Source organism: Devosia sp. A449 (assembly GCF_054489375.1).
In genome coordinates this window covers 1-45,000 of record NZ_JBTMWU010000001.1, presented here as the reverse complement: position 1 = coordinate 45,000, position 45,000 = coordinate 1, and the positions used below count along the sequence as shown (strand labels likewise).

Below are 45,000 nucleotides of genomic sequence, written 5' to 3'. Positions count from 1 at the left end.
TCGGGTAAGTTCCGACCTGCACGAATGGCGTAACGACTTCCCCACTGTCTCCAGTATAGACTCAGTGAAATTGAATTCCCCGTGAAGATGCGGGGTTCCTGCGGTCAGACGGAAAGACCCCATGCACCTTTACTATAGCTTTACGCTGGCATTTGTGTCGGCATGTGCAGGATAGGTGGTAGGCTTTGAAGCAGGGACGCTAGTTTCTGTGGAGCCGCAAGATGAGATACCACCCTTATCGTCATAGATGTCTAACCGCGGCATAACAGTGTCCGGGACAGCGTATGGTGGGTAGTTTGACTGGGGCGGTCGCCTCCCAAAGAGTAACGGAGGCGCGCGATGGTAGGCTCAGAACGGTCGGAAATCGTTCCTTGAGTGCAATGGCATAAGCCTGCCTGACTGCGAGACTGACAAGTCGAGCAGAGACGAAAGTCGGTCATAGTGATCCGGTGGTCCCGCGTGGAAGGGCCATCGCTCAACGAATAAAAGGTACGCTGGGGATAACAGGCTGATAATGCCCAAGAGTCCATATCGACGGCATTGTTTGGCACCTCGATGTCGGCTCATCACATCCTGGGGCTGGAGCAGGTCCCAAGGGTATGGCTGTTCGCCATTTAAAGTGGTACGTGAGCTGGGTTTAGAACGTCGTGAGACAGTTCGGTCCCTATCTGCCGTGGGTGTAGGAATATTGAGAAGAGCTGACCCTAGTACGAGAGGACCGGGTTGGACGAACCTCTGGTGGACCTGTTGTGGCGCCAGCCGCATTGCAGGGTAGCTAAGTTCGGACGGGATAACTGCTGAAAGCATCTAAGCAGGAAGCCTCCTTCAAAACTAGTATTCCCTTGAGAGCCGTGGAAGACCACCACGTCGATAGGCCGGGTGTGGAAGCGCAGCAATGTGTGAAGCTTACCGGTACTAATAGCTCGATTGGCTTGATCGTTCTCATTAATCTATGTCCGCATAGATTGTGAAATGTTCGATCGGTACAAATAATACACCAGACCAAGGCTCCTTGCATGGGAGAGCACTTGGTCCATATACAGAACAACAAAACCAGAATTCACATCATACGTTTTTCGCTGACCTTGTGGTTTTTGCGAGGAGCCCAAGACCCGATCCCATCCCGAACTCGACCGTCAAATTCCTCTGCGCCAATGGTACTAAGTCTCAAGGCTTGGGAGAGTAGGTCGCTGCAAGGTCTGCCAAAAACGTATGGTTCTCAATTACAATGTCGAAAAGAAATAACAAAAACCCCAGTCAGAAATGACTGGGGTTTTTGCGTTTGGAACGCGGAAGGGGGAGGGGCAATGCCCCAGTGGGTTCGGCCCAGCTGCCGGCGGCCCTCAACCAGCATCAAGGCTTCGACACCCCCAACCCTTCAGGGGGGAGGGGGCACATCGTGGCGCCATCTCGCGGCGCCATCTCAGGATGGGCCCCGGCGCAGGCCGGGGTGACACCCAGCGTGGGGAAGGCTCCGTGCCCTTTAGCGATCGGCCACGGCTTTCAGAAATGCCAGCATCGCGCTGTTGAAATCGTCCGGGCGTTGCAGGGGGGCGAAATGGGTGACGTCGGGTAGCGTCACCAGGTCGGCGCCGGGGATGGTGGCGGCGAGGTAGGCGGCGTGTTCGGGGCGGATGAATTCGTCGCCAGCGCTGTGCAGAATGGTGACGGGGACGGCGATCCGGCACAGCTGTGCTGCGGTGTAATTGGGTTGGCTGCGTTGCATGGCGCCGACGGCCTCGACGAAATCCTCGAAGGCGTCTGGCGTCGAGGAGAGCGCCGCATAGTCCTGGCGGTGCCGGGAGAAGCAGTTATCGACCACCGGAGTGGGGACAAAGGGCAAGGCGCCGCTGGCGTCCATGTTGCAGCCGAAAAACAGCACGCCGTCGACGCGCTCGGGATGGGCCGCGGCCAGCACCAAGGCGATGCAAGCGCCATCGCTCCAGCCGACCAAAGCGGCGTGGGGGATGGACAGGCTATCCATGATGGCGATCACGTCGCCGGCCATCAATTCATAGCTGTAGGGGCGGGCGTCGCGAGTGCTGCGGCCGTGGCCGCGGCTGTCGATGACGATGACGCGATAGCCGGCAGCGACGAGGGCCGGGGCCTGATGCGCCCAATTGCCGGAATGGCCCAAGCCGCCATGCAGCAGGATGACCGCCGGGCCGTGGCCGATGCCGGCGTACCAGATCTGCGCGCCATCATGGGCCAGATGTCCGCTCTGGTCGGGCGTGGGGAGCGGCGGGGTGCCGTCGCGTTCGAAGAGGGTCAGGCTGTCGTCGGTGAATGGGGTGGGGATGTCGTGCTGACTCATTATGTGCTCCAGTGTCGATGGAAACCAAATCGCTGTCGCCTCAGCGTCTCCACAATCAACGGGCAGTTACGCCTGCCAGCCGCTTGGGCCCAGTCCCTGTGACGTTACCGGATTTTTTGATGCGCGCGCTTTTTCTCTTGTTCCTGCTGCTGTTTTCGCCTGCCGCCCTGGCTCAGACCGTGCCGGCGGCCGATCCGGGGATCGAGGAGCTGGTGCGAATTCTCGAGAATGATGCCAGCCGCGCGGCGTTGCTGGAACGGTTGAAGCAGAGTGGCGTCGAGGGCGGGCTGGCGGCTGAGGCGCCGCCGGACCTCAATATTGTGCGGCAGCTGGCCGAATATACCAAGGCGGCGGCCGAGGGCACCTCGGCGACATTGCGCTCGCTGGGCGCGGTGTTCATCGATTTGCAGCAGGGGCTGAGCGGGACGCTGGATGCCGATCTCGAGGCGTTCCGCAATGTGGCCATTGGGGTGCTGCTGGTGGCGGCCGGGTTGTTTGGCGGCTTTCTGGCGCTGCGGCTGGTGATGATCTGGGCGCAGCGCATCATTGCCGCACGGGTCGAGGGCCATGGCTGGGTGTCGCGGCTATTGGGGCTGCTGGCGGCCACGCTGGTGGATTTTAGCGCGGTGTTGCTAGCCTGGGCGATTGGCTATGCCGTGGCCGTGGCGCTGGTCGGCGGCGGGGCCGGGCGGATGGGGATCAATCAATCGCTGCTGCTCAATGCGTTCCTGCTGGTGGAGCTGAGCAAGGTGGGGGCGCGGGCGCTGCTGTCGCCGCGGTTCAAGAGCCTGCGGCTGTTCCCGATCAGTGATGACAATGCGGCCTATTGGTCGTTCTGGCTGGCGCGGATTCTGTCGCTGGTCGGCTATACCTTCCTGTTCGTTACGCCGCTGCTGGCGGCCAATCTTTCGCTGGGGGCGGCGTCGGCGGTGCAGGTGCTGGTGATGGCGACGGCGGTGACCATCGGCATTGTCGTGGTGCTGCAGAATAAGGACGATGTGCGGAACTGGTTGACCGGCATTGCGGCCAGGCGCGGCAATGACGGCACCGGGCAGCTGCTGATCCTGCTCGGGCAATATTGGCACATGGTGGCGATCGTCTATCTGGTGACGCTGCTGGTAGTGTGGTTCACCAATCCGGAACAGGCGCTGCCATTTATGTTGGGCGCCACCATGCAGTCGATCATCGCCATTCTGGTGGGCGTGGTGATTGTCGGCTTCATTGCGCGCTTTGTCAGCGCCGGGCTGCGACTGCCCGAGGATATTCAGAAGCGGCTGCCGCTGCTGGAAGCGCGGTTGCATGCCTTCGTGCCCGGGGTGATGCGGGCGGTGAGCTGGATCGTGATTGCCGGGGTGCTGCTGGCGATCGCGCAGGCCTGGGCGCTGTTCGATTTCGTCGGCTGGATCGGCAGCGATGCCGGCCAACATGTCGCCGGTTCGGTGATCTCGGCGGCATTGGTGGTGCTGGTCTGTATCGTGCTGCATGTGGTGGTGGCGTCCTGGGTGGAATACCGGCTCAATACCAGCATCGGCAAAACCCCCACGGCGCGCGAGAAAACCCTGCTCGGCCTGTTCAAGAACGCCTTCACCATCGCTTTGGTGGTGTTTGGCGCCATGCTGACGCTGGCCCAGATCGGGGTCAATATCGCGCCGCTGCTGGCCGGTGCCGGTGTCATCGGCCTGGCCATCGGTTTTGGTGCGCAAAAGCTGGTGCAGGACATCATCACCGGCATCTTCATCCAGTTCGAGAATGTGATGAATGAGGGGGATGTGGTGACCGTGGTGGACAAGACCGGCACGGTGGAAAAGCTGACCATCCGTTCGGTGACCATTCGCGACCTTGCCGGCACGGTGCATCTGATCCCGTTTTCCTCGGTCGATCAGGTGAGCAATATGGCGCGCGGCTTCTCGTTCCATGTCGCCGAAATCCGCGCCTCCTATGATAGCGATATCGGCCAGATCAAGCTGGCAATGCAGGAGGCGTTCGATCGGCTGATGGCTACCGAATATGTCGACGACATCCTCGATGATTTTGACATGCATGGGGTGACCGGGTTCACGGAATCGGCGGTGACGGTGCGGGCGCGGATCAAGACGCGGCCGGGCAAGCACTGGGCGGCCGGACGGGCCTATAGCGAGTTGGTCAAGCAGGTGTTCGATGAGCGGGGCCTCAAAGTGCCCTATCCGCAAATCACCTATGTGGCCCAGCCGGGCCGGAGCGGGGAGGCATTGTTGCCGCCGCCAGTGGCGCAAGCGGGGGGCTGAGGCGGGCTAACAGCGCTAAGCTGTGGGGTTGAACCCATTGTGATCGCGCCCCCGCTTTGCCTTAAGGCGATCTTAATTTGGTGGGTTAAAATTGTGCTACGCGCCAGTTGCGGCACAGCCGGCGCAATCGTGTCCATTTGTTTCGCGTATCACGAGGCCCCCTATGTTTGTTTCGACCGGCAAGACCGCCGCTTTGTTCCGTGGCCTGGCCACGCTGGCTATGGCCGCGTCGCTCAGCCTGGTTGCGGCCGCGCCGGCTGTGGCCAATAGCGCCAGTTTCGTGCGCAGCCTGTGGCCGCAGGCCGAGGCGCGCGGCGTCAGCCGGGCGGCGTTCGAGGCGGCGTTTGCCGGTTATAATTATCTGCCCAAGGTCATGGAGCTGACCAAGAAGCAGCCCGAATTTTCCCAGACAGTGCAGCAATATATCGACCGGCGGGTGACCAATGCGCAGGCGCAGAAGGGCCGGGCGATGCGCGCCGAATGGGCGCAGACGCTGGCCGGCAGCCAGCAGCGCTGGGGCGTGCAGCCCGAATTCGTGCTGGCGATCTGGGGCATGGAAACCAATTTCGGCGGCTTCATGGGCGGCGAGAACACCATCCATGCGCTGGCGACGCTGACCGAGGGCGGCTATCGCGCCGACTTCTTCCGCGAGGAATTGCTGACGGCGTTGCGCATCCTGTCGGATGGACATGTAAATGCCCGTAACATGACCGGCTCCTGGGCCGGGGCGATGGGCCATACCCAGTTCATGCCATCGAGCTTCATGCGCTATGCCGTCGATTACAATGGCGATGGCCGGAAGGATATCTGGAACTCGGTGCAGGACGCGCTGGGTTCCACGGCCAATTATCTGCACAGCTTCAAATGGCGTCCGGGCGAGACCTGGGGCTATGAGGTCAAGCTCCCCAGCGGCTTCGATTTTGCCCGCGCCCGGCAGCTGGAGCGAGCACCGCTCAGCCAGTGGCAGGCGATGGGCATCCAGCGCGTCTCCGGCAAGGCGTTTCCGCGCCCCAATGATACCGGGCGGCTCTATATGCCGGCCGGCGCCAGCGGGCCGGTGTTCCTGCTGCTGCCCAATTTCGATGTGATCAAGCGCTACAATAATTCGGACAGCTATGCGCTGGCCGTGGGCCATCTGGCCGACCGGATCATCGGTGGCGGCGATTTTGCGACGTCCTGGCCGAGCGGCGACCATGCGCTGACCAAGGCGCAGCGCGCCGAGGTGCAGACCCTGTTGGGCCGGGCCGGGTTTGATGCGGGCTCGCCCGATGGGGTGGTTGGTCCCAAGACCCGCGCGGCGGTCGTGGCCTATCAGGCGCGGCGGGGCCTGGCGGCCGATGGTCACATTTCCGGGAGGCTGCTCGATGCGCTCAAACGTTAACCACTGGTTAACACTTTGAGCGCAATTTTATCGCGCTTAAGTAGAGGGCAGGCAGTCTCCAATGGTTGAGGCGCCTGCCCTCGCCCATTCCGGCCATCCCGCACCATGCCACAATATCCCCGGCTTTGCTGGTTAGGCACATCCTCCTCCTTGTGAAGACATGCTCATGTTCAGTCTGAATTCGCCGCTGCGGCGGGCTCTTGTCGTGCTTTTGCTGCTGGTGCTGGTCGGGTCAGTGCCGGCCTGGGCGCTGTCGGTGATGGACCCGTTCAATATCGGCTCTGCCATGGATGGCGGCACGGTCAAGGCGGGCGATGGCATCGCCTATGCCGATGGTTCGCGACACAAGCTCGACGTCTATGCGCCCGAGGCGCGCGGCGCGCCGGCGCCGGTGGTGTTCTTCATCTATGGCGGCGGCTGGAACCGGGGCGAGCGCAGCGACTATCAGTTTGTCGGGCGGGCACTGGCAGCGCGCGGCTTTGTCACGGTGATTGCCGATTACCGGCTGGTCCCCGAGGTCAAATATCCCGAATTCCTCGAAGACAGCGCCAATGCGCTGCGCTGGGTGCAGGACAATATCGCCAATTATGGCGGCGACACCAATCGGCTGTTTCTGGCTGGCCACTCGGCCGGGGCCTATAACGCCACCATGCTGGCGCTCGACCCGTCCTTCCTGCGCGAATATGGCGTGACCATGCCGATCCTGGGCGTCGCGGCGTTGTCAGGGCCGTTTGATTTCTACCCGTTTGAATATGGCGAAGTGCAGAACGCCTTTGGCGCCGCGCCCAACCCGCAAGGCACCCAGCCGATCAATCTGGTGACCAACGCCACCCCGCCAATGTATCTGGCGACCGGCACCACCGACCCTATCGTGCGGATGCAGAACACCGAGCGCTTTGCCCAGAAACTCAAGGATAGCGGCGTCTGGGTAACCACCCGTTATTATGAAGGCTTCGGCCATATGGAGCCGGTGATCGCCATGGGCGCGCTGTGGCGCTGGCGCGCGCCGGTGCTCGACGACATGGTGGCGTTTTTCCAGATGTTCGGGGCCTTCCCGAGCGGCGTGCCCTATGTGGCGATGGCCCCCGAGGCGCCTGAGGAACTGCCGGACTCCATCGCGCCGATGGAGCAGATCGTCGACCAGCTCAATGCCATGTTCCAGCCGATCGAAAACTGATGGATGCGTTGATCTTCAGGTGATGGCGGCCTGCGAACGCTGATTTTCTGCGCTTCGGGTGCTCACGTACTGATGTACGCTGCGCTCCGGTTCTCGAAAAACAGCTTTCTCGACTCGGCCTGACCAGAAGCTCAACACATCCATGTCCATGCCAGACCACCTTCGATTCTCGGGCGCTTCGGCGCAGAGCCAGCGTGAGGCGCTGGAGGCCATTATCCGTCAGTCGCCGGTGCTGATGGGCATTTTGCGCGGCATGCAGGAACTGGCGCTGCCCGATATGCTGCTGGGCTCCGGGGCGATCTATAATAGCGTCTGGAATGCACTGACCGGGCGGCCGCCGCTCACCGGCATCAAGGATGCCGATGTGGTGTATTTCGACGATAGCGACCTGTCCTATGAGGCCGAGGATGCGGCGATCCAGCGGGCGGCGCGGCAGTTTGCCGAGGCGCCGATTCCGGTCGAGCTGCGCAATCAGGCGCGGGTGCATCTGTGGTTTCCGCAAAAATTCGGCTCGCCGTATCCGCAGCTGAAGTCCAGCGCGGAGATGCTGGGTTATTTCGCCTCGCGGACCCATGCGGTTGCGGTGCGGCTGGAGGCTGATGACAGTTTGAGCCTGTTCGCGCCGTTCGGGCTGGACGATATTTTCGCGTTTCGGATTACCCCCAATCCGACGCTGGACAATGCGGTGACGCATGCAAGCAAGGCGGCGCGGGCCGTGGCGGTGTGGTCGGAGCTGACGGTGGTGAAGTGGCCGGTGTAGGGCTTGCCAAGTGGTAGGTCGATCTCGAGCTATCCTCCCCTCGATGTCATCCCGGCCTTGAGCCGGGACCCATCTTGAGATCTCAGGATGGGTCCCGGGTCGAGCCCGGGGTGACACGGTGGGTGGGGGAGGATGGCAGATGACTTCAACGGAGGGGCAACCGCCCCCCCTAAGCCGGATTGAACTCCACCGAGTCCGCCGAGCGGCGGACGGGGCCGTGGAACACGCCTTCGATATTGTTGCCGTCGGGGTCGAGCACGAAGGCGGCGTAGTAGCCGGGGTGGTAGTGGCGTTCGCCCGGTCTGCCATTGTCCCTGCCGCCGGCGGCGAGGGCGGCTTTGTGGAAGGCGTCGACCATGGCGCGGTCGCGGGCCTGGAAGGCGAGGTGAATATGGGTGGGGATGGTGCGGGCGTCGGCGGCGTCGACGAAGAGTTCATCGGCCTGGAACCAGCCTTCGCCTGATTGATCGATCCGCCGCCCCAGCGCCGCCAGTACGTTTTCGTAGAAATAGCGGGTGGCCCGCAGGTTTTTGGCGCGCAGATGCACATGGTCGAGCAGGCGGCCGGTGTGCCAGGTCATTGCGGCGTCTCCGTCTGGCGGGCAAAATAAAGCCGCCCGAAACAGGTTCCGGGCGGCTGCATCTCAGTCTGGTCTATTCGGCTTCGTCAGCCGAGGCCGAGTTGAGCTGGCCGTATTTTTCGACGCCGATCTTGTCGAGTAGTTCGAGCTGGGTTTCGAGGAAGTCGATATGGCCTTCCTCGTCGGTCAGCAGCGCCTCGAACAGATTCTTGGAGACATAATCGCCCAGCTGCTCGCACAGCTCGCGGCTGGCCTTATAGGCAGCGCGGGCGTCGTATTCGCCGGCCAGATCGGCCTCGAGCACTTCCTTGATGGTCTGGCCGATTCGCAGTGGCGCGACGCGCTGCAGATTGGGATGGCCTTCGAGGAAGATGATGCGCTCGATCAGGCGATCGGCATGGTGCATTTCTTCAATGGATTCAGCGCGTTCCTTAGCGGCCAGCTTCTTGAAGCCCCAATCGTCGAGCAGACGAAAATGGACCCAATACTGGTTGACGGCACCCAGTTCGAGAAAGAGGGCTTCGTTAAGCCGCTCGATGACTTGCGCTTCGCCTTTCACGACGTACTCCACTTCGTTGCTGCTTGAGCTTCTCCAGCCCAACCGGAAGCGTGAGGACTTCGCCGGTTTGTTGGGCTTGCTGCGAGTGGTAGTTTTCCGTGACGCGGACAATAATGTCCACCACATTCGGCACGCAACCGCTGCATTTGGCGCGACGATTGAGTTCGCCATAGACCTTGGCCGGCACCACCAACTGCCACGGATCCGCCTTGAGCAGATCCAGGACGATGTCCTCGATCTCCTTGCTGGTGATCATATTGCACTGACAAACGAGCATGGTGATATGGCGTCGGGTCGGGTGGAACTTGCGGGCGCATAAAGCGTCCGGATTAGGTGAATGTCAATGTCATATATGTCGCAAGGCTAACGGGAACTAGTCCCGGTCGCGGTGTTCTTCGGCGCGATTGGCGGCCTCCACGGCGGCGGAGGCGATGCCGCGATGCTGCGAGGCGAAGAATTCGCGCTGCGCCAGGATCAGCGTGGTGGCGAGACACGCCACGATGGGCAGCCATTCGGAGACGAACCAGGTGACGGTGGCGACGGAGAAATAATAGGCGCGAATGCCGCTGTTGAAATTGCGGGCGCCCAGCGCATTCATCGCGGTGATGGCGTCGATCTCGGCCTCGGTGGCGCCGCGCGCCGGATCAAGCGCGCCGAGCAGGATGCAGTAGTGATTGAACTGGCGCAGCGACAGGGTGAAGGCAAAGAAGGCCAGCACGAACATCGCCAGCATCACCAGCAGATGCAGCTGCACATCGAGCATGGTGTAGGTGCGCTCCAGCGACAGCGTATCGAGCGCGCTCAGCAGCGCCGGCAATTGCCCGAACACGGCGACGATGGCCAGGATCAGCAGCACGGCGGTGGAGGCAAGAAAGCTCACCGAGCTCATGATATTGCCCGAGAGGATGGCGTCGAACGGGGAATCGCGCACCGAGGCATTGATCATCCAGCGGCGGCGCTGAATGTTCATGATGCCCGAGAGCGAGGGGCGGACACGCTCGATCTGCGGCACCACGATATTGTAGGCAAAATAGAAGATCAGCGGGAACAGGGTGGAGATCAGCGTCATCGACAAGGGCGGCCCCGCAATGGTGTTTATGCCCCTGTTATAGCGCGCGGCTGGCAAAAGGCGACGGTTTCCCGTCGCCTTTGCTTCGGGTTTAGAGAGGGCGGGGATAGCGGCGGTGGATGGCTTCGATCTCGCCCAGCAGTGCGGGCGACAAGGTCACGTCCCGGGCGCCGATGGCATTGGCCAGTTGCGCCGTGCTGGTGGCGCCGATGATCACCGAGGTCATGAAGGGGCGGGTCAGGGCAAAGGCGATGGCCATCTGCGCCGGATCGAGCCCATGGCGGGCCGCCAGCTCGACATAGGCCCGCGTCGCGGTGTCGGAATGTTCGTTCAGCCGCCACATGCCTTTTTGATAATCGCCGCGGCTGCCCTTGGGCATCTGGCCGTTGAGATATTTACCGGTCAGCAGGCCGGCGGCCAGTGGCGAATAAGCCAGCAGCCCGACATCCTCGTGGTGGCTGAGTTCGGCCAGGTCGAGATCGAAATGGCGGCGTAGCAGGCTATATTCGTTCTGCACCGACACCAGGCGCGGCAGGCCCCTGGCCTCGGCAATGCGCAGCCATTGCGAAATGCCCCAGGTGGTCTCGTTGGAGACGCCGGCATGGCGCAATTTGCCTTCCTTGACCAGCGCGCCCAAGGTTTCGAGCATGTCCTCGATATTGTCGAGCGTGTTGGTCCGGTCCTGGGTATGGGGCTGGTAGCTCCAGGAGCCTTCGAAATTATAGCTGCCGCGCTGGGCCCAGTGGATCTGGTAGAGGTCGATATAGTCGGTCTGCAGCCGGCGCAGGCTGGCCTCGAAGGCTTCGCGCAGCGTCTTGCCGCTGGTGCGCGTACCATTGCGGATGAAATCGACCGCGCCGCCGGCTACTTTGGAGGCCAGAATCCACTGGTCGCGCTTGCCGGTCTGCTTGAACCAGCTGCCGATATATTCCTCGGTACGGCCGGAGGTTTCCGGGCTGCGCGGCACGGCGTAGATTTCGGCGGTGTCCATGAAATTGAGGCCGGCCTCGAGCGCCATATCGATCTGGGCGTGGCCTTCGGCTTCAGTGTTCTGGCTGCCCCAGGTCATGGTGCCCAGGCAAATTTCGGTGACCAGCAGGTCGGTGCGGCCAAGCGGCTTCAATTTCATAAGGATGTCTCGACGGCATGTATGGAAGAGCCGTCACTCTAGCCGATGTCGCTGAAAATGACAGGATTGCTGCCCAAAAATTTGCATTGTCAAAAAAGCGTCACCTAATCCGCTTTAGGGGTTGAGCTATCCGTCCCCACCCCCTATATAGCCCTCACGACGCGGCCACGGCCCGCCGTGATGACGGACCCCACCGGAACTGTTATCGACTATTTGACGCGGGATGGAGCAGCCCGGTAGCTCGTCAGGCTCATAACCTGAAGGTCGTAGGTTCAAATCCTACTCCCGCAACCAAAAAAGCCCAGTAAACTCAACGAGTTTGCTGGGCTTTTCCTTTTCCGGTATCCCCTCAGCACGCCACCACATTGACTGCCAAGCCGGCGAGGCTGGTTTCCTTGTAGCGGTGGCTCATATCCATGCCGGTCTGGCGCATGGTCTCGATGCAGGCGTCGAGCGGCACGGCGTGAGTGCCGTCGCCCTTGAGGGCCAGGGAGGCGGCGGTGACGGCTTTGACGGCGCCAAAGGCGTTGCGTTCGATGCAGGGGATCTGCACCAGCCCGCCGACCGGATCGCAGGTCATGCCCAGATGGTGTTCGAGCGCGATTTCAGCGGCGTTTTCCACCTGGGTCGGGGTGCCGCCCATGATGGCGCAGAGCCCGGCGGCGGCCATGGCGGAGGCCGAGCCGACTTCGCCCTGGCAGCCGACTTCGGCGCCGGAGATGGAGGCATTATGCTTGATGATGCCGCCAATGGCGGCGGCGGTGAGCAGATAGTCGCGCACGGCTTGCGGGCCGGCGGCGGCGTTGAATTTGAGGAAGTAGCGCATCACCGCCGGAATGACGCCGGCGGCGCCATTGGTCGGCGCGGTGACGACGCGGCCGCCACCGGCATTCTCCTCATTGACCGCCATGGCGTAGAGGCTGAGCCAGTCATTGGCCATCAGCGGCGTTATCTCATTGCTTTGCCACTGCGCCTCGAGCTGCTGGAAAATGCCATGGGCGCGGCGCTTGACGTTAAGCCCGCCCGGCATGATGCCCTGCTGGGCGATGCCGCGATCCATGCAGCTTTTCATCACGCCCCAGATTTCGTCGATGCCCCGATCGAGCGCCAACCGGCTGCGTGTCGCCTCTTCATTGGCGCGCTTCATCCCGGCGATGGACAGGCCCGAGGCGGCGGCCATGGCCAGCATGTCCTTGGCGTGGGCGAAGGGATAGGGCACATCGGCCTGTTCGGGCGAGGCGTGCTTGAGCGCCTCCAGCTCTTCGGCGCTGACCACGAAGCCGCCGCCAATGGAATAATAGGCGCGGCGCAGCAGCAATTGGCCGTCACTGTCATAGGCGGCGAATTGCAACCCGTTGGGGTGGCCGGGCAGGGTGTTGCGCTTGTCGAATACCAGGTCGACCGCCGGGCGGAAGCGATAGGCCGGGTGGCCAGGGGGCTGGACGATGCCGCTGGCTTCGACGGCAGCGATTTTGGCGTCCATCGTATCGGGGTCGATGGTCTTGGGGTCTTCGCCACACAGGCCGAGCAGCACGGCGCGGCCGCTGCCATGGCCGATGCCGGTAAAGGCCAGTGAGCCATGCAGGCTGGCCGTGAGCGCCGCCGGATGGGCATTGGCGGCACGGGGCCAGTCGCCGGATTTGAGTTCATCGAGGAAACGCCTGGCGGCGGTCATCGGCCCCATGGTGTGGGAGCTCGATGGCCCGATGCCGATCTTGAACACGTCGAAAATCGATAGGAACATGGCGCCATAGTGCATGAAAGCGCGCGGTCAGCAATCCACCGGCGGGGGCGATTGTTATCGAAACGGCAACAGTGTGGGACGGCGGGCAACGGTTGTGCCGACCGGGCAGGTGGCCGATATGTTGGCCAGTATCAGTTCAGGAGAGTGGTCATGGCCGACTATCACTATCGCGAGGGGCAGGGCGCCGACGCGACTGCGCCGCTGTTTTTCGTGTTTCACGGCACCGGCGGCGATGAGAACCAGTTTTTCGATCTGGCCGGCCAATTATTGCCCGGTGCGCGGGTGGTGGCGCCGCGCGGCGATGTCAGCGAAGGCGGGGCGTTGCGCTATTTTCGGCGCACGGGCGATGGCGTTTATGACATGGATGATCTGGCTTTGCGCACGGCGCAGATGATCGCTTTTGTCGAGGCACGCAAGGCCGAGGGGACGGCCAAGCAGGTGATCGGATTGGGCTATTCCAACGGCGCCAATATTCTGGCGGCGGTGCAGTTCGCGGCGCCGGAGCTGTTCGACGCCACGATATTGATGCATCCGCTGATCCCGTTTGCGCCGCCGATGGTGGATTTTGCCGGGAAGCGGGTGCTGCTTACCGCCGGCCAGCGCGACCCGATGGCGCCGGCGGCGTTGACGCAGGCGTTGCACGATTATTTCGCCGGCCAGGGGGCGCAGGCGTCGCTGTTCTGGCATGAAGGTGGACATGAGCTGCGCCAGGAAGAACTGCGTGCGACCCAGCAATTCCTCGCCGCTAAAGACTGAGTGTTCTCAACTCCTTACAGCAGTTCATGCTCCTGCATGGCCTTCTGTTCGTCCGGGGTGACATAGGCGAAAATCTTCGGCGTGCCGTCGGCGATGGTGATGCAGTAGAAATTGGTGAAGGTGACGTGGCCGCTTTTGCCGGCCTTGTTGGTGTAGGCAAAATCCCAGTCGACATCGGCGACGGCGTGCAGCCGATCGAGTTCGATCACCCGCAAGCCCTTGATGGTCATGTGACGGCCACCGACCGCGCGATAGTGGGCAAAACCCTGCGGAATGCGGGCGCGGAAATTGTGATCATTGGCCCCGCCGATCACGCCATTGGGGCTGGATTCGACAAAAAACGCGGCAAAAGCTCGGGTTACGCCCTCCAGATCTTCCAAAGGCGGATCGCGCAGGGCATTTTCGGTGTGCTTGCCATAGGCGTCGAACAGCACGCGAATTTTGGTTTCGAGCGGGGTCATCATGGTCTCCTCTGCTGCTGGCAACTCAACGTGGCAGCCGGCCTGCGAGTTCAACCAAGGCGACATAATCACATTGTGTTGGCCTCCGGTTGACCCGGCGGCACTCGCCTGCCAGCGTCGTGACAGGTCAAATCGAGGAAGAAGCCATGATCCTGTCTCGTGCTTTGCTGCCAGCATGCTTGTTGTTTTCTTGCGCTTTGCCGGCAACAGCCGCCAGTTTTGACTGCGCCAAGGCCGGAACGCCGTTCGAACACGCGATTTGCGACGTGCCGGCGCTGTCGGCGGCCGATGAGGTGCTGGCCAAAAGCTTCGCCACGGCGACGGGCGGGCTGACCAAACCGGCATTGGAGACGATGCGCGCCGAGCAGCGTGACTGGCTCGATTATGCGCAGCGCGTCTGCACCGACGATGCCGAGAAACTGACCAGTGGCCGCTATGATGAGCAGGGCGGTGAACGTCTCGTCACCAAGTTCCAGGCGCGCAGCAAGGCGCTGGAGCAGAGCCGGATGCTGGGCGGCCATCGCTTCCTGATCAAATCAGTCTATGGGGCTTTGCCCGACCCGGATGCGGCGGACGACTCCGAGTCCTTTTTCAAGGTGGCGAGCCATGAACTGGCGCTGGCCCAGCTCGATGGCGATGAGGCGCTGGCCGAGGCCTTTAACGCCTATGTGGTGGAAGAGAGCACGAGCCTGTCGGCCGCCATGGGCATAGAGGGCGCGGTGAGCACCGAGCTGGACGCCTTCGCCGATACCAGCGTCTCCGTCGTGCCCAAGGAGGTGGCCGGCACCAGCCGCATCACGCTGGAGGCCAATACCTATTGGTATGGGCACGGCGCGGCGCATGGCAATTGGGGCATCACCCAGCTGAACTACAATATTGACGCGCAGCGCGGCGTGCTGGCCTCCGATATTTTTACCGGGGCGCATTGGGACAAGGTGCTGACCGACCTGGCCTGGAAGCGGCTGCAGAGCGAGCATGGCGAATGGCTGCAGGTCGAGAGCCCGGCCGACATCGCCGGGGCCGTCATCGATCCGACGCGGTGGGACCTGTCGGATGACCACGGGCTGATCATCCAGTTCCAGCCCTATGAGGTCGCCGCCTATGCCTATGGGGCGCCGACCATCACCGTGCCGTGGAGCGAACTCGACGCCATCAAGGCCGAGGGTCAGGACCGGCTGCGCTACGGCTGGTGATCAGGCGCGCAGATCGGCCCATTCGGGGTGGCGACGGAACTGCGCCACCACATAGGAGCAGATCGGGGTGATCTTGAAACCCTGCTGGCGCGCATCGGCAATGGCCTGATTGACCAGTTTGGCGGCGAGGCCCCGGCCCTCATAGGCCGGTGGCACGCCGGTATGGTCGATGGTGATATTGCCGTTTGCGGCCTTGCGGAAGGTCATCTCCGCCTCGGCGCCGGGGGCAAGGTGGATGACGTAGCGGCCGCTGGTGGGCGTATCCTCGCGGGTCACGGTCAGTTCGGTGGTCTCGGTCATGGATAGTCTTTCGTTGGCATCGCCAGCAATGTGGGCGCAGCTTCGCGCCGCCGCAAGGTGCCGTCAGGCACGGATCAGGTCGACCAGTTCGGGGAACAGGCCGCGTTCGGCGAGGAAGGGATGGATTGCCAGCGCGGCGATCATGTCGCGCAGCGCCAACTCGTCCTTGCCCTGGTTTTTATAGATCACCGCGCGGCCCGCCAGCGCTCCGAAATGGCGCGGCTCCAGTTCCAGCACCTTGTCGATATCGGCCAGCGATTGCTCGAAATTGCGCAGCAGATAGTGGATGGTGGCGCGCTGGTTCCAGCCCTCGGCATAGTCGGGATAATCGGCCACCAGCCTGTCGAGCAAGGCCAGCACGGTGGGGAAATCGGCCCGCAGGCGCAATGCCAGAATGTCCCGCATGCGCATGGCCAGCGCCGGATTGGCCGGGGTGGTCCAGTGCAGCCAGATCTGGTCGGCGACGGCGCGGGCCTTGGCCTCGTCGGGGGCCGAACGGAGCTGGGCAAACAGCGTGTCGAGCGCCGCGCTGTCCTCCTCGCTCTGGGCCATAACGGGCGGCATCAGGGCAAAAGCGGCGAGCGGCCCCGCTAGGGCAATGATGAACCGGAAATGGGCGAGCCAGCGGTACATGATGGCGGCAGAGTGAGCCTTTTTGGCCCGCCCTGCAAGACGGCATTCGCGCTCAGTGCGGCACGTTCTGCGCGCCCCAGCGGGCCTGGATCGAGCGGCCAAAGCTGCCCAGCCACGGGGCAAAGAACAGCAGGATGCGGCGGTGGTAATGCACGCCCAAAAACAGCGCCGTCAGGATCAGCGTGCCAACCACGATTACCAGCTCGAGCGACAGGCCGATGGATTTGAGCCAGGCGGTCAGCAGCATGCCGGGCAGGATATGGGCGGCGGCCCAGACAAAGGCCGAGCTGACATTGATGATGGTGAAGTGGCTGTATTTCATGCCCATGATGCCGGCGACGCCGGGGATCACGGCTTTGACGCCGGGAATGAAGCGACCGATGAACACCGCCTTGCCGCCATGGCGGGCAAAGAATTGCTCGCCGCGGGCGATCAGCGGCTTGTGGTTCTTGAACGGCCACACCTCCTTGATCGAATCCTTGAGGAAATGGCCGATGGTGTAGGACAGCGCGTCGCCGATAATGGCGCCGATCACCGCGGCGAAATACACCTCCCAGAAAGGCAGGCGCCCTTCGGCGATAATGCCGCCGGCCATCAGCAGCACCGGGGTCGAGGGCACGAACAGGCCGAGGATGAACACCGCCTCGCCAATGGCGACCAGGAAGATGAACCAGAAGGTCAGCCAGAAATTGCCCGAAATCGTGTTGAGAAAACTTTCGAGATAGGCCGAGATGGTGTGGAAGATGTCGAACATGGTGGGTTCCGTGGCGCTGAAGAGCGGTGTGCAACGCCCACCGGACGTTGACTTATGGCTGGGCAGACGGTGAGGCTCAAGTCATATCGCGTTGAGGCATTATCAATTACGCAGGGACACATAGTGAGCCAGCTTCTCCATCATATGATCGCCAGCGGCCCCAGGCCGGTTGCCCCCTTCTCCCACGCCGTCGAGGCGGATGGCTGGGTGTTCATCACCGGGCAGATGCCGACCGATCCGGAGGCACCCGACGCGCCCTTGCCGGCGGGTGTCGAGGCGCAGACACGGCGGGTGGTCGAGAACCTCAAAATCGTGCTGGGCGGGATCGGGCTGGGGCTGGAGCACGTCACCATGGCGCGGATTTACCTCACCGAATTCGAGCGCGACTACGCGGCGATGAACGCGCTGTGGCCGAGCTTTTTCGAGGTGGGGAAATTGCCGGCGCGGACGACCGTGGGGGTGACGGCGCTGGCGGTGGGGGCGCTGGTGGAGATTGATCTGGTGGCGCGGCGGCCCGCTTAGCGCGGGGCTGCTGATCTTCCTTGCCTTCTCCCCTTGAGGGAGAAATTTCGTCACTCACCTAAGCGATATCAATGGGTTACGTTGCTGAATAACGTCATAGCACTGCACCAAGTTATGCACAAGTGAGGCACGCTTTGGCGTTGGGAACGCCAAGCGAGCCATCAAAGTTGAGGCCGGCGGCAACCGTCGATTTGAGATGTACTGCTGCGACCCCCGCGCGCCTGGATTATCTGCCAAGTAGGAATGGGATCAACGGCCAAATCCTGGAATCGGACCTCACCTATGTGCTGCGGCTGCGTCCTTTCGGGATATGGGACAGGGGGCGGGTTGACGCCGGGCTGCGTTACCTACCAATTGTTGGTACCTGCCAGGAAGCTCCAATGCGCGGCAATGTCGCTATACTGACAATGGGTATCGAAACAAGCCAGATGATGGCCAATCGGCTGATCTCAATAACGTCAGGTTTGATCACCTCGCTGAGCGCCTCTTCGAAGAGCTTTGAAGCTTGATACGGACCGGCTGCTTCATTCGGCAACCCAACGTTAGCGGACATTGATAGCGAGTTGCCGCATGGCAGTTACCGACCCCATGCCGGTCATTCGCTGCTCTAAGTGCTAGTTCCTAAAGGCGGCCGTTCGCCTTCGCAGGCAATACCGGCCTTGCGCCCTATCGGTCGTTAGCTCACTGCCGCGTATGAATTCTTGTGCACCGGCGAATGGCCAGATCGCTTGGCAAACGATCCGCCCCATCGCATAAACATAACTGAGATTTAGTCTGCGATCTTGATCACAACCTAGCCGAATGGCCCTCTCGCCAGATGCTCGTAAGCTTGCACTGCTTGTTCAAACGGATAAAAGACACCAATCACGGCGGCATCACCAGCCCGCTGGCGGGGAAACTCTATCTTCCGCGGTCCAGCGTTCGCTCGCGGATCACCAGTCTGCTCAAGGTGGCTCCCGGCGTACCAATAGTTGATCAACAATTCTTAAGGCGTGGCCAATTTGCGGTTTCGCGGTACGCCGTCCGACTGCCATTCAGTTGAATTTCCGCATTTACTAGGCATCGTAATGGGTTATCATCAACGCATGCGAACATTTTCGGTTTTTAGTGGGTTGGTTTTTTTGCTGGCGAGCATGAGCGCTGCGGCGGCACAGAGCCAGATCGAATGCTATCCGATCACGCGGGGACAGCCGCTTAGCGCCGCTGTCGTCGTTGACCTCGCTGACACGTCTGTCGGCGACGCCAAGGCGTTTTTGGCCGGGGAGGTGAACGACTGTGTAAAATGCGACCTTGCCGGTGCCCAATTGCAGCGTCGCAATCTGGCCGGTGCCGATCTGCGAGGAGCGGATTTGTCCAAGGCCAGTCTGTTCGGCGCTAATTTGAGCAATGCGCTGCTAGACCAAGCTGCGCTCAGTGCCGCCAATCTGGGACGAGCCAAACTGGCGGCTGCCTCCCTTGTCGGGGCAGACCTGTCGGGATCGATATTGGTTCACGCTGATTTGACTGGCGCCAATCTCGCTAATGCCAATGTCAGCAACGCTCGGTTGCAGGATGCGCGCATGATGGGTGGGCGGATCGACCAGGCCAATTTTGCGGGCGCTGTTGCAGTGGGCGCCAATTTTTCAGCCACCTATGCCGTCAAGACCGACTTCCGCCTTGCGAACCTGTCTGCAACCAAGTTCAACGGCGCTATCTTGCGATCGGCCAATCTGGAACATGTCGGCATGTCCCATGCTGATCTCACCTCCGCCGACCTGTCGCAGATCACGGGCTTCAATTTGGACCTCGCTGGAGCGCAATTGCGCGACGCTGCGCTGGTGAATGCCGATATCCGCAATGCCCGGCTATATGGTGCCGAATTGGCCTGTGCCGTTTTCACCAACGCCAATGTTGGCGGCGCCAAGCTGGACTGAGCCCTGCCCGCTATTGCCCTGGTGACTGCACGAACTCGAACCGGCTATTGCTGACGAAATACGTGCCTTGGACTTTACCAAATTCGTCGACAAAGGCTTGCCCGGCCTTGTGAAAATAGTCCTGCGCCAAGAAAAACTGGACCCCCGCCGCGGTTCCGCTACAGCTGCGCTTTACAAAAAAGCTCGACGCTATGGTTTCGCGGGGACGCAGCGGGGTATCGCTGCAGTCCCATTCGACACTGTGATAATGCGCTTGCAGCACCGCTGCGAGGCGCCAATGATCGTTGCGCTCGCCGGCGGGCACGCCGCGCGCATCCGATAGGATACGCACCCCCACCAGAGTGCCAGCAGAATCGAACAGCGCCGATAGCATCGCCCGGATGCCATAGACTCGCGTCCCCGCGACCCGCGCCAGCGGCCAGCGCTGCCACGCTAGCCGCAATTCGTCGCTCTCATCGTCATAGCGAAAATAGACCTCGTGCAGCCCCTGCTCGTCCGCAGCGCATTTCTCAAACTCGGAGAAACCGGTCAGTGGCGTTGTTGGGGGGCCGCCATTGCCACCACAAGCAAAGTCAATAAAGCCAATGGGTTGCTGCGACGCTGATGCGCCCAATTCGAGATCCCATACGCTGTCGGCGGCGTGAGCGACGGTCGGCGCGCTCAAGCCCGCGCCAAGCGCGATGAATGCGAAGAGACGGAAGAGCGCGCGCGTCATTGCTCTTTAAGCCCCATCACGACCAAGACCAACAGCCCCTCGGACATATCCAGGTCAGGGGAGCGATAGGCAAGGTATGGACCGAGTGCGTTCCCACCGACCACAACTGCTAGATATTGGCGGCCTTCGAGCTCAAATGTCATTGGGTTCACCGAGGATAGCGCTGCCAGATGGGTGCTCGACATCGGCTCAAGGGTTTGCTCATCCAAAACATGCAGCATGCCGTCGGCCGTGCCCACAAAAAGCAGGCCATTGCCCGCCACCAAGACCCCTCCCACCAGCGGGGCAGGAAACACCCGCTGCGCCACAATCTCGGCGGTGGCGAGATCGGCGGCAGTGAGCACCCCCAACGACGCGTCATGCTCGGCATAGTAGGCGCCTAGCCAATTGACATCCGTTTTTGGCGCCATGATATGACCGATGCCCGTCACGCAGGCATTCGCGTTAGAGCCATAGGCAAGCCCCGCCGAACTGCTGATCGCGGAGGCGAAACTGAGGACACTCCAACCGTTCTCGCACGTATCGGTGGGTGCCGTGATCTGCAGGTCTTCGTGCTGCCCCATCGAGAACCGGATCTGCGACGCGTCCAGATCATAGCTGCTTGCGGCGGCCAGTGTGGCCCCGGAGGCCGCATCGAATATCGTGAAGCGACCGTCACCTGAGAATTGGACCAGTCGGGCCGGCAGGTCAGTGGTGGCCGGAACCAGATGCAGCGGACCGCTCTCCGGCCTCGCCAGCGCTGAAGGGGCTTCACGCTGCGTCCAGCGCAGGGCGCCGGTCTCGCGTTCAAGCGCGAGGATGCCGTTGCCAGCCCAGGCCTGGCGTTCGATCTCGGGAACAGCAATCGGCGGGAAGGCGAAAGTCCAGATGACCTGCCCCCGTTCGGCGTCGTACAGACCCGGCTGGCGGACCACCGCGCTCAGGCCCGACAGCTCACCCGGATCCGCTTTCCAGGCCAGTTCGCCGGTTACCTTGTCATAGGCGACGATATAAAGGGGACCGACCCGGTCGTCACCCGACCCGGCGACAATGACCAGGTTTTCGGCAATAAGCGGCGGCGCGACGATATCGGCCCCGGTCTTGGGGTCTACCGTCTGAACGCTGCGAACGAGGCTGCCGGTATTGGTGTCAATCCAATGGAGTTGGCCGTCCGATCCGGCCGCGAACAGCGTATTGCCGTCCAGTACCATGCCGCGGGAGGCTTGCAGCCAGGCATCAATATTGCGCCGGCCTAGATCATTGTACCAGATCCGTTCGCCCTTGCGGGTCAGATCGAGCTTGGCAATGCCCCCCCACCCGTCAATAGTGTAGAGGGAAGTGCCGCTCTGGATATAGCTATGGCTCGATACATTTTGGTAATGCCCCGCCCCTTCCACGGCTCCACCCAGCACCACGGTGAATATTGGCGCCAACTGGGAAATGTTGGATGGGGTAAACTGGCTGACAGCCGGCGGTTGTTGTGCCCAGGCCGCCGGAAAATGCAGCAGCAACGCGGTCGAAACGAGGAGCAATCCTCTGATGTGGTGACGAATGTTCAACAACAGTCTCAAAAGTGTGCCCCAGGGAGAGAATCCCTGGGGCGATAGTAGTCTATTCGGCGACCTCGAACACCCAGATCACGCCGCCGGTTGGCACCCGGTCACTCGAAACAAACTTGTCCGGGTAACTGGCTGACAGGCGGGTCTGCATGCCGGCAGCATCCACACCCCAGCCGGCCTGGACCGAGATGTACTGCTTGCCATTAGCCTCGAAGCTGGCGGGCACACCGGTCACACCGGAGTTGACCTTCTGCTCCCAGACGACTTCACCCGTCTTCGAGTTGAACGCCCGGAACATGCTGTCATTGGTGCCACCACCAAAGACCAGGCCACCGGCGGTCGAGAGCAAGGGACCCCAATTCTGCGACTGGAAGTTATGCGACCAGACTTCCTTGCCGGTCTTCAGATCCCAAGCCTGCACTTCGCCGACGTGGTCAGCGCCTTCGACCATGTACAGCTCGGACTTGTCGCCCTGGGTGCCGCGGGTAAAGCTGGCGCCGGGCCGGTATTCGACGACCGTACCGCCGGCCATGACGGTGCAGAGGTTCTCGTTGGCCGGAATGAAGACATATTCCAGCTCTGGATCATAAGCGATCGGGGGCCAGTCCTTGCCGCCCCAGAACGACGGGCAGAAGTCACCCTCGATGCCAGTGCCGGGCTTGGTGCCTTCAGCATATTCGATGCGGCCGGTCTCGGGATCCATGCTCTTGATCCAGTTTTCCGCGACATAAGGCGTGCCGCTGATAAACTTGATCGGTCCCTCTTCGGTACGCTCCAGCTGCCACAGTACGCCGTTACGGGCGGCATGCACCAGGCCAGGAACCTTCTCGCCTGCCTTATTGGGCAGATCGACGAGAATGGGTGCAGCCACTTCGTCCCAGTCGAACGAGTCGTTCTGATGATACTGGAAATGGCCAACGATGGAGCCGTCATCGGGCTTCAGCGCGACCACCGAGGTCACATAAAGGTTGTCACCCGGGCGCTGGTCACCCATCCATGGGCCACCGTTACCCGTGCCCCAGTAAATGGTCTTGGTCTCGGGATCGTACTGACCGGTAACCCAGCTCGATGCTCCGCCGGTTTTCCAGGCGTCTTCATGCTCGTCCCCCGGCTGCGGCCAGGTTTCGGAACCCGGCTGGCCGGGCTCTGGGACCAGGAAGGTCCGCCAGGCTTCTGCACCGGTTTCGGCATCGAAGGCTGCGATGTAACCACGGATACCGCGTTCGCCGCCCGAGGTGCCTACAACAATCTTGTCCTCCACAACCAGTGGGGCAAGGTTGGCGTAATAGCCAAGCCGGTAGTCCTGCACGGTGGTGTTCCAGACCTCGGTGCCAGTCTTGGCATCGATGGCGACCAGCACGGAGTCACGCGACATCCAGTAGACCTTGTCGCCCAGCACGGCAACGCCGCGGTTGGTTGGGTGCGACCCTAGCATGTCCTGCGGCAGGTCGCGCTTGTAGCGCCACAGGATATCGCCCGTAGCGGCGTCCAGCGCCAGAATCTGGTTGCCGGCCGTTGCAGCGAACATCACTCCGTTCACCACGATAGTGGGCGCTTCGTGACCTTCGTTGTAGCCGGTCGACACAGTCCAGGCCGGCTTGAGGCTTTTGACGTTATCCAGGTTGATCTGCTTCAGCGGGCTATAGCCCCAGCCGTTATAGGTGCGGCGATACATCGGCCAGTCGGCGTCGGCCGGATTGACCAGGTTGTCCAGCGTCACTGGTTTGTAGTCAGGAATGGCCACTGGCGCCGCTGGCGCTGCCGGGGCTTGTTGCGCATAGGCAGCCCCAGCCATCAGAGCCATGGCACTCACGGCTGCCAACCCAATATTTAACAGTTTCATTCGAGACCTCCTCAAAAAACAAACCCAATACAGACGAACTTACTCGGCATCCCCCCCGACACGGGAATCAAAGCCCGACGCTATTATCAAGCGCCCTTCAGCGTCGGACGCCAAAGAGATAGAGGGCAATTTTCGGGTCGCCGGACCATTCACCAGCGCTCCACCCTCTTTCAGGTTGAATTTCGAGAAATGGCACGGGCATTCGGCGACCGCCGTTGCAGGGTCGAAATCGGTAACCTCGCAGGCCGCATGCGGACAAATGATGGTGTTCGCCAGAACCCCGTCGGCCGAGGTGGCGCGAACGGCTTCGTTCAGATCGGCAGGATCATAGGCTGTGAGGAGCATCACATTGTAGAACACGCCATCGCGCGCCACGCCGGTCGCTGGGTCTGCTGGCCAAGCCTGCATCGGATACTGTGCGCCCATTTCCACATCGGCAACCTTGATCGGGGTGGCCTTGTCTTTTCCGGTCGCCCGAACCAGCAGATCGCCAACTTGCGGGCCCTGCATGGTCGCGTCATCGGCAAAAGCCCCCCCCACCGACAACCCGACTGCGGCGCCCGCAGCACCTAAAACCACGGCCCGACGGCCAATCAGCGGTCCTTTGCAACCGCAGCCAACATTATCCTTTTTACTCAATTAGATGCCTCCTGAAACCGCAAATACCAACAGCATAGCTATCGGGCCGAACGCCGCAACAAAAAACAGACCGCCCCGCAGGGCGGCCGGTCGCCGGCAATGGACCGGACTGTGGCGCTGCACGAGGCGGGCCACACCATCGCGGCAAATGAACTGTGCCTGCTCATTGTAGAAATCTCCACCATTAGCGTCGCCGATGTGGGGGACAGGGTCAATACCAGGCCCGATGATGAGCTGTTGACCCGCGTCAAGAGGGAACGTCTGGGCATCATGATGCTGGGTGGCCGCGCCGAGCACCAGAAAAAGCGTTCTATCCAAATTCTAACCGATAGGCGCTGCCTATGGCAGGGATAGAGTGACAACGCTGGCAGTTGCCCTAACCTCCTGGCGTAGCGGCAAACTTGCCGCCTCAATGAGGAGAGTAGTATGGCCTGGAATAAGCCCAAGATCGATGAAGTACCGGTCAGCATGGAAATCAACATGTACGCTTGCGCACCGCGCAAGTAGTGACAGCAACCTGCCGCGGGCACCGGTCATGATCAAAATCGTCATTCTGGGAACCGCGGCAGGCGGCGGCCTGCCGCAATGGAATTGTGGCTGCACCAACTGCAACGATGCGCGCACCGAGCAGCCCGAATTGCGCGCCACGCAAGCCTCGATCGCCATCAGTGCCGACAATCAGAACTGGTTCCTGATCAACGCCGCGCCCGAACTGCGCCAGCAGATCATTGATACGCCGGTGCTGCATCCCCAAGCGGGTAGCCTGCGCCATAGCCCCATTGCTGGAGTGATCCTGACCAATGGCGAAGTGGATGCCATCACCGGCCTATTGTCGCTGCGCGAAGGCTCGCCCTTCGGACTGTATGCGCATGAAAGGGTGTTGGCGATCCTGCGCACCAACAGCATTTTCAACGTGCTCAATCCGGGCAAGGTAGCCCGCATTGCGATTGAGCCCGATACGAGTTTCGAGCCCACGCTGCCTGATGGCACGCCGTCGGGGCTGGAGATCACGCCGTTCATTGCCCCCGGCAAAGCGGCGCTATTTTTGGAGGACAGCGGCGACGAAGGGCCCGGCGATACGCTGGGGCTGAAAATTACCGACACAGCGGACGGGCGCAGCTTGGTGTTTCTGGCGGCCTGTGCCAGCGTGACGCCTGCTGTCGCAGCTCATCTCTCCGGTGCGTCGCTGGTATTTTTCGACGGCACGCTCTGGCAGGACGACGAGCTGATCGCGCTGGGACTGGGCGCCAAAACCGGCCAGCGCATGGGCCATATGGCGATGCAGGCGGTGATTCCAGCGCTGGCCGGGCTCGCGATCGAGCGCAAGATGTTCCTGCACATCAACAATTCAAATCCGGCGCTGCGCCTGGGCTCGCCCGAACGCCAGCAGGTCGAAGCGGCCGGGTGGCAGATCCCCGCCGATGGAATGGAGCTGACACTATGACGGCGATGACCGGTTTTGCCTTGGGCCCCGACGTCAGCCTGGAGAGCGCCGACGAGCTGGAAGCGGCACTGCGCCATATCGGGGCGACGCGCTACCACAATCTGCATCCGTTCCATGTGCTGCTCAATCGCGGCCAGCTGAACAAGGGGCAGGTGCAGGCCTGGGCGCTGAACCGCTATTATTATCAGAGCACCATCCCGATTAAGGACGCGGTGGTGATCTCGCGCTTTCGCGACCGGGCGACCCGCATCGAATGGCGTCAGCGGCTTGAAGATCATGACGGCGATATCGGCAGCGAGGGCGGCATCGAGCGCTGGCTGCAACTGACCTCGGGGCTCGGCCTCGACAATGAATATGTGGAATCCGCCGAAGGGATTCTGGCCGCGACCCGCTTTGCCGTTGAAGCCTATGTGCATTTCGTGCGCGACCGCAGCCCGCTCGAAGCCATCGCCTCCTGCCTGACCGAACTGTTCGCGCCCAACCTGCATGAAGAGCGCATTGCCGGGATGCTGGAGCACTATGATTTCATCAATCCCACGGTGATGCGCTACTTCACGCGCCGGCTGGAGCAGGCGCCGCGCGACGCTGATTACGCGCTGGACTATGTCAGGACCCACGCCACGACGCCGCGCGAACGCCGGCTGGTATGCGAGGCCCTGCTGTTCAAGACCAATGTGTTGTGGGTCCAGCTCGACGCGCTGCACCATGCCTATGTCGACGGGCATATTCCGCCCGGCGCTTTCGTTCCGGCCGCAGCATGATGACCGAGCCCGTCGCCCCCGCCGCTCGCCGACGCATGACCGTGACGGAAACCAGCGTTCCGGCGCTGGCGCGCGGGGCCAAGCTGCGCTTTGACGAAACGCGGCAACGTTGGGTGCTGCTGGTGCCTGAGCGGGTGCTGGCTCCCGACGATATCGCCGTCGAAATCCTCAAGCTGTGCGACGGGGTGCGCAGCGTCGCACAGATCACGGCGGTGCTGGCCGAAACCTATCTGGCCTCCGCTGAGGAAATCAGCGGCGACGTGATTGCCATGCTGCAGGGGCTGGCCAGTTCCGGCTTTGTCATCGACGCAGGAGGAACCAAGCCATGAGCCCGACGCTGACCGATGCGAGCCCGGTGTTTGCCGACCCCAAGGATGGCCTTGCCATCATGGAGCGCCCCGGCCAGTCGGTCGCCGCGGCCTATGGCATTCCGCTGGCGGTGCTGCTGGAGCTGACGCATCGCTGTCCACTGCAATGCGGCTATTGCTCCAATCCGTTGCAGCTGGAGCGATCCAGTAACGAATTGACCACCGACGAGTGGAAAAAGGTTTTGACCGAGCTGGCCGAAATCGGCGTGCTGCAGGTGCATTTTTCCGGCGGCGAACCCACGGTGCGCAAGGATCTGGTAGAATTGATCCGGCACGCCGATGAGCTGGGGCTTTACACCAATCTCATCACCTCGGCGGTGCTGCTGAGCAGGGATCGGCTGGCGGCGATGGCAGATGCCGGGCTGGCGCATATTCAGATCAGCTTTCAGGCCAATGACGCCACGCTGGCCAACCGCATTGGCGGATTCCGCAATGGCCACGCCAAAAAGATCGAGGCGGCGCAATGGTCGCGCGAGCTGGGCCTGCCGCTAACCGTCAATGCGGTGATGCACCGGCAGAACTTGCACGAACTGCGCGACATGATCGCCATGGCGGTGGAGCTGGATGCCGACCGCATCGAGGTCGCCAATGTGCAATATTACGGCTGGGCGCTGAAGAACCGCGCTGCGCTGATGCCGACCGTCGAACAGGTGGATGAGGCGGTAGCGATCGTCGAGGAGGCCACGGTTCGGCTCCAGGGCATTCTCGATATCGATTTTGTAGTGCCCGACTATTATTCGGTGCGCCCGAAAAAGTGCATGGGCGGCTGGGGTCGGCAGTTTTTCAACATCACCCCGGCCGGCAAGGTGCTGCCCTGCCACGCCGCCGAAACGATCACCGATCTGGATTTTGAATCGGTGCGCTCCAACCACTCCATCGCCTGGATCTGGCAGAATTCTGACGCGTTCAACCGTTATCGCGGCACCGGCTGGATGCCCGAACCCTGCCAGAGTTGCGCCTTCAAGGAAGTCGATTTCGGCGGCTGCCGCTGCCAGGCCTTCGCCTTGACCGGTAGCGCCGGCAATACCGACCCGGCCTGCAGCCTGTCGCCGCTGCACGAGGCCATTTTCAAGACCGCGGAAACCGAGGCGGCGGAGGGCGGTAATCGCTATATCTACCGCAATTTCGCCGGCGGCACGCTGGAACCGGACCCCAATAATGACGCCTGACGGGGCCACCGCGACCGCGCATTCATTCGCGCCTTTGTCCAGCCAACTGCTGGATGTGGGCGACGGGCATCAGCTTTATGTGGAAACCATCGGCCGCGCCGACGGCATGCCGGCGGTGTTTCTGCATGGCGGTCCCGGCAGCGGCTGCCAGCCGGGCCATCGGCGCCTGTTCGATCCCACCCGGTTTCATGCGGTGCTGTTCGACCAGCGCGGCGCCGGCCGCAGCCTGCCGGCGCGGGAACGGGCTCATAACACGACGGCGCATCTGATCGCCGATCTGGAAAGCATTCGCCGGATGCTGGGCATCAAGCGCTGGCTGGTGGTCGGCGGTTCCTGGGGCGCCACGCTGGCGCTGGCCTATGCCGAGCAGTATCCGCAGCATGTCACCGGGCTGGTGCTGCGCGCAACTTTTCTCGGAACGCGCGCCGAACTCGATTGGGCGTTCGGCACGGGCCTGCAGCAGTTTCATCCCGGCCTCTATCAGGATTTCCTCAGCGTGCTGCCGGAGGCTGAGCGCGGCAGCCCGCTCGACGCCTATTTCCGCCGCATCCTTGATCCAGATCCGGCCATCCACGGCCCCGCCGCTCGCGCCTATGCCGATACCGAACGCGTGTTGGCCGAGATTACGCCCGCAGCCACGCGCCTCGACATGACGGCGATCGCCACGCCCGGTCGGTTGCCGTCAACGGCCTTTATGGAAGCGCATTACTTCGCCAATGCGAGCTTTCTAAAGCCGGACCAATTGCTGGCTAATGCCGGAGCGCTGAAGGGCATTCCGGGGATCATCGTGCAGGGCCAATACGACCTGCTCTGCCCACCCAGCACCGCCTTCGCCCTCGCTGCCCGCTGGCCCGACGCCAAAGTCCACCTCATCCCCGGCGCCGGCCATGCCCTGAGCGAACCCGGCATTGCCGCCGCCGTCATTGCCGCCATCACCTTGGCAGCCTGCTCATGATCTAGGCAGTCGAACAGCGCGCGCTGAGGGATCGGTGCGGCACCAGCCGCGACGTGAACAATTCGCGGTACGAAGGCACTGACACCAAGGTGCCGCTGATCAATTCGCTATGACTCCGGCTACCTCCGTCCCCATGCACGACCCGCTTGAACGCGCTTGGTCCGCAGCTGCGGACCAAGCTGCGCGTCTCCATGTCAGAATCACTGCTTTCGGACGTCGTCGTCGGCCGGCTCGATGCTGCCATGGTCGCCGAGATTAACGAATTTCCTTCGACACTGCGCTGGCGGCCATTCCTGCGCGAGCGTCTCCTCGTTACCGCTCCGCCCGGAACCGCGCCTACCTCCGCAGCCGAGCTGCTCGCCAAGTTTCCCTTCGTCGAGCTGGGCCTTGAGGTCGGCATCCCGAAATGCGTTCGGGTAGTTCTTCACGAGACCTGCTCGCCAAAGCTCTGTTTATAGCTAGGGCACTTCCTCTCGACAAAACTGCAGGCCAGTTTTTCTCACAAGCCCACAAGCCCACAAGCCCACAAGCCCACAAGCCCACAAGCCCACAAGCCCACAAGCCCACAAGCCGAGCAAATCCCACAAAGTCCCAGTGAGTACCAGCAGCCCCAGTAAGTACCAGTAAAAGACCAGTGAAGTACCAGCAAACTAGGGCCACCACACCTCACGCACTGAGAGTGATTTTGCTCACCATCAGGTTCAAAACCGTTCGATTCCGGCGGTTTGACCACCCATTTAGAGGACTGGCGTTGCGAATCGAGCCAATGAGCAGGGTCGTATTAGCAGCGTAACCACTATCGATCGGTCTACCGGCTTAAGCAATCCGCCGCCCGCCGGCACCGCACCGACGCCGAAACCGCGGCGGAGAAAAACCAGGCCACCGAGATCAACGACCCCGACACCGGCGAAATCGGCGCATAACGGCTAACCTATCCGTTCACCACCAGCACTGGCCGGTTTTACGCCGCCACAATGGCCGACTTTTGCTCCGCCGTTGACAAAGCACGCTGGTCACCCTGCAATCATCCACCCGCCCCCGCTCCGGGCTGTTCTTCGGTAGAAGCGGTTCAATCGCGGCCCACGCAACAATCGTTTCGATGAATTAATCGGCTTTAGACCCTAGCATGTAACCTCATCCACAATTGAGATTACAATGGCTTAGTGGGCTGATCGACGTGCAAACTACGTGCTATTTCATAGTAGCTAGCCAACCCAAGATCGCACCTGCGATAAAACATCTGATCAAGTGCCACCCAGTCAGGAAAATCGCCAGCAGTGGGCTTCTGATTTGAAGCAAGGCCGCCGCATCAGGCGGGAGCGGCGGTGGTGCCGCGAACGAACAGGTGGGTTTCAAGGGCGATGCGAGCGTCCCCCACGGCTCGCGAGGCTAATACGTCGAGCAATAGCGACATAGCAGCCTGACCGGCCTCCTCGGAACGCGTTGAAACTGTGGTAAGCGACGGATAGGTGGCGGCGCTCAGAACATCGTCGCAGCCGATCACAGAAAAACTGCCCGGCACGGACACGCCGGCGTCGGCCATGCCGGTCATGATGCCATGGGCCGTCACGTCGTCAAAGGCGACTGCAGCCGTAGCGCCGGTGGCCAGAATGTCGGGCACCACGGCGCGGCCGCTTTCGTAGCTGGGGACGCGCGCGGCCACCACCTCCACCTGTAGATGATACTGCCGCGCGCCGACGCGGACGGCGTTGCGGCGCTGCTGGTTGGACCATGACGAGGCCGGGCCGCTGACATAGACAATTTTTGTGTGACCCAAGGCTGCCAGATGGGCGATGGCTTCGCCAACGCCTTGCCCACTATCGATGAGCACGCGCGGAATGCCGCGCACGTCGCGGTTAATCAATACCAGGGGACGCCGCGCGGCGTGGCCGCGAATGCACCCCTCGCTGAGCCGCGACGCCACCAGCAGCACACCATCAACCTGCCCCCCGAAGCGGTCGATCAGCCTGTCTTCCTGCCGCCAGCTTTCGTCCGAATTGCCCAGGAACAGGCACAGATCGGCGCGGTCGGCCGCCATTTGCGCGGCCCGGATCAGCGGCGGAAAGAAAGGGTTGGTCACGTCCGGCACGATCAGCGCGACGTTGCCATAGCGCCCGGTGCTGAGCGCGCGCGCTGTGTGATTGGGCACATAGCCAACACTGTTGGCGATCTCGAGAATACGGCTGACGGTCTTGGCGCCCAGCATTTTGGGCTGGCTGAAGGCGCGCGATACCGTGGACTTGGAGACGCCTGCGGCCTTGGCCACATCGTCCATGGTCGGCGGCCCGGCCTGGCCCTTGTCCTGCATCATGTCGCCTGTCCCCGCGATTCGCGGCTCGATTTCATCTGGCCACCATATTGGCGGTTTTTGTCGCCCGGTCACGCTCAAACCGCCTTTAAGCCCTCTTGACGTGCAACCGGTTGCATATAATAGTCCAAATATCGCTGGCGCCTCCGCATTATGGGTGGCGACGGCATGCTTGCACGCTGGGAGATTTGCTGCATGGAAACGGGTATTTTGTCTCGATCGCAACCGCACGAGCGACGGGTGGACAAACTCCTGGTCAAGAGCTTTCCCACCCGCCAGCTGATGGGCGCCGTGGCAGCTGAGGAGATTGCGTCCGAGCTGCGCGCGCGGTTGGCCGTGCAGGACAGCGTCCGCATGGTGTTTGCCGCCGCACCGAGCCAGAGTGACGTGCTGGCGGCGCTGGTTGCCGCGCCCGGCGTCGACTGGAGCCGTGTGGTCGCCTTCCACATGGACGAATATATCGGACTGCCGCCTGATTCGCCGGCACGCTTCGGCAATTGGCTGGGCCGCTATATGTTTGATTTGGTGCCCTTTGCGGCGGTGCATCGCATGCTGCCCGGCCCTGATGGGGACGCCACGGCGCGCGACTATGCGGCACTGCTCAATGAGGCCCCGATCGACGTGATCCAGCTCGGCATCGGGGTCAATGGCCACATCGCCTTCAACGATCCCCCGGTCGCCGATTTCAATGATCCGCTTGATGTCAAAGTGGTGGTGCTCGACGAAGTCTGCCGCCAGCAGCAAGTCGATGACGACTGCTTCGATACGCTGGCCGATGTGCCGCTGCGGGCGATTACTCTGACCATTCCGCGCCTGCTGCGGGCCGGAAAGCTGTTCTGCATGGTGCCGAGCCGGGTGAAGCTTAATGCGGTTCGCGCGGCGCTCGAAGGCCCGCTGACCACGGCATGTCCGGCTTCTATCCTGCGCCAGCTCGACAATTGCACCCTCTATCTCGACCCGGAGTCCGACCCCAATGTCTGATCCTGCCAAGATCGACGCCGATGCCCTGTGCCAGGGCTATTTCAATGATGTGACCGCGCTGATGCAGCGCATTCTGATCGAAGAGCGCGATCCGCTTGATCGCGCCGCCGCGCGCGTCGCCGATCAGATTGCCGCCGACCGGCTGGTGCATGTCTATGGTCCGGGCGGCCACTCCAATCTGGCTTCGCAGGAGATTTTCTTCCGGGCCGGCGGGCTGATGCATGTCAGCGCCATTCTCGATGAAGGCACGCTGCTGTCCGGCGGGGCTCTGCGCTCCATGGCCATCGAGCGGACCCCTGGCTATGGCAAGGTGGTGATCAACGATCAGCGCCTCGGGCCGGATGATCTGCTCATTTTGGTCAATGCTTACGGCATCAATGCTGCTCTGATCGACTCGGCGCTGGAAGCCAAGCGGCGCGGCGTGTTCATCATTGGCGTCAATTCGCACAACCACGCCAATCAGTCGGCCAAGGAGCACCCGGCGCGTCACCCGACCAAGCAGAATTTGCAGGATCTGGTCGATATCGCCATCGACTGCAAGGTGCCGATTGGCGATGCCATAGTGAACGTCCCGGGCATGCGCGAAAAGATCGGCGCGGTGTCCACTTTTGCCAACGCTTTTGCGCTGAACAATCTGGTCATTCGCGCTGTCGCCAAGCTGGTCGAACGCGGTATCGAGCCGCCTGTCTGGCGCAGCGGCAATGCCCCCGGCGGGGATGAGGCCAATGCCGATTTCATCGCCAATTTCGCCGGCCGGGTGCGCAAGCTATGAAGTCGATTATTGGACGCGATCCGCACACCGGCACCGGTCAGGCCATCAGTTTTGCTGATGGCCTTATCACCGCCATCGAGCCGGCCGATTATGCCGGCACGCAGTATGTGTCGGCTGGCCTGATTGATCTGCAGATCAATGGCTACGCGACCTTTGATCTCAATGACGGCACATTGACGCCTGAGCGCGTTGTGGCGCTCACCGAACTGATGTTTTCGCTGGGCACCACGACCTATCTGCCGACGCTGGTGACAGCGTCCGAGGTCAGTATTACCAATGGTTTGCGTGCCATCCGTGCGGCGCGCGACAGCGATCTGCGCATCGCCAAGGCCATCCCCTCGGTGCATGTCGAAGGCCCGTTCATCTCGATCAATGACGGCGCGCGCGGGGCTCATCCGGCGGCCCATGTCCGCGAGGCCGATATTGCCGAATTCGAACGCTGGCAGGAGACCAGCGGCGATCTGGTGGGGCTGCTGACGCTGTCGCCGCACACTGATCAGGCCATCGAGCTGGTGCGCCATGCCACTGCGCGCGGCGTGCATGTCGCCATCGGCCACACCGATGCTACCTCCGATCAAATTCACACCGCCGCCGCCGCTGGTGCGGTGCTGTCCACCCATCTGGGCAATGGCGCTGCGGCGCTGCTGCCGCGCCATCCCAACGCCATCTGGGCGCAGCTGGCCGATGACCGGCTGACCGCCACGCTGATCGGCGACAGCCATCATCTGCCGGCCGACACCTTGATCGCCATGCTGCGCGCCAAGGGTCTGGATCGCGCTTTGCTGGTGTCGGATGTGGCCGCCCCCGGCGGGCTTGAGCCCGGCATTTATCAGCAGACCATCGGTGGCCGGGTGCAGCTCTGGGCCAATGGCCGCCTCGGCCCCCCGGGCACCCCCTATCTGGCCGGCGCGGCCCTGCCGCTCGGCGATTGCGTGGCGCGGACCATCTCCATGACCGGGCTCAGCCTGGCGCAGGTGCTGGGTCTGGCGACGGTTAACCCGGGCCGCTTTGCCGGCGGTCGCGGCCAGCTGGCCGTGGGCGAGTCCGCCGATTTGATCCTGTTTGACTGGCAGTCCGGCGACGAGAAACTGGCCATCCACGAAACCTATCTGGGCGGGGCGCAGGTATGGGCACGCTAAGGGCTGGCGTCGCTGTCGTCGATATCACGCCGCCCCCCGGCCTGTTGCTGTCCGGCTTTGCCGCACGCACCGAGCCGGCCACTGGCGTGCATGATCCGCTGACGGTGCGCGCCGTGGTGCTCGGCGACACCGCCATTGTGGTGGCTGACGTCATCGGCATCCACGAAGACATGAGCGCCGGCATTCGTGCGCGCTGCCCGCTGCCCGCCAGCAATATCATTGTCGCCGCCACCCATACCCATGGGGCGCCTGCGTCGATGGAGCACCGCCTCGGCGCCGCCGATCCGGACTTTCTGCAGCAGCTGGAAGATGGCTGCGTCGCCGCGCTGATTCAGGCGCTGGCCACTGCCGTGCCGGTGACGTTGACCGCCGGCATGGGGTCCGATCCCGATGTCGCGCGCAACCGCCGCCACGATGATGGCCCGCTCGACCGGGCCGTGCCGGTGCTGCGCCTGCGCCGGACCGATGGCAGCCTGCTGGCGACGATCCTGTCCTACGCCTGCCATCCCACCGTGCTGGGCGCGGATAACCGCCTGATGACCGCCGATTTCCCGCATTTCCTGCGGCAAAAAATCGAGGCTGAACGCCCGGGCTCGGTGGCGATCTTCCTCAATGGCTGCACTGGCGACGTCAATATCGGTCACACGGCCCAGGCGTCCTGGACCCTCGCCGCCAACAATGCCCGCACTTTTGCCAATGCGCAGCGCCTCGGCGAGCGCATTGCCGACGCGGCGCTGGCCGCCCCCGAACAGCCCATCGGCAACACGGCCGCCGCTTTCGAGCGCATGGTTGAACTGCCGCTGGAGCGGCGCGAGGGCGATCTGGCTGGCCTGATCGCCAGCTGGAGCGACGAAGCAGCCACCGCCGAACCGCTACGCCGCGTCCTGCTGAAACATTGGATCGATTGGGCCCGCGACAACCAAAACGCACCGCCCGGAAACTGGACCAGCCGCGTCAGCCTGCTGGTCTGGGGCGGGGTGCCGATTGCGGCGCTGCCCGGGGAGATTTTTGCCGAAACCGGGCTCGCCATACGCGCTGCCTGCGGCACCGAAACCGCCTTTGTGCTGTCCTATGCCGATGGCACGCCCGGCTATATTCCGCCCGCCAGTGAATTCGTCTTTGGCGGCTATGAGGTTGATGAGGCTCATCGTTTCATCGGCATGCGCGGCTCGTTTGCCGCCGGGTCGGCGGAGCGCCTGGCGGCGGCCGCTGCCGCTCTGATCGCCCTGCACCAGTCCACAGAAAAATAACACGGAACATTACGGTCTCGTCGAAAGCGCATCATCAGCTTGACACGCAACCGGTTGCAGGCAAGAATTTATCCGCGTGCCATGGCGCGCAAAAACAGGGGAAGAGAACTATGACAAGCTTGCTTAAGGGAACTGCGCCGAAGGTTTTTTCTAAGATTGGCCGCGCGGCATTGCTGACGTCTGCCCTCGGTGCTGGCCTGTTGGCGGCCTCGGCCGCGAGCTTTGCTCAGGAAATCCGCGTCTGGAGCGGTTATCCTGAACTGGCGCCGTTCTATGAGCATGTCGCTGAAGGCATGAAGGCCGAATTCCCGGACCTCAAGGTCACGGTGGAAGCCATCGCCCTGCGCGAGCACGAAAAGCGCGTGGCCCTCGGCGTCACCTCGGGCGAGGCGGCGCAGGTCATCGAGCTTTCGACCTCGATTGCGGCGCGCTACCTCGAAGGCGGCCTGCTCAATACGCCTCCGGCTGACGTACAGGATTTCGTCCGCGATCCGGCCAATTTTGGCGAATTTTTCGTCGATTCCGCCAGCTATGACGGCACCGTCTATGGCATGCCGCTGTTCCGTGGGCAGAGCGCGCTCTATTACAACACCGACATGTTCGCCGCTGCTGGCCTGACCGGCGCGCCCACGAGCATGGAAGAGTTCGACTCCTTCGCCGAAAAGCTGACCCAGCGTGATGCCAATGGCAATCCGACCGTGTCGGGTTGGAGCATGCGTCTGTCCGGCGGCGGTTCGGGCATTGCCGAAAAATTTGCCATCAACATGTGGCAGCATGGCGGCGAGCTGCTCACCGACCTCGGCAATGGCCAGTGGCGTTCGAACCTGGCGTCCGATGCCGGCGTCGCCACCCTCAAGCAGTATCTGCACAACATCTTCGAAACCAAGAGCGTCACCGTCGAGATGCCGGCTGATGCGGATGCGTTCGAGCGTGGCCAGACCGCCATGTTCATTCGTGAATCCTGGGTCATCGGCGATATCGCTGCCAAGGCGCCCGAGCTGAACTATGCCACGTCGGTGTTGCCGCGCGGTTCCATCGTCAATCCCGGCCAGCTTTACGTGAAGGCCGATGGCGATCAGGAAGCGGCGGCGTGGGAATACGTCAAGGCCTCGCAGAAGCCGGAAAACCTGCTCTGGCTGCTGGATAATGTGGGCTGGTTGCCCAACCGTTCGGGTCTGGACTACTCGGCTATTGTTGCCGCCAAGCCGGGCTTTGAAGCCTATGTGAACTATCCCGCCGACTACGCCTTCTTCACCGTTCCGGCCATTGGCCCGATCGATGAAATCCAGACCCGTGCCGCTGCCTCCCTCGTGGAAGCCTTCGGCAAGCCGGAACTGGTGGGCGACGACGCTGCCATCAAGACCCTCCTCGAAGGCATCGACGCTGACGTCAACGCCATCCTGGAGCGCGAAGGCCTGCTTGGCGAATAACGCCATCCCATCGTAACGATCATGCTTCCGGGGCCTTAGCCCCGGAAGTTTCACGTAGGAGCCCTGCATGCGCGCACGCAAACGTTGGCTGTTTTCCCTTCTCGCCATTTTGCCGGTGCTGGCGATCTTCACCTATGTGCGGATCATCCCCATCGCCGAAATCCTGCGCCTCAGCGTGCATAAGTGGGACATTCTCTCCAAGAACAAGCCCTTCATCGGACTGGCCAATTTCGTCGAGCTGACGCGCGACAAGCTGTTCCACGAAGCCTTGATCAACACCTCCATCATCGCCTTTGGCGTGATGGCCATCACCATTCCGCTCGGCATGGTCATTGCGGCGCTGATCTTTCAGCGCACGCGGTCTCGCTTTGCCGGTTTTTATGAAACCGCCGTGTTTATTCCCCACGTGGTCTCGCTGGTTCCGGCGGCCATGGCGTGGAAATGGATTTTTGACGCCCGGCTTGGCCCGCTCAATGCCCTTCTGTCGGCCTTCGGCATTCCGCCGCAGGCCTGGCTGTTCGATCCGACGCTCTCCATCATCAGCGTCATCGTGCTCTGCTCCTGGCAGGCACTGGGCTACGCCGTGCTAATCTACCTGGTCGGCTTTAAGAGCCTGCCCACCTCGCTGTTCGAGGCGGCCAAGCTCGACGGCGCCACCGGGCCGCAATCCTTCTGGCACCTGTCCGTGCCGATGCTAAAACCCATCTCGCTCTATGTGGGCGTCGTCACCCTAGTCTCGGGCTTCAACGTTTACGCCCAGGTCTATGTGCTGGCCTCGGACGCGCAGGGCGCGCCCGGTCGTCAGGTGCGGGTGATGGTGCTCGATATGCTCGAGAACAGTTTCCGCAATTACCGTGTCGGCTATGCGGCCTCCGAAGCCGTGGTGCTGCTGGCCATTGTGCTGATACTGACATTCGTCCAGTTCTCGCTACTGCGTGAAAGGAAGGTCCGATGAGCGATCTGTCTCTGCCTCAGACCGAAACGGAATTGGCTGCCGGCGCCCGGCTGCGCCGCAAGCGTGGGCTGGTCAATTTCAGCATCGACGCCTTCTTGCTGCTGTTCGGCCTGTTCATGATCCTGCCGCTGATCCTGTTGGTGGCCAACGCCTTCAAGACGCCGCAGGAAATGCTCAGCTGGCCGCCCTCCATCATTCCGGCCAATCCGACGCTTGCCAATTTCGAGGCGGTGCTGGGCGATACGCCGTTGCTGCGCTGGATTTTCAACAGTTTTGCCTTCGCCGTGCTGTCGGCCCTGGCCATCCTGTGCACCTCGACCATTGCCGGCTATGTGCTGGCCAAGTTCCCGTCGCGCACCATGAGCGCCATCTTTGCGATCATCCTCGCCACGGCCATCGTGCCGTTTGAGGTCTACATGATCCCGCTCTATTTCACGGCGCAGTCGCTGGGCATTCTCAATAGCCTGTGGGGCCTGTTGCTGGGCTATCTGGTGATGAGTTTTGGCATTTTCCTGATCCGCCAGAATGTCATGCACTCCATCCCCGACGAGCTGCTCGAAGCCGCGCGGATCGACGGGGCGGGTGAAGTCTGGATTTTCATCCGCATCGTGGTGCCGCTGCTGCGCGGGGCGCTGGGCGCGCTGTTCGTGCTCGCCTTCTTCCAGGCCTGGACCGCCTTTGCTTGGCCGCTGATCGTCGCCACCACTACCACCAGCTACACCATCGAAGTGGGCCTGGCGCTGTTCCAGACCGGCTTTACCGTCGATCTCGGGCGTCTGAGCGCGGCCTCGGCCATTGTGCTGGTGCCGTCGGTGACCCTCTTCGTGCTGCTGCGGCGCAACTTCGTCCAGGGCGTCGCCAGTACAGGACTCAAAGAATGACCGCCTCTTTCTTCAGCGCCGCGCGCCAGAGCTACCTCGCCTCCAACGCCGCCACCCTCAACTGGATGCTGGATCGGACGCCGCTGCACGGCGCCTATCTCAACACCAAGATGAATCCGCTGACCCTGGTGGATTATGCCGACAGCGATGGCTGGCGCGGGCCGGATCATATCTATGGCTGGATTCAGGGGCGGGGGCTGGAGTCGGTCGTCACCCACGCCCAGGCCTTTGCCGAGAGCGATCTGGTGCCGTCCCAGCGTCTCGACGAGGCCGGTCAGCGGCTTTACACCGCGCTGGATAGCCTCCTGCAGCGCGATGGTCATGTCAGCTTCTGCTACGACCGCGACATGGTGCCGGCCCGCTTCCTCGACCTGACGCGCTATGTGCGCCAGGAGCAGGAAGCTGACATCTATACCTTCTCCGACATTTTTGCCGCCAAGGGGCTGGTGGCGGGCGCGGCGCGCTATGCGTCGCAGGACCTGCCACGGCAATTGGCGGCTTTGCAGCGCGTCATCGACGCCATCGAAGATGGCCGCTTCCAGATCGATGAAAAGCTGCCGCTCAGCCGCGCTTCGGTCGCGGCGCAGGGCGACGATTTTGGCATCCGCATGATCATGCTCAGCGCGGCCGGGCTGCTGACCCGGATCGGGCGGCGCGACCTGACTGGTTTTGCGGACCGCTTCATCAGCCACATCATCGACAATCATTTCGACCCGGCTACCGGCCTGCTGCGCAATGTGCGCGGTCAGGACAATTGCAATGTCGGCCACGGCATCGAATTTGTCGGCTTCGCGCTCGACTATCTGGGCGCCGATGTTGACCCGGAATTGCTCAAGGTGCTGCAGACCATCCTGACGGCGTCGTTTGATCTCGGCTTTCAGGGACCGGGCGTGCGTCTGGTCGTTTCGGCCTCCAGCCGCCAGCCGACCAGCCCCTATTGCCCATGGTGGGCTCTGCCCGAAACCATTCGCAGCGCCGCGCTGTGCTACGAGCAAAACGGCAGCGCCGATGCCTTGCGCGTCTGGAAAAAAGCGCACGAGACGTTCTTCGACAGCTATTGGCGGCCGGAAGCATCCATTGCCTACCAGTGCCGCACCGAGGACGGTCCCATCGATTACGTGCCGGCGACGCCCGATCTTGATCCGGGCTATCACACCGGCCTGAGCCTGCTGGCCGCCATCGAGATGGTGGAACGTCAGGGCCCCAACAGCTTCAAAGCAGGATAGTTACATGGCATCGGTCGATATCCACAATCTCCACAAGTCCTATGCCGACTTCAAGATCTTGAAGGACGTGTCCCTGTCGGTGCCGGATGGCGCTTTCGTCGTGCTGGTCGGCCCGTCTGGCTGTGGCAAGTCTACCTTGCTGCGCATGATCGCCGGGCTAGAAGAAATCACCGGCGGCACCATTCGCATCGGCGGCAAGGTCATCAATGATGTCGAGCCGAAGCATCGCGACATCGCCATGGTGTTCCAGAATTATGCGCTCTATCCGCATATGACGATTGCCGAAAACATGGGCTTCTCGCTCCGCCTCGCCAAGCGCCCCAAGGCCGAGATCGAGACGCGGGTCAACGAAGCGGCGCGTATTCTGGGACTGTCGGATTATCTCAACCGCTTCCCCAAGCAGCTCTCCGGCGGCCAGCGCCAGCGCGTCGCCATGGGCCGCGCCATTGTCCGCAGTCCGCAGGTGTTCCTGTTCGACGAGCCGCTCTCGAACCTCGACGCCAAGCTGCGCGTGCAGATGCGCGCCGAGCTCAAGGATCTGCATGCCCGCCTCAAGACCACCATGGTCTATGTGACCCACGACCAGATCGAAGCCATGACCATGGCCGATGTCATCGTCGTCATGCGCGACGGCGTGGTCGAGCAGGTCGGCAAGCCGCTCGAACTCTACGATCACCCCGCTAACGCTTTTGTCGCCAGCTTCATCGGCTCGCCCGCCATGAACCTCATCGAAGGCACGATCCAGACCGAAGCCGGCACCCGCACTTTCGTCAGCAAAGCCGGCGCCAAATGGCCGTTGGGCGCGCTGGGGGCCAATGTGGCCAACGGCACGGCCGTGACCTTTGGCATCCGGCCCGAACACCTCATTCCCGGCACCGGCGAGGCGCAGCTCTCGGCGACAATCAAGGTGATCGAGCCGACCGGTTCGGAAACCCACATCATCGCCGAGGTGGATAATCTGTCGATCGTGGCGCTGCTGCGCGAGCGCATCAGTGCCGGTCCGGGCGATGCGATCGCCCTGCATCTCAAGCCGGGTGCCGGCCATCTGTTCGATAATGTGACCGGCAAAAACATCGACTAAGAGGGGCTGGACCATGGCACAATCGGACGTCAGCACGGTTGCCGTTATCGGCACCGGCACCATTGGCGCCAGTTGGGCCAGCCTGTTCCTGGCCCATGGCCTCTTTGTGCACTGCGCCGATCCGTCCCCCGATGCCGAACCGGCAACCCGCCGCTTTGTCGAACGGGCCTGGACGGCTCTCAGCGCGCTGGGTCCGGCCCCCGACCTTGAAATTGCCCAACACCGCCTGAGCTTTCACTCCGAAATCGGCACCGCCGTAACCGGCGTCGACTTCGTGCAGGAAAACGCTCCCGAGCGCCTCGAACTCAAACAGCGCCTCCTCGCCGAGATCGAGGCCGCGCTGGCGCCCGACACCGTGATCGCCTCGTCCACCTCTGGCATCATGCCCTCCGCCATGCAGGCCGGCATGACCCATCCCGAGCGTTTCCTTGTCGGCCATCCCTTCAATCCGCCGCATCTGTTGCCGCTGGTCGAAGTGGTCGGTGGCCTCCGGACCAGTCCGGCCAGCATCGCCCGCGCCATGGAATTTTACCAAGCCCTCGGCAAGCGCGTCATCCATGTGCGCAAGGAAGTCAGCGGCCACGTCGCCAATCGACTGCAGGCCGCTTTGTGGCGCGAAGCGGTGCACCTCGCCGTCGAAGGCGTGGCATCCGTCGCCGATATTGACGCCGCCGTCGTCGCCGGCCCCGGCCTGCGCTGGGCGCTGATGGGCCCGCATATGACCCTGCATCTGGCGGGGGGCGAAGGCGGCATGGCCCAATTCGTCGACCACCTGGGTCCGGCCTTTGCATCATGGTGGGCCGATCTGGGAACCCCGGTCCTTGACGCCGCAGCGCGAGATATCCTGGTGGAAGGTATTGCCAAGGAAGTTGGGTCTCAAACGGTGGAGTCCCTGGCCGATATCCGGGATGCCGGCCTGCTAAGCCTACTTGTCAGCATCAAGCCTTTGTCCTGATCTGACTGCGCACTCCGACAAAGCCTGTCCGTCAGCACCTGTGTCCCAGATTTACGGTTGAGTCTTAAGGAGTGTTTTCTCTCCTCGCATGACGAAGGAACCAAGTGGTTTCACGGCGAGCTTGGTTCTGTTTTGGCGTCGTGGCTAAGGAGGGTAGCTTTCGCGTTCGGTAGCTGATGTTCGCCCTTCTCAAACTCGCCCCCATCAGGCATTGATCGCTGCGCAGTGTGCTGGAGGAATGCGGCGATGAGCGACGAACAGGGACGGTTCATTTTTGGCGTGATCGGGGCCGGCATGGGCGCCAAGCCGCATGCGCTGGCGCTGCAATCGCTCAGCGCGGACATTGCCGTGCGCGGGGTCTATCGCCGCGACCCGGTGCAGCGCGCCGAATTCTGCCAAACCTATGGCTTCCCCGAAGCCACCAGCTACGAGGCGCTGCTCGCCGATCCGCAGCTGGATGCCGTGCTGGTGGTGACGCCGCCGAATGCCCGCGAGGCCATCGTCGCGGCGGCGGCCAAGGCGGGCAAGCATGTGCTGCTGGAAAAGCCGGTGGAGCGGACGCTGGCTGCGGCCGAGCGCATTGTCGGGCTGGCCGACGCCGCCGGGATCACGCTGGGCGTGGTGTTCCAGCATCGGTTCCGCCGCGCCTCGCGCTATCTGGCCGAAGCGGTGGCCGAAAACCGCTATGGCCGGCTCGAAGCGGCGCATCTGGTGGTGCCGTGGTGGCGGCCGCAGGCGGGCTATTACGACCAGCCCGGTCGCGGCACGCTGGCCCAGGATGGCGGCGGGGTGCTGATCACCCAGGCGATCCATTCGCTCGATCTGATGCTGAGCCTCTGCGGTGAGGTCAGCGCCGTCACCGCGATGGGCAGGATCACGCGGCTGCACCGAATGGAGACCGAGGATTTCGTCTCGGCGGGGCTGGAATTTGCCAATGGCGCGGTCGGCGCGGTGATGGCCACCACCGCCAGTTTCCCCGGCGGGCCGGAAAGCCTGACGCTGAATTTCGAGCATGCCACGGCGACGCTGACGGGGGGTAATCTGACCGTTCACACCATGGCCGGCGAGATCATCACCGAAGGCGAAGCCAGTGTGGGCGGCGGCGGCGCCGATCCGATGGCGTTTCCGTTTGACTGGCACGCGGCGCAGATCGCCGACTTCGCCGATGCCGTGCGGCATGGAAGGCAGCCGCTCAGCACCGGGCATTCGGCATTGCGCGTGCATCGGCTGATTGATGCGATGATGGCGTCATCGGCGGCGGGGATGCGGGTGGTGGTGGGTTAGGTTGATGTTGGTGCCCTGCCCATAATGCTAGTCACCAGCGGCACTTCGGGCATCACAAGATGATGATGATTGATGTTGGCGAGCAAGCCAGCCAGTGTCGCTCTAGTCATAGAAATAACGCTGCACAGTTGAGGGCGGCGGAAAACTCTCCGGCAGCAGCTGCCATTAGTACCCGCTCGAGGCCATGTAGAGAACTGCGTCCATCACCGTCCACAAATCTGTCGTTCTGGGACGCCTAGTCGGCCGGGCCGATGGCAGGTACCGCCGGATCAAGAGAACCCAATGAGGCCGTGCACTTCGAGTGCGAGCTTTCGATCGGGACCTGAGCCGCGCGAATGGCATCATGGCCAGCGGCACATGAACGACCGCATTACAGGTCGGATACATGGCCGCACCAACCAGGCTAGGGTCCTCTCGCCTTTAACGCAGCCAGGGCCACCTTCGCCTTGAACGCCGGTGTGTGGTAGCGGTGGAGTCGTCTCGTCATGGTTTCTCCTGTCGCGGCCATATTGGGCGACCGTCAGACAGAAAATTCACCTATCTCCGTGGTCAAATTCCCCGGCCCAGCTCTATCTCCCACACTTCGCGGTGCCCATCTGGTCCATTTCCGGCGCACCCAATAAGCTTTGAACATGCAGAGAAGCGCTTTAAATCAATCTCGCCAGAATACAGGAGCCCAAAACAGGCGTTCGTTTCCTTTCGCCCGGTCTAGCTGTCGTTACCAGCTAAGGCTTCGAGAAAGTCCCACCCAATCGCCTGAACGATGTCATTGAGCCTACGAATATCGACGGGCCGCGGCTCTTTCTTCGTGCCGTAGCCCTTGGTGGCACCGGTCTCGGCATGACCAAGCAGTTGCTTCTTTTCGTCCTCGGTAGCGCCGACGCTCGCCGTCGCATCCTTAAAGCTGTGCCGAAACGAATACAGCGTTTTCTGCGGATCACTGATCTTGAGTTCGCTGCGGGCAAAGTCGGCCCAGAAAGACGAGATCTGCTGCGATATTGCGTCAATGTCGCCGTGTTTGTCCTCCACCGGCCGCCACAGGGTGTTCCAACCCTGGGCCCTGGCCGTCTCGACAAGGTCGTTGAAGCCGAGACCGAGGAGCTCGTTACGGATCGGCAGCCAGCGCCGGCGCGCCACGGTTTTGGTGTGGCGCCCGCCGCTGGTGGTGACGACAAAACACAGAATATCGGTGCCGGGATAACAACGGACGGTGTCCGGGCCCAATTGCAGGATTTCACTGGAGATCATGCCATGCAGACAAGAGATCAGGGGCAGCCAGAATGGCAGCCCGTCCAGGGTGGTGGCCGATGCTAGGATCTTGCGCTCGGTGAACAGTGGGTGGCCGAAGATCGTGTGCAGATCCGATTTGGAATAGGGTTCGCGCGCATCTTCCCCGTCGGGCACCGTGAGGCGAATGTCGCCGCGGATCGCGTCATCAATCCAGCCCTTGTTGGCGGCCGTCTTGACCAGGGTGGTGATGTAGCCGGTGCGCTTGTTGACCGAGGCGGTAGCGTAGCGGCCGCTGTCATACATCTGGTCACGAAAGGCGATGATATGACGGCGCTGCACCAAGCCGACATCGCTGACCCCGGCCAAGGCCTGGAACAGGCCGACGGTCTTATCCATATCGTCCAATTGTTTGCTGGTCGCCGGCTTGTTGGTCCGGATGCGTTCGGCAGCATAAGCGGCCCGGCAATCGGCCAGGGATTTGCCGGAGGCGGCCTGTCGGGCGTTGGCCGAGCCCATAATCCGGGCCACCTGCGCATCAGTGCTGCTGGCGATCTCGGCCTGCCACGG

General features: G+C 62.2%; 45 protein-coding genes, 1 tRNA gene and 2 rRNA genes (1 of these 48 only partly in view). 31 read left to right on the top strand and 17 right to left on the bottom strand.

Translation table 11 applies throughout. The features are described 5' to 3' along the window. Together ACX3OW_RS00240 and rrf are read left to right on the top strand one after the other, a co-directional pair. Nucleotides 1-940: ribosomal RNA gene (locus ACX3OW_RS00240) — 23S ribosomal RNA — on the top strand; it begins 1,783 nt to the left of the window's first position. Nucleotides 941-1,083: 143 nt separating this feature from the next. Further along, nucleotides 1,084-1,199, top strand: a 5S ribosomal RNA gene (gene rrf, locus ACX3OW_RS00235). Nucleotides 1,200-1,483: 284 nt separating this feature from the next. Here rrf and ACX3OW_RS00230 read toward each other — a convergent pair. After that, entirely contained in the window at nt 1,484-2,314 is an 831-nt protein-coding gene (locus ACX3OW_RS00230) for an alpha/beta fold hydrolase (protein ID WP_459093734.1), read from the bottom strand. Between the two features lie 119 nt (nt 2,315-2,433). Between ACX3OW_RS00230 and ACX3OW_RS00225 the strand changes: the two genes are divergently transcribed. The 4 genes from ACX3OW_RS00225 to ACX3OW_RS00210 all read left to right on the top strand — a co-directional run bounded on the left by ACX3OW_RS00225 (nt 2,434) and on the right by ACX3OW_RS00210 (nt 7,896). Then, on the top strand, nt 2,434-4,578 hold the full coding sequence (locus ACX3OW_RS00225; protein WP_459093733.1) for a mechanosensitive ion channel domain-containing protein: 2,145 nt from the start codon (nt 2,434-2,436) through the stop codon (nt 4,576-4,578). A gap of 163 nt (nt 4,579-4,741) precedes the next feature. Next, on the top strand, nt 4,742-5,959 hold the full coding sequence (locus ACX3OW_RS00220) for a lytic murein transglycosylase (RefSeq protein WP_459093732.1): 1,218 nt from the start codon (nt 4,742-4,744) through the stop codon (nt 5,957-5,959). A 166-nt stretch (nt 5,960-6,125) separates the two neighbouring features. Continuing rightward, nucleotides 6,126-7,136, top strand: a complete 1,011-nt coding sequence (locus tag ACX3OW_RS00215; RefSeq protein WP_459093731.1) for an alpha/beta hydrolase — start codon at nt 6,126-6,128, stop codon at nt 7,134-7,136. A gap of 142 nt (nt 7,137-7,278) precedes the next feature. Continuing rightward, on the top strand, nt 7,279-7,896 hold the full coding sequence (locus tag ACX3OW_RS00210; RefSeq protein WP_459093730.1) for a nucleotidyltransferase family protein: 618 nt from the start codon (nt 7,279-7,281) through the stop codon (nt 7,894-7,896). Nucleotides 7,897-8,065: 169 nt separating this feature from the next. Here ACX3OW_RS00210 and ACX3OW_RS00205 read toward each other — a convergent pair whose 3' ends face one another. The 5 genes from ACX3OW_RS00205 to ACX3OW_RS00185 form a co-directional block, all read right to left on the bottom strand. After that, complete coding sequence (locus tag ACX3OW_RS00205; RefSeq protein WP_459093729.1) at nt 8,066-8,476, bottom strand: VOC family protein; 411 nt, start codon at nt 8,474-8,476, stop codon at nt 8,066-8,068. 73 nt (nt 8,477-8,549) lie between these two features. Beyond that, the gene (gene bfr / locus ACX3OW_RS00200) at nt 8,550-9,035 is read right to left on the bottom strand and encodes a bacterioferritin (RefSeq protein WP_459093728.1); all 486 of its coding nucleotides are present in this window, start codon (nt 9,033-9,035) and stop codon (nt 8,550-8,552) included. Continuing rightward, entirely contained in the window at nt 9,001-9,312 is a 312-nt protein-coding gene (locus tag ACX3OW_RS00195; RefSeq protein ID WP_459093727.1) for a (2Fe-2S)-binding protein, read from the bottom strand. Before ACX3OW_RS00195 ends, bfr begins: the two co-directional genes overlap by 35 nt. A 96-nt stretch (nt 9,313-9,408) precedes the next feature. Next, complete coding sequence (locus tag ACX3OW_RS00190; RefSeq protein ID WP_459094775.1) at nt 9,409-10,104, bottom strand: DUF599 domain-containing protein; 696 nt, start codon at nt 10,102-10,104, stop codon at nt 9,409-9,411. Between the two features lie 91 nt (nt 10,105-10,195). Beyond that, nucleotides 10,196-11,233, bottom strand: a complete 1,038-nt coding sequence (locus ACX3OW_RS00185; RefSeq protein WP_459093726.1) for an aldo/keto reductase — start codon at nt 11,231-11,233, stop codon at nt 10,196-10,198. Nucleotides 11,234-11,450: 217 nt separating this feature from the next. Between ACX3OW_RS00185 and ACX3OW_RS00180 the strand changes: the two genes are divergently transcribed. After that, a tRNA-Met gene (locus ACX3OW_RS00180) sits at nt 11,451-11,527 on the top strand. 55 nt (nt 11,528-11,582) lie between these two features. Here the strand turns inward: ACX3OW_RS00180 and ACX3OW_RS00175 are convergent. Further along, complete coding sequence (locus tag ACX3OW_RS00175; protein WP_459093725.1) at nt 11,583-12,977, bottom strand: L-serine ammonia-lyase; 1,395 nt, start codon at nt 12,975-12,977, stop codon at nt 11,583-11,585. Between the two features lie 150 nt (nt 12,978-13,127). Between ACX3OW_RS00175 and ACX3OW_RS00170 the strand changes: the two genes are divergently transcribed. Next, entirely contained in the window at nt 13,128-13,733 is a 606-nt protein-coding gene (locus ACX3OW_RS00170; protein ID WP_459093724.1) for an alpha/beta hydrolase, read from the top strand. Between the two features lie 14 nt (nt 13,734-13,747). Here the strand turns inward: ACX3OW_RS00170 and ACX3OW_RS00165 are convergent, their stop codons facing one another. Next, nucleotides 13,748-14,194 carry a hypothetical protein gene (locus ACX3OW_RS00165; RefSeq protein WP_459093723.1) on the bottom strand — a complete coding sequence of 149 codons (447 nt, stop codon included), beginning with the start codon at nt 14,192-14,194 and terminating at the stop codon, nt 13,748-13,750. 146 nt (nt 14,195-14,340) lie between these two features. On the opposite strand from ACX3OW_RS00165, the gene ACX3OW_RS00160 reads away from it, so the two are divergent. Further along, entirely contained in the window at nt 14,341-15,387 is a 1,047-nt protein-coding gene (locus ACX3OW_RS00160) for a DUF3298 domain-containing protein (RefSeq protein WP_459093722.1), read from the top strand. Here ACX3OW_RS00160 and ACX3OW_RS00155 read toward each other — a convergent pair whose 3' ends face one another. From ACX3OW_RS00155 to ACX3OW_RS00145, 3 genes are all read right to left on the bottom strand, one after another. Beyond that, entirely contained in the window at nt 15,388-15,687 is a 300-nt protein-coding gene (locus ACX3OW_RS00155) for a GNAT family N-acetyltransferase (RefSeq protein WP_459093721.1), read from the bottom strand. A 63-nt stretch (nt 15,688-15,750) separates the two neighbouring features. Continuing rightward, nucleotides 15,751-16,320 carry a tetratricopeptide repeat protein gene (locus ACX3OW_RS00150; RefSeq protein WP_459093720.1) on the bottom strand — a complete coding sequence of 190 codons (570 nt, stop codon included), beginning with the start codon at nt 16,318-16,320 and terminating at the stop codon, nt 15,751-15,753. Nucleotides 16,321-16,372: 52 nt separating this feature from the next. After that, complete coding sequence (locus ACX3OW_RS00145; RefSeq protein WP_459093719.1) at nt 16,373-17,074, bottom strand: DedA family protein; 702 nt, start codon at nt 17,072-17,074, stop codon at nt 16,373-16,375. A 144-nt stretch (nt 17,075-17,218) separates the two neighbouring features. On the opposite strand from ACX3OW_RS00145, the gene ACX3OW_RS00140 reads away from it, so the two are divergent. From ACX3OW_RS00140 to ACX3OW_RS00130, 3 genes are all read left to right on the top strand, one after another. Further along, nucleotides 17,219-17,596 carry a RidA family protein gene (locus tag ACX3OW_RS00140; RefSeq protein WP_459094774.1) on the top strand — a complete coding sequence of 126 codons (378 nt, stop codon included), beginning with the start codon at nt 17,219-17,221 and terminating at the stop codon, nt 17,594-17,596. Between the two features lie 380 nt (nt 17,597-17,976). Next, nucleotides 17,977-18,105, top strand: coding sequence for a hypothetical protein (locus ACX3OW_RS00135; RefSeq protein ID WP_459093718.1), 129 nt, complete (start codon nt 17,977-17,979; stop codon nt 18,103-18,105). A gap of 624 nt (nt 18,106-18,729) precedes the next feature. Beyond that, on the top strand, nt 18,730-19,509 hold the full coding sequence (locus tag ACX3OW_RS00130) for a pentapeptide repeat-containing protein (protein ID WP_459093717.1): 780 nt from the start codon (nt 18,730-18,732) through the stop codon (nt 19,507-19,509). Between the two features lie 10 nt (nt 19,510-19,519). On the opposite strand, the gene ACX3OW_RS00125 is transcribed toward ACX3OW_RS00130, so the two are convergent. Genes ACX3OW_RS00125 through ACX3OW_RS00110 form a run of 4 tightly spaced genes read right to left on the bottom strand, consistent with a single transcriptional unit; the run spans nt 19,520 to nt 24,244 of the window. Then, complete coding sequence (locus ACX3OW_RS00125; RefSeq protein ID WP_459093716.1) at nt 19,520-20,224, bottom strand: hypothetical protein; 705 nt, start codon at nt 20,222-20,224, stop codon at nt 19,520-19,522. Then, on the bottom strand, nt 20,221-21,762 hold the full coding sequence (locus ACX3OW_RS00120) for an outer membrane protein assembly factor BamB family protein (RefSeq protein ID WP_459093715.1): 1,542 nt from the start codon (nt 21,760-21,762) through the stop codon (nt 20,221-20,223). The genes ACX3OW_RS00125 and ACX3OW_RS00120 overlap by 4 nt, the downstream gene beginning before the upstream one ends. Nucleotides 21,763-21,814: 52 nt before the next feature. Then, entirely contained in the window at nt 21,815-23,605 is a 1,791-nt protein-coding gene (locus ACX3OW_RS00115) for a PQQ-dependent dehydrogenase, methanol/ethanol family (RefSeq protein WP_459093714.1), read from the bottom strand. Between the two features lie 39 nt (nt 23,606-23,644). After that, complete coding sequence (locus tag ACX3OW_RS00110) at nt 23,645-24,244, bottom strand: Rieske 2Fe-2S domain-containing protein (RefSeq protein WP_459093713.1); 600 nt, start codon at nt 24,242-24,244, stop codon at nt 23,645-23,647. Between the two features lie 111 nt (nt 24,245-24,355). Between ACX3OW_RS00110 and ACX3OW_RS00105 the strand changes: the two genes are divergently transcribed. The 8 genes from ACX3OW_RS00105 (at nt 24,356) to ACX3OW_RS00070 (ending at nt 29,399) form a co-directional block, all read left to right on the top strand. Further along, the gene (locus ACX3OW_RS00105) at nt 24,356-24,598 is read left to right on the top strand and encodes a hypothetical protein (RefSeq protein WP_459093712.1); all 243 of its coding nucleotides are present in this window, start codon (nt 24,356-24,358) and stop codon (nt 24,596-24,598) included. Nucleotides 24,599-24,670: 72 nt separating this feature from the next. Next, nucleotides 24,671-24,751 (top strand): pyrroloquinoline quinone precursor peptide PqqA, encoded by an 81-nt coding sequence (gene pqqA, locus ACX3OW_RS00100; protein ID WP_459094773.1) that lies wholly within the window; start codon nt 24,671-24,673, stop codon nt 24,749-24,751. A gap of 28 nt (nt 24,752-24,779) precedes the next feature. Then, nucleotides 24,780-25,688: a pyrroloquinoline quinone biosynthesis protein PqqB gene (gene pqqB, locus ACX3OW_RS00095; RefSeq protein ID WP_459093711.1), complete on the top strand. Its 909-nt coding sequence runs from the start codon at nt 24,780-24,782 to the stop codon at nt 25,686-25,688. After that, on the top strand, nt 25,685-26,449 hold the full coding sequence (gene pqqC / locus ACX3OW_RS00090; RefSeq protein WP_459093710.1) for a pyrroloquinoline-quinone synthase PqqC: 765 nt from the start codon (nt 25,685-25,687) through the stop codon (nt 26,447-26,449). Before pqqB ends, pqqC begins: the two co-directional genes overlap by 4 nt. Further along, the gene (gene pqqD, locus ACX3OW_RS00085; RefSeq protein WP_459094772.1) at nt 26,449-26,778 is read left to right on the top strand and encodes a pyrroloquinoline quinone biosynthesis peptide chaperone PqqD; all 330 of its coding nucleotides are present in this window, start codon (nt 26,449-26,451) and stop codon (nt 26,776-26,778) included. Before pqqC ends, pqqD begins: the two co-directional genes overlap by 1 nt. Then, entirely contained in the window at nt 26,775-27,986 is a 1,212-nt protein-coding gene (pqqE, locus tag ACX3OW_RS00080; protein ID WP_459093709.1) for a pyrroloquinoline quinone biosynthesis protein PqqE, read from the top strand. Before pqqD ends, pqqE begins: the two co-directional genes overlap by 4 nt. Then, nucleotides 27,976-28,941: a prolyl aminopeptidase gene (gene pip / locus ACX3OW_RS00075; RefSeq protein ID WP_459093708.1), complete on the top strand. Its 966-nt coding sequence runs from the start codon at nt 27,976-27,978 to the stop codon at nt 28,939-28,941. Before pqqE ends, pip begins: the two co-directional genes overlap by 11 nt. Nucleotides 28,942-29,087: 146 nt before the next feature. Next, on the top strand, nt 29,088-29,399 hold the full coding sequence (locus ACX3OW_RS00070; RefSeq protein WP_459093707.1) for a LysR substrate-binding domain-containing protein: 312 nt from the start codon (nt 29,088-29,090) through the stop codon (nt 29,397-29,399). 851 nt (nt 29,400-30,250) lie between these two features. Here the strand turns inward: ACX3OW_RS00070 and ACX3OW_RS00065 are convergent. Next, nucleotides 30,251-31,252: a LacI family DNA-binding transcriptional regulator gene (locus tag ACX3OW_RS00065; protein WP_459093706.1), complete on the bottom strand. Its 1,002-nt coding sequence runs from the start codon at nt 31,250-31,252 to the stop codon at nt 30,251-30,253. Nucleotides 31,253-31,489: 237 nt separating this feature from the next. On the opposite strand from ACX3OW_RS00065, the gene ACX3OW_RS00060 reads away from it, so the two are divergent. The 11 genes from ACX3OW_RS00060 (at nt 31,490) to ACX3OW_RS00010 (ending at nt 43,203) form a co-directional block, all read left to right on the top strand. Then, the gene (locus ACX3OW_RS00060) at nt 31,490-32,230 is read left to right on the top strand and encodes a 6-phosphogluconolactonase (RefSeq protein WP_459093705.1); all 741 of its coding nucleotides are present in this window, start codon (nt 31,490-31,492) and stop codon (nt 32,228-32,230) included. Continuing rightward, nucleotides 32,223-33,002 (top strand): sugar isomerase domain-containing protein, encoded by a 780-nt coding sequence (locus tag ACX3OW_RS00055; protein WP_459093704.1) that lies wholly within the window; start codon nt 32,223-32,225, stop codon nt 33,000-33,002. The genes ACX3OW_RS00060 and ACX3OW_RS00055 overlap by 8 nt, the downstream gene beginning before the upstream one ends. Next, the gene (locus ACX3OW_RS00050) at nt 32,999-34,141 is read left to right on the top strand and encodes an N-acetylglucosamine-6-phosphate deacetylase (protein ID WP_459093703.1); all 1,143 of its coding nucleotides are present in this window, start codon (nt 32,999-33,001) and stop codon (nt 34,139-34,141) included. Before ACX3OW_RS00055 ends, ACX3OW_RS00050 begins: the two co-directional genes overlap by 4 nt. Next, entirely contained in the window at nt 34,129-35,391 is a 1,263-nt protein-coding gene (locus ACX3OW_RS00045) for a neutral/alkaline non-lysosomal ceramidase N-terminal domain-containing protein (RefSeq protein ID WP_459093702.1), read from the top strand. The genes ACX3OW_RS00050 and ACX3OW_RS00045 overlap by 13 nt, the downstream gene beginning before the upstream one ends. A 110-nt stretch (nt 35,392-35,501) precedes the next feature. Further along, nucleotides 35,502-36,821, top strand: coding sequence for an extracellular solute-binding protein (locus tag ACX3OW_RS00040; RefSeq protein ID WP_459093701.1), 1,320 nt, complete (start codon nt 35,502-35,504; stop codon nt 36,819-36,821). Nucleotides 36,822-36,888: 67 nt separating this feature from the next. Next, nucleotides 36,889-37,776 carry a carbohydrate ABC transporter permease gene (locus ACX3OW_RS00035; RefSeq protein WP_459093700.1) on the top strand — a complete coding sequence of 296 codons (888 nt, stop codon included), beginning with the start codon at nt 36,889-36,891 and terminating at the stop codon, nt 37,774-37,776. Beyond that, nucleotides 37,773-38,657: a carbohydrate ABC transporter permease gene (locus tag ACX3OW_RS00030; RefSeq protein ID WP_459093699.1), complete on the top strand. Its 885-nt coding sequence runs from the start codon at nt 37,773-37,775 to the stop codon at nt 38,655-38,657. The genes ACX3OW_RS00035 and ACX3OW_RS00030 overlap by 4 nt, the downstream gene beginning before the upstream one ends. Then, nucleotides 38,654-39,883, top strand: coding sequence for an AGE family epimerase/isomerase (locus tag ACX3OW_RS00025; protein ID WP_459093698.1), 1,230 nt, complete (start codon nt 38,654-38,656; stop codon nt 39,881-39,883). The genes ACX3OW_RS00030 and ACX3OW_RS00025 overlap by 4 nt, the downstream gene beginning before the upstream one ends. A gap of 4 nt (nt 39,884-39,887) precedes the next feature. Then, nucleotides 39,888-40,964 carry an ABC transporter ATP-binding protein gene (locus tag ACX3OW_RS00020; RefSeq protein WP_459093697.1) on the top strand — a complete coding sequence of 359 codons (1,077 nt, stop codon included), beginning with the start codon at nt 39,888-39,890 and terminating at the stop codon, nt 40,962-40,964. Nucleotides 40,965-40,977: 13 nt separating this feature from the next. Further along, nucleotides 40,978-41,919, top strand: a complete 942-nt coding sequence (locus ACX3OW_RS00015; protein WP_459093696.1) for a 3-hydroxyacyl-CoA dehydrogenase NAD-binding domain-containing protein — start codon at nt 40,978-40,980, stop codon at nt 41,917-41,919. 246 nt (nt 41,920-42,165) lie between these two features. Then, nucleotides 42,166-43,203, top strand: coding sequence for a Gfo/Idh/MocA family protein (locus ACX3OW_RS00010; RefSeq protein WP_459093695.1), 1,038 nt, complete (start codon nt 42,166-42,168; stop codon nt 43,201-43,203). 708 nt (nt 43,204-43,911) lie between these two features. On the opposite strand, the gene ACX3OW_RS00005 is transcribed toward ACX3OW_RS00010, so the two are convergent. After that, a partial coding sequence (locus tag ACX3OW_RS00005) for a site-specific integrase (RefSeq protein WP_459093694.1) occupies nt 43,912-45,000 on the bottom strand: 1,089 nt, incomplete at its 5' end.

Bases quoted from the DNA above. Each gene is read 5' to 3' on its own strand.
- ACX3OW_RS00230 (WP_459093734.1), bottom strand. From the start codon at position 2,314: ATGAGTCAGCACGACATCCCCACCCCATTCACCGACGACAGCCTGACC.
- ACX3OW_RS00225 (WP_459093733.1), top strand. From the start codon at position 2,434: ATGCGCGCGCTTTTTCTCTTGTTCCTGCTGCTGTTTTCGCCTGCCGCC.
- ACX3OW_RS00220 (WP_459093732.1), top strand. From the start codon at position 4,742: ATGTTTGTTTCGACCGGCAAGACCGCCGCTTTGTTCCGTGGCCTGGCC.
- ACX3OW_RS00215 (WP_459093731.1), top strand. From the start codon at position 6,126: ATGTTCAGTCTGAATTCGCCGCTGCGGCGGGCTCTTGTCGTGCTTTTG.
- ACX3OW_RS00210 (WP_459093730.1), top strand. From the start codon at position 7,279: ATGTCCATGCCAGACCACCTTCGATTCTCGGGCGCTTCGGCGCAGAGC.
- ACX3OW_RS00205 (WP_459093729.1), bottom strand. From the start codon at position 8,476: ATGACCTGGCACACCGGCCGCCTGCTCGACCATGTGCATCTGCGCGCC.
- ACX3OW_RS00195 (WP_459093727.1), bottom strand. From the start codon at position 9,312: ATGCTCGTTTGTCAGTGCAATATGATCACCAGCAAGGAGATCGAGGAC.
- ACX3OW_RS00190 (WP_459094775.1), bottom strand. From the start codon at position 10,104: ATGACGCTGATCTCCACCCTGTTCCCGCTGATCTTCTATTTTGCCTAC.
- ACX3OW_RS00185 (WP_459093726.1), bottom strand. From the start codon at position 11,233: ATGAAATTGAAGCCGCTTGGCCGCACCGACCTGCTGGTCACCGAAATT.
- ACX3OW_RS00175 (WP_459093725.1), bottom strand. From the start codon at position 12,977: ATGTTCCTATCGATTTTCGACGTGTTCAAGATCGGCATCGGGCCATCG.
- ACX3OW_RS00170 (WP_459093724.1), top strand. From the start codon at position 13,128: ATGGCCGACTATCACTATCGCGAGGGGCAGGGCGCCGACGCGACTGCG.
- ACX3OW_RS00165 (WP_459093723.1), bottom strand. From the start codon at position 14,194: ATGACCCCGCTCGAAACCAAAATTCGCGTGCTGTTCGACGCCTATGGC.
- ACX3OW_RS00160 (WP_459093722.1), top strand. From the start codon at position 14,341: ATGATCCTGTCTCGTGCTTTGCTGCCAGCATGCTTGTTGTTTTCTTGC.
- ACX3OW_RS00155 (WP_459093721.1), bottom strand. From the start codon at position 15,687: ATGACCGAGACCACCGAACTGACCGTGACCCGCGAGGATACGCCCACC.
- ACX3OW_RS00150 (WP_459093720.1), bottom strand. From the start codon at position 16,320: ATGTACCGCTGGCTCGCCCATTTCCGGTTCATCATTGCCCTAGCGGGG.
- ACX3OW_RS00145 (WP_459093719.1), bottom strand. From the start codon at position 17,074: ATGTTCGACATCTTCCACACCATCTCGGCCTATCTCGAAAGTTTTCTC.
- ACX3OW_RS00140 (WP_459094774.1), top strand. From the start codon at position 17,219: ATGATCGCCAGCGGCCCCAGGCCGGTTGCCCCCTTCTCCCACGCCGTC.
- ACX3OW_RS00135 (WP_459093718.1), top strand. From the start codon at position 17,977: ATGCGCGGCAATGTCGCTATACTGACAATGGGTATCGAAACAAGCCAG.
- ACX3OW_RS00130 (WP_459093717.1), top strand. From the start codon at position 18,730: ATGAGCGCTGCGGCGGCACAGAGCCAGATCGAATGCTATCCGATCACG.
- ACX3OW_RS00125 (WP_459093716.1), bottom strand. From the start codon at position 20,224: ATGACGCGCGCGCTCTTCCGTCTCTTCGCATTCATCGCGCTTGGCGCG.
- ACX3OW_RS00115 (WP_459093714.1), bottom strand. From the start codon at position 23,605: ATGAAACTGTTAAATATTGGGTTGGCAGCCGTGAGTGCCATGGCTCTG.
- pqqA (WP_459094773.1), top strand. From the start codon at position 24,671: ATGGCCTGGAATAAGCCCAAGATCGATGAAGTACCGGTCAGCATGGAA.
- pqqB (WP_459093711.1), top strand. From the start codon at position 24,780: ATGATCAAAATCGTCATTCTGGGAACCGCGGCAGGCGGCGGCCTGCCG.
- pqqC (WP_459093710.1), top strand. From the start codon at position 25,685: ATGACGGCGATGACCGGTTTTGCCTTGGGCCCCGACGTCAGCCTGGAG.
- pqqD (WP_459094772.1), top strand. From the start codon at position 26,449: ATGACCGAGCCCGTCGCCCCCGCCGCTCGCCGACGCATGACCGTGACG.
- pqqE (WP_459093709.1), top strand. From the start codon at position 26,775: ATGAGCCCGACGCTGACCGATGCGAGCCCGGTGTTTGCCGACCCCAAG.
- pip (WP_459093708.1), top strand. From the start codon at position 27,976: ATGACGCCTGACGGGGCCACCGCGACCGCGCATTCATTCGCGCCTTTG.
- ACX3OW_RS00065 (WP_459093706.1), bottom strand. From the start codon at position 31,252: ATGATGCAGGACAAGGGCCAGGCCGGGCCGCCGACCATGGACGATGTG.
- ACX3OW_RS00055 (WP_459093704.1), top strand. From the start codon at position 32,223: ATGTCTGATCCTGCCAAGATCGACGCCGATGCCCTGTGCCAGGGCTAT.
- ACX3OW_RS00050 (WP_459093703.1), top strand. From the start codon at position 32,999: ATGAAGTCGATTATTGGACGCGATCCGCACACCGGCACCGGTCAGGCC.
- ACX3OW_RS00045 (WP_459093702.1), top strand. From the start codon at position 34,129: ATGGGCACGCTAAGGGCTGGCGTCGCTGTCGTCGATATCACGCCGCCC.
- ACX3OW_RS00040 (WP_459093701.1), top strand. From the start codon at position 35,502: ATGACAAGCTTGCTTAAGGGAACTGCGCCGAAGGTTTTTTCTAAGATT.
- ACX3OW_RS00035 (WP_459093700.1), top strand. From the start codon at position 36,889: ATGCGCGCACGCAAACGTTGGCTGTTTTCCCTTCTCGCCATTTTGCCG.
- ACX3OW_RS00030 (WP_459093699.1), top strand. From the start codon at position 37,773: ATGAGCGATCTGTCTCTGCCTCAGACCGAAACGGAATTGGCTGCCGGC.
- ACX3OW_RS00025 (WP_459093698.1), top strand. From the start codon at position 38,654: ATGACCGCCTCTTTCTTCAGCGCCGCGCGCCAGAGCTACCTCGCCTCC.
- ACX3OW_RS00020 (WP_459093697.1), top strand. From the start codon at position 39,888: ATGGCATCGGTCGATATCCACAATCTCCACAAGTCCTATGCCGACTTC.
- ACX3OW_RS00015 (WP_459093696.1), top strand. From the start codon at position 40,978: ATGGCACAATCGGACGTCAGCACGGTTGCCGTTATCGGCACCGGCACC.
- ACX3OW_RS00010 (WP_459093695.1), top strand. From the start codon at position 42,166: ATGAGCGACGAACAGGGACGGTTCATTTTTGGCGTGATCGGGGCCGGC.